Source organism: Micromonospora sp. NPDC007220, assembly GCF_040634035.1.
GTDB classification, from domain to species: Bacteria; Actinomycetota; Actinomycetes; order Mycobacteriales; family Micromonosporaceae; genus Micromonospora; species Micromonospora reichwaldensis.
Genome location: NZ_JBEYEU010000020.1, coordinates 56,401 through 112,049, shown reverse-complemented (window position 1 = coordinate 112,049; position 55,649 = coordinate 56,401). Strand labels below are relative to the sequence as shown.

Sequence of the window (55,649 nt, the reverse complement as noted above, 5' to 3'; positions counted from 1 at the left end):
CGCCGCCGGTGAAGGCGAGCCCGGCAGCGGTCAGAGCGGTCTTACGCAGGATGTCGGTACGCATGATGGCAGCACCTTTCGATCGGGGGTACGCGACACACACCGCGGGGGACGGGTGGCGTCGCGGGCTGAGGAAAGGTCGAACCAGGTACGCCCTCGACGAGGGGTGAGGCGCGTCCGGGGATGTAACGACACGGGCCCGGCCGGCATTCCGACCGGCGACCCCGGCCATCCCGGAGGGCTCAGGGGTGGGGCCCGGGGTTACACGCTCACGGTGGTTACAACGACCCGGCCCCCCGACCCATGCCCACCGCATCCGTGGCGTCGGCCACCATGAAACGCCACGAAACGGACGATGATCTGATCGTCCCCGCCACCGACGCCGCCACGAACCGGACGCGCGCCCCAGACCGGCCGTCACTTCCGCCGAGCGCGCCGTGCGCCGGGCCGTCACCTGCCGGAGCTTCCGGAGCCCGCCCGGCACTCGCCGACGCTACCGACGACCGGACGCCTCAGTCGGGGACGCCGGCGTGGACGTCGGTCACGGCGGCGTTGACGGTGGGCGATCATGCAGGTGTGGTGGTGCGTAAAACGCCTGAATGGGTACTTACCCGGCACCACCACTGCATGATCGGCGCGGGCAGGGGGTGGCGAGGGTAGCCGCGGGCAGGGGTGGCGGGGGTGGCCGGGCCCGGGGCGGGCGGGGGTGTGGGGGGCGGGTGAGCGGGGGTGGGTGGAAAGAAGGCGGCGGCCCGGTGGCTGGTGCCACCGGGCCGCCGCCCTCGTGCTGTTTCGGTCCTACTCGTCCGCGCCTGCGGCGGCGGTGCCACCGAGGTCGGCCGGGACGGCGTCCGGCACGGTGGCCGGCCGGTCCGCGCCCGTGAAGATGAGCTTGGACTTGTCGATGTCCTCCGGATCGCCCTCGCAGTCCACCACCACGATCTGACCCGGGATCAGCTCGTTGAAGAGGATCCGCTCGGACAGGTTGTCCTCGATGTCGCGCTGGATCGTGCGACGCAGCGGACGCGCACCGAGGACCGGGTCGAAGCCCTTCTTCGCCAGGTACTTCTTGGCGTTGTCGGTCAGCTCCAGACCCATGTCCTTGTTCCGCAGCTGGCCCTCGATCCGCTGGATCATGATGTCGACGATCGACAGGATCTCCAGCTGGCGCAGCTGATGGAAGACGATGGTGTCGTCGATCCGGTTGAGGAACTCAGGCCGGAAGTGCTGCTTGAGCTCGTCGTTGACCTTCTGCTTCATCCGGTCGTAGTTGGACTCGGAGTCCTCCGACGCCTGGAAACCGAGCGAGACCGCCTTGGCGACGTCGCGGGTGCCCAGGTTGGTGGTCAGGATGATGACCGTGTTCTTGAAGTCCACGATCCGGCCCTGACCGTCGGTGAGCCGACCGTCCTCGAGGATCTGGAGCAGCGTGTTGAACACGTCCGGGTGGGCCTTCTCGATCTCGTCGAAGAGGACCACCGAGAACGGCCGACGCCGCACCTTCTCGGTCAGCTGGCCGCCCTCGTCGTAGCCGACGTAGCCGGGAGGGGCACCCACCAGCCGGGAGACCGTGTAGCGGTCGTGGAACTCGGACATGTCCAGCTGGATGAGGGCGTCCTCGCTGCCGAACAGGAACTCGGCGAGCGCCTTGGAGAGCTCGGTCTTACCGACACCGGACGGGCCGGCGAAGATGAACGAGCCCGACGGACGCTTCGGGTCCTTCAGGCCGGCCCGGGTACGCCGGATCGCCTTCGAGACCGCCTTGACCGCGTCCTCCTGGCCGATGACGCGCTTGTGCAGCTCGTCCTCCATGCGCAGCAGGCGCGAGGTCTCCTCCTCGGTCAGCTTGTAGACCGGGATGCCGGTCCAGTTGCCGAGCACCTCGGCGATCTGCTCGTCGTCGACCTCGCTGACGACGTCCAGGTCACCGGCCTTCCACTCCTTCTCCCGCTGGGCCTTCTGGCCGAGGAGCTGCTTCTCCTTGTCGCGCAGCTGGGCGGCGCGCTCGAAGTCCTGCGCGTCGATCGCGGACTCCTTGTCGCGACGCACCTGGGCGATGCGCTCGTCGAAGTCGCGCAGGTCCGGCGGCGCGGTCATCCGGCGGATCCGCATCCGGGCGCCGGCCTCGTCGATCAGGTCGATCGCCTTGTCCGGCAGGAAGCGGTCGGAGATGTACCGGTCGGCCAGCGTCGCGGCGGCCACGAGAGCCGCGTCGGTGATGCTGACCCGGTGGTGCGCCTCGTAGCGGTCGCGCAGGCCCTTGAGGATCTCGATGGTGTGGGCCAGCGACGGCTCACCCACCTGGATCGGCTGGAAGCGGCGCTCGAGGGCGGCGTCCTTCTCCAGGTGCTTGCGGTATTCGTCGAGCGTGGTCGCGCCGATGGTCTGCAGCTCGCCACGGGCCAGCATCGGCTTGAGGATGCTCGCCGCGTCGATCGCGCCCTCGGCGGCACCCGCGCCGACCAGGGTGTGGATCTCGTCGATGAAGAGGATGATGTCGCCGCGGGTGCGGATCTCCTTGAGCACCTTCTTGAGGCGCTCCTCGAAGTCACCGCGGTAGCGGGAACCGGCGACCAGGGCACCGAGGTCGAGCGTGTAGAGCTGCTTGTCCTTCAGCGTCTCGGGCACCTCGCCCTTGATGATCTTCTGGGACAGCCCCTCCACCACGGCGGTCTTGCCGACGCCGGGCTCACCGATCAGGACCGGGTTGTTCTTGGTGCGGCGGGAGAGCACCTGCATGACCCGCTCGATTTCCTTCTCGCGCCCGATGACCGGGTCGAGCTTGCCCTCGCGGGCGGCCTGGGTCAGGTTGCGGCCGAACTGGTCCAGCACGAGGCTGGTGGACGGCGCGGCCTCGCCCGGCGTGGCGCCCGCCGCGGCCGGCTCCTTGCCCTGGTAGCCGGAGAGCAGCTGGATCACCTGCTGGCGGACCCGGTTGAGGTCGGCGCCGAGCTTGACCAGCACCTGGGCGGCGACGCCCTCGCCCTCGCGGATCAGGCCGAGCAGGATGTGCTCCGTGCCGATGTAGTTGTGGCCGAGCTGCAGCGCCTCGCGCAGCGACAGCTCCAGCACCTTCTTGGCCCGCGGCGTGAACGGGATGTGCCCGCTCGGCGCCTGCTGACCCTGGCCGATGATCTCCTCGACCTGCTGCCGCACACCCTCCAGGGAGATGCCGAGGCTCTCCAGAGCCTTGGCGGCGACGCCCTCACCCTCGTGGATCAGGCCCAGCAGGATGTGTTCCGTACCGATGTAGTTGTGGTTGAGCATCCGGGCCTCTTCTTGGGCCAGGACGACAACCCGTCGCGCTCGGTCGGTGAACCGCTCGAACATGCCCTCGTGCTCCTCACGTGCCGTGCGCACTCGATCTTGATGGTCAAGAAGTCGTGGCGGGGCCGGTGCGCGGACGACCGGGACGGGCGTCCGTGCCTCCTTACTCTATCGCCGCGGACCGACTCCGCTGAGGTCGTGTGTCCCCGTCGGAAGCCGTGTACGCGTCGTTTTGCACAACCGTCCGCGCTCAGGGGGTGTTCCGGTACCCCTGCCTGTACGCGCAGAGCGAAATTCGACCCCGGTCCCGGACCCGTCGTGCGGGTCGCGCCGGTGCCGACGCGGCCCGGATCCGAGCCGTTCGGGAGTTGTCCACAGGCTGTGGACAGACTCTCCACCGGCTGTGGACAACGACCGTCGGGACGGAATTCTTCCCCCTCGGACGCGACCCCGGGCGGATACGGCGACGCCGGCCCGGAGTCGTGCTCCGGCCCGGCTTCGGTGTCGCCCGTCGGCGGTCCCGGTCAGTGACCGGCCTTCGCGTGGTACTCGTCGACGATCTCCTGGGGGATCCGACCCCGGTCGGAGATGTCCTTGCCGGCCTTCTTGGCCCAGGCGCGGATCGCCTTGTTCTGCTCCCGGTCGGCGGTGGCGCCACCCCGGCCGCGCGCGGCCCGGCCGCCGACGACGACGCCGCCCCTGCCCACCTTGGTGCCGTGGGCGATGTACGAGGCGAATACGTCGCGCAATTTCTCGGCGTTGGAGCTAGACAGGTCGATCTCGTACTGAACGCCGTCGAGCGCGAACTTGACCGTCTCGTCAGCGTCCCCGCCGTCCAGGTCATCGACCAGCTTATGAATGATCTGCTTGGCCACGTCCCACATTCCTTTCGAGCAGGGTGCTCCTGCAAACTGTAAGCACAATAACCCGCGCGGCGCTTGCCGCGTCAATAGGATGCGGTAACGACCCGGTGGAGATGCGCGGCTACTCCGGGCGAACCAGGGGGAAGAGGATGGTTTCCCGAATTCCCAGGCCGGTGAGCGCCATCAAGAGCCGGTCGATTCCCATTCCCATACCCCCGGCCGGCGGCATTCCGTACTCCATCGCCCGGAGAAAGTCCTCGTCCAGCCGCATGGCCTCGTCGTCGCCGCGGGCGCCGAGCTGGGCCTGGGCCACCAGCCGCTCCCGCTGCACCACCGGGTCCACCAGCTCGGAGTACGCGGTCCCCAGCTCGAAACCGAGCACGTAGAGGTCCCACTTCTCGGCCAGCCCGGGCTCGCTGCGGTGCGCCCGGGTCAGCGGGCTCGTCTCCTCCGGGTAGTCGCGGACGAAGGTGGGCGCCTGGAGGCTCGGCACCACCAGCTCCTCGAACAGTTCCTCCGCCAGCTTGCCCGGCCCCCACTTCGGGTCGACCGCCAAACCGACCTTGTCGGCGTACTCCACCAGGCGGGCGCGCTCGGTGCGTGCCGTGACCTCCTCGCCGAGCGCCTCGGAAAGCACCCCGAAGAGGGTCACCGAGGGCCACTCGCCGCCCAGATCGAACTCCCGGCCGTCGGCGTGCGTCACCACGGTCGAGCCGCTGACGGCGATCGCCGCCTGCTGCACGAGATTCCGGGTCAGCTCGGCCATGGTGTCGTAGTCGCCGTACGCCTCGTATGCCTCGAGCATCGCGAACTCGGGCGAGTGCGAAGAGTCGACACCCTCATTACGGAAGTTGCGGTTGATCTCGAAGACCCGGTCGACGCCGCCGACGACGGCCCGCTTGAGAAACAGTTCCGGCGCGATTCGCAGATACAGATCGGTGCTGAGCGCATTGCTGTGGGTCACGAATGGCCGGGCCGCCGCGCCGCCGTGCAGCAGCTGGAGCATCGGAGTCTCCACCTCGATGAAGTCCCGGCCGTGCAGCGTCTCGCGCAGGCTGCGCACGGTCGTGGCCCGGGTACGCACCATCTGGCGGGCCTGCGGCCGGACGATCAGGTCCACGTAGCGCTGCCGGACCCGCGCCTCCTCGCTCAGCGGCTTGTGCGCCACCGGCAGCGGGCGGAGCGCCTTCGCCGTCACCGCCCACTGCTCGACCAGCACGGAAAGCTCGCCGCGCCGGCTGGTGATCACCTCGCCGGTCACGCCGACGAGGTCACCGAGGTCGACCAGGCGCTTCCAGTCGTTCAGCCGGTCGGGGCCGACCCGGTCGAGGGAGAGCATGGCCTGCAACTCCGTGCCGTCGCCGTCCCGCAGGGTGGCGAAGCAGAGCTTGCCCGTGTTGCGTACGAAGATCACCCGGCCGGTGACCGAGACCTGGTCCCCCGTGGCGGTGTCGGTGGGCAGCTCGGCGTACTTCTCGCGGATCTCGGCCAGCGTGCTGGTCCGGGGGAATCCGATGGGGTACGGCTCGACGCCCTCGGCGAGCATCCGGTCCCGCTTCTCCCGGCGGACCTTCATCTGCTCGGGAAGGTCGTCGGCGGGATCGACTGGCACGGGGTTCTGCTCGGTCACGGCACGCTTCCTCAGAAGGAGATTTCGGGCGGGGTCAGGCCCCGAGCGTACTCAAGGCCCCAGCGAGGCGTTACGGGATAACCTGCCCGCCATGACGGACCCCACTCCCGCCCTGTCGTTCGGGGTCGCCGCACGCGAGTACGACCGGTTTCGACCCCGCTATCCGGAGGCCGCCCTGCGGTGGGCGCTCGCCGGGGTGGAGGCGCCCGCCCGCGTCGCCGACCTGGGCGCCGGCACCGGCATCCTCACCCGGGGCGTGCTCGCTCTCGGCCACGAGGTGGTGCCCGTGGAGCCGGACCCCGCGATGCGCGCCCAACTGGAGTTAGCCACCCCGGGCACGACTGCCCTGGCCGGCAGCGCCGAGGCGGTGCCGATGCCCGACGGCACGGCCGACGCGGTGCTCGTCGGGCAGGCGTACCACTGGTTCGACCGGGAGCGGGCGCACGCCGAGGTCGCCCGGCTGCTCCGGCCTGGCGGGACGTTCGCCCCGATCTGGAACACCCGGGACGAGCGCGTCGACTGGGTCGCCGAGTTGAGCCGGATCGCCCACCTCGGCGACAACGCGGGCAGCGTGGTGGAGAAGTACGGCGACTTCGGCTCCGCCTTCGAGCCGACGGAGCTGGGGGAATTCGCCCACACCACGACGCTCACCCCCGACGAGGTGGTCGCGATGCTGCACACCCGCTCCTTCTGGCTGACCGCGTCCATCGACGAACAGGACAGGATCGACCGGGAACTCGGCGAACTCTTCGCGAGCCACCCCGACCTGGCCGGTCGGGAGTCCGTCGAACTCCCCTACCGCACGTTCGTCTTCCGCGCCCGACGCCGCTGAGCCACCGCCACGCTCATAGGTTGCGCTCGTAGACCATCCGCAGGCCGATCAGGGTGATCATCGGCTCGTGGTGGGTGATCGTGTGGCACTCGTTGATCACCAGCGAGGCCAGCCCGCCCGTGGCGATCACCGCGCTCACCTCGCCGATCTCCTCGATCATCCGCTCGACGATCCGGTCCACCTGCCCGGCGAAGCCGAAGTAGAGGCCGGACTGGAGGCACTCGACGGTGTTCTTGCCGATCACCGAGCGGGGCTTGGCCGCCTCCACCTTGCGCAGCTGGGCGGCCCGGGCGGCGAGCGCGTCGAAGGAGATCTCGATGCCCGGGGCGAAGGCGCCGCCGAGGAACTCGCCCCGGGCGCTGATCACGTCGAAGTTGGTGGTGGTGCCGAAGTCCACCACGATCGACGGCCCGCCGTAGAGGGTGTACGCGGCCAGGGTGTTCACCACCCGGTCGGCGCCCACCTCCTTGGGGTTGTCGATGGCGAGCTGCACCCCCGTGCGCACGCCGGGCTCGACGATCACGCTCGGCAGGTCCGCGTAGTAACGGGCGAGCATGTTGCGCAGCGAGCGCAGCGCGGCCGGGACCGTGGAGCAGGCCGCGACCCCGGTGATCTCGACGGCGTCCGCGGCGAGCAGGCCCCGGAACTTCAGGCCCAGCTCGTCGGCCGTCGCCCGCGCATCGGTCTTGATCCGCCAGGAGTGCACCAGCTTGTCGCCGTCGAAGGTCGCCAGCACGGTGTTGGTGTTTCCGATGTCGATGCAGAGCAGCACGCTCGCAGCCTAGACAACGCCCGGCCGCCGGTTCACGCGGTGCGCAGGTCCATGGCGATGTCGAGGATCGGCGAGGAGTGCGTCAGGGCCCCGACCGACAGGAAGTCGACGCCGGTCGCCGCGTACCGCGCCGCCACGTCGAGGGTCAGCCCGCCGGTCGCCTCCAGCTCCGCCCGGTCCCCCACCAGGGCGGCCACCTCGGTGAGCATCTCCGGGGTCATGTTGTCCAGCAGCAGGAAGTCCGCCCCGGCCTCGACCGCCTCCACCGCCTCGGTGACCGTGTCCACCTCGACCTGCACGGGCACGTCCGGGAAGGTCTCCCGGACCCGGCGGAAGGCCGCCGTGATGCCGCCCGCCGCGAACTTGTGGTTGTCCTTGATCATCGCGACGTCGTGCAGGCCCATCCGCTTGTTCGTGCCGCCGCCCGCGCGGACCGCGTACTTCTCCAGGGCGCGCAGGCCCGGGGTCGTCTTGCGGGTGTCCAGCACCATCGCCTTGGTGCCGGCCAGGGCGTCCGCCCAGGCCCGGGTGTGGGTGGCCACCCCGGACATCCGGCAGAGCAGGTTGAGCGCCGTGCGCTCGGCGGTCAGCAGCAGCCGGGTGGGGCCGGTCACCGTGGCCAGCACGTCGCCGCGCGCCACCCGCTCGCCGTCGCGGGCCACCACCGACACCTCGACCGTACGACCGGCGCCGGTCGCCTCGCCGACCAGCTCGAACACGGCCGCCGCCACGGCCAGCCCGGCCACCACGCCGTCGGCGCGGGCCACCAGGTCGGCCGTGTCGGTCTGCCCGGCCGGGATGGTGGCGACGCTGGTGACGTCCAGGAGATCCGGGCCCAGGTCCTCGGCGAGCGCGGCCTCGACCGTCCGCCGCACCTGCGCCGGATCCAGGCCGGCGTCCCGCAGTGCCCGTTCCGTCGACTCCGTCATCGGGTTCCCTCCCACGTTTGCGTCAGCCGGCCCTGCGCCCCGACCGCGCCGACCAGGTGGCCGTGCCACCGCTCGTCGGCCGTCGGGAAGTCCTCCCGCCAGTGGCAGCCCCGGGTCTCCCGGCGGGCGTACGCAGCGGCGACCAGCGCCGACGCCACGGTGATCAGGTTCGTCGCCTCCCAGTCGGCCGTCCGGGGCCGGCCCCGGCCCTCGCCGAGCCCGGTCAGCACGCCGGCGGTCCCGGCGAGGGTCTCCGCCGAGCGGAGCACGCCCGCGCCCCGGGTCATCGCCCGTTGCAGCGTCGGCGTCGCCTCGGCCGGCACCACCCAGCCCTCGCCGCCCACCCAGGCGCCCGTCGCCGCCGGCTGGGCCTGCTCGGGCAGCCCGGCCGCGATGTCCTCGGCGATCCGCCGGGAGAAGACCAGCCCCTCCAGCAGCGAGTTGCTGGCCAGCCGGTTCGCGCCGTGCACGCCGGTGCAGGCGACCTCGCCGCACGCGTACAGCCCGGGGATGGAGGTACGCCCGCGCAGGTCCGTGCGGACGCCGCCGGAGGCGTAGTGGGCGGCAGGGGCGACCGGGATCAGGTCGGTCCCCGGGTCGACCCCGATGGCCAGGCAGGACGCGACGATGGTCGGGAAGCGCCGGGCCAGGAAGTCACCGCCCAGGTGCCGGGCGTCGAGGAAGACGTGGTCCGCGCCGGTGGCCAGCAGGACCCGGTGGATGCCCTTGGCCACCACGTCCCGGGGCGCCAGCTCGGCCAGCTCGTGCTGCCCGACCATGAACCGCTTGCCGTCGCCGTCGACCAGGTGGGCGCCCTCGCCGCGCAACGCCTCGGAGACCAGCGGCTGCTGGGCGTGCCCGGCGCCGGGCACGCCGGCGCCGGCCGGGGTGATCAGCGCGGTCGGGTGGAACTGGACGAACTCCACGTCGGTCACCGCCGCGCCGGCCCGCATCGCGAGGGCCACCCCGTCCCCGGTCGACACGGCCGGGTTGGTGGTGGCCGCGTAGATCTGGCCCATCCCGCCGGTGGCCAGGACGACCGCCCGGCCCAGGATGGCGCCCACGCCGTCCTCGCTGCCCTCGCCGAGCACGTGCAGGGTGATGCCGCAGGCCTGGCCGAGCCCCTCCGGGGAGTCCCCGGGGGCGCGCAGCAGGTCCAGCACCAGGGCGTGCTCCACCAGCCGGATCCACGGGTCGCGGCGCACGGCGGCGTGCAGGGCGCGTTGCACCTCGGCCCCGGTGGCGTCGCCGCCGGCGTGCACGATCCGGTCGGCCCGGTGCCCGCCCTCCCGGGTCAGCATCAGCGAGCCGTCCGGGTTGCGGTCGAACTCCGCCCCGATCCGCATCAGCTCGCGCAGCCGGGTGGGGCCCTCCTCGACCAGCACCCGCACCGCCGCCGGGTCGCAGAGCCCCACGCCGGCGATCTCGGTGTCCGAGGCGTGCGCGGTCGGTGTGTCCTGCGGGTCGAGCACGGCGGCGATGCCGCCCTGCGCCCAGCGGGTCGACCCCTCGTCTATGTCGACCTTGGTCACCACGGTGACGTGCAGCCCCGCCTCGCGCAGGTGCAGCGCGGCGGTCAGGCCCGCCACCCCGGAACCGACCACGATCACGTCGGTGGTCTCCACCCAGCCGGGCGCGGGGGCGGCCAGCAGTCTGGGCAGCGCCGGCAGGTCGACGGTCGGAAGGTCCATACCCACAGTCAACCCGAAGGGTCCTCGCGGGGGGCGGCGGGGGCGGGACGAGTGGTTTGGGCCATGGGGTCCCGAGCCGGGCAGGCCGGCCGGTGCCACGCGTGGGGCCGCCTGCGTGGGCCGGCGCGCTACCGCGTCCGGACCGGGAGGGCCGCCGGGCCCGCGCCCCGCAGCGAGCCGGTCACCGTACGGTCGTCGAGCCAGAGGTAGCAGCGGACGCCCCGGTCGCCGACGCGCCACCGGCCCGCTCCCGGCGGACGGACCACCACCCCGCTGCGGAAGCGCAGGTCGGCGTCGTCGGGCACCCCCACGTAGCGGCTGAGCACCGAGCGGCAACCGGCGTACAGCGGAGCCCAGTCGGCGGCCCGGGTCGGGTACGGGCGGTCGGGCGCCCGCCACACCCCGACGAACTCGGCGTCGTGCCGGGCAGCGCAGTCGACCGGGAGCAGCGTCCGCACCGACCCGCCCCGGGAGCGGGCCTGCTGGCAGCCGAGGCGTAGCGGGGACGGCCCGCGCAGCGCGTCCCGGAGGCTGCCGGTGCGGACCACCACCGTGGCGGCGGCCTCGACGGTGCTCACCTCGGTCAGGTCGCACCGGTACCAGCGGGCACCCGCCGTCCAGCCCGCCCCGGACGGCACCGCCACCGCCAGCCGCAGCCGCCCCGCCCGCCAGTCGGCGCCCACGTGACCGGTCGCCCGGGCGTCGCAGTCGGCGAAGGCGCCCCGCAGCTCGGCCGAGCCGCCCGGCGGCGGGGCGGGCCGCCCGGCCGGGAAGGCGCCCACGTGCACGGTCTCGACCCGGTGCGGCGCGGCGCAGTCCACCGGCGCGTACGCCGCCAGGGTCACCACGTCGACGAAGTCGGCGACCTGGCACACCCCGGCGGCCGGGTTGAAGGGCCCTGCGGCGGGCGGGGCCGCCCAGTCGTCGACCAGGTCACCGTCCAGCCCGCCGGCGTCGGCGCAGCCGGCCAGGAGCGCGGCCGTGGCGACGGCAGCGAGCAGGGTGGTCATCGCACGGCGCACAGCGGCCTCCCCCAGCCACCCGCGTCTCTCGACGGGCAACCAGACTACCCAGGGATGACCTTCCGGTGACAGACCGCACGCGCGGTCGCTTCCCGCACCGCCAGGGTCCTGCGGTCACGAAGGGCACGAAAGCCCACAGAATGCCGCCGGAGGAGCGGGCGGAGGCGGGAACGGGCGGGTCAGACGGCGGCGGCGGCGAGGGGATTGGGGATCGGGGCGCCGGCGGTGCCGGGTGCGGCGGTGGTCGGGTCGGCGTTCAGCTCGACGACCCGGTTGTCGGCGTCGACGTGTACGACCCGCGGCCGGTAGGCGCGGGCCTCGGCGTCGTCCATCTGCCCGTACGAGATGAGGATGACCAGGTCTCCCGGGTGCACCAGGTGGGCGGCGGCGCCGTTGATGCCGATCACGCCGCTGCCCCGCTCGCCCGGGATCACGTACGTCTCCAGCCGCGCCCCGTTGGTGATGTCCACGATCGCCACCTGCTCGCCGGGGATCAGGTCGGCGGCGTCGAGCAGGTCCTCGTCGACGGTCACCGAGCCGACGTAGTGCAGGTCGGCCTGGGTCACCGTGGCCCGGTGGATCTTCGACTTGAGCATGGTGCGCAGCATCGGGATGCCTTTCGCGGAAGGTGGCGGGGGCGGGGTTCAGGAACGGGGGGCGAGCCGGATCGCCGCGTTGTCGATCAACCGGGTGGCGCCCACCCAGGCGGCCACGAGCAGCCGCGCCGGCCCGGAGACCGGCCCCGGTTCCAGGTCCGGGTCGGTGAGCACCAGGTAGTCGAGGCGCGCGCCGGGCGTACCGGCGCCGAAGGCCGCGTGCGCGGCGGCGAGCACCGCCCCCGCGTCACCGCCCTCGTCGGCGGCCGCGGCCCCGGCCCGCAGCGCCGCGGACAGGCTCAGCGCGGCCTCCCGCTCGGCCGGGGACAGGTAGCGGTTGCGGCTGGACAGGGCCAGCCCGTCCGGCTCCCGTACGGTCGGCACGCCGACCACCTCGACCGGCACGTCGAGGTCCCGGGCCATCCGCCGCACCAGGGTCAGCTGCTGGTAGTCCTTCTCGCCGAAGAACGTCAGGTCGGCGCGGGTGAGCTGGAGCAGCTTCAGCACCACGGTGAGCACCCCGTGGAAGAACCCGGGGCGGCTCTGCCCCTCCAGGTCCTCCCCCAGCGGGCCCGGGTTGACCCGCACCCGGGGCTGGCCGTCCGGGTACATGTCCGCCACGGCGGGGGCGAAGACCACGTCCGCGCCCGCCCGCCGGCAGATCTCCAGGTCGGCGTCGAGGGTGCGCGGGTAGCGGTCGAAGTCCTCGTTCGGGCCGAACTGCAACGGGTTGACGAAGATCGTGACGAGCACGTGGTCGGCGCGCTCCCGGGCCGCCCGCAGCAGCGTCTCGTGCCCGGAGTGCAGCGCGCCCATGGTCATCACGACGCCCACGGTGCCCTTGAGCCCGTCGCGCGCCGCCGCAAGCTCGGCGCGGGTGTGCACCAGTTCCGTCACCTGTCCCCCTCCGTCCACCGTCGGCCCGGTCACGCCGCCACCTCGCGCCGGTCGCCGGCGAGCACGCCGAGCAGCGACTCCGCGTCGACCGGCCGCAACCGGCCCGCGGCGATGGCCCGGTCGGCCGTACGTCGGGCCAGGGCCAGGTAGGGCGCCACCGACTCGGGGGCAGTCGCGGCGAGCCGCGCCAGGTGGCGCTCGACCGTGCCGGCGTCGCCCCGGGACACCGGCCCGGTCAGCGCGTCGTCGCCGAGGCGCAGCGCGTTCTCCAGGGCGGCCCGCAGCAGCGGGGCGAGCACCTTCTCCGGCTGGGCCACCCCGGCGTCGCGCAGCCGGTCGGCCGCCTCGTTGACCAGGGTCACCAGGTGGTTGGCGCCGTGCGCCAGCGCCGCGTGGTAGAGCGGCCGGTCCGCCTCGCCGACCCACTCCGGCACCCCGCCGAGGTCGGCGACCAGCCGGGCGGCCAGGGGGCGCAGCTCCGCCGGGGCGGTCACCCCGTACGAGATGCCGGCCAGCCGGGCCAGGTCGTCCGGCGTACCGGTGAAGGTCATCGCGGGGTGCAGGGCGAGCGGGCGGGCGCCCGCCGCGGCGGCGGGGGCGAGCACGGCCAGCCCGTGCGCGCCCGAGGTGTGCGCGACCACCTGGCCGGGGCGCAGCGCGCCGCCGTCGGCCAGGGCGGCGACCACCCCGGCGAGCGCGTCGTCGGGCACGGCGACCAGCAGCAGGTCAATGGCCGCCCGCGCCACGGCGGCGGCGGAGCGGCGGGGCACGTCGGGAAGCAGCAGCGCGGCCCGGGCCCGGGAGGCGCCGGAGCCGGCCGTGAGGGCGACGACCCGGTGGCCGGCGGCGGCGAGTGCGGCGCCCAGCACGGTGCCGACCCGGCCGGAGCCGACGACGCCGACGGTGAGGAGACGGGGGGTGGCAGCCGGCGGTACGGCGGCCCCGTGGGGGGCGGCCGAACGCGGGCGCGGGGGTGCGCTCATGGGCGACGATCCAGTCCTCGAGAAGGGGTACCGGTCGATGGCAAGTATGCGCCGGGGTTACGGAAGCGGGACAAGGATGTGTGAAAACGTTCACCGGCGGCACCGGCGGCACACCCGGGGATGGAACGTCCGCTCCGACCGGCTGACCGTAGGGTCGGGCCGGTGACGCACGCCGTACGGCCGGCCGGTGGCGGGCAGGACAGGCAGCTCGGGAGGAACGAACTGATGCCGGAGCGCTGGCGGGACGCGATGGAACGGTCCCTCTACGGGCCGGGCGGCTTCTTCGTCTCCGGGTCGGGCCCCGCCGGCCACTTCCGCACCAGCGTGCACGCGTCTCCGGCCTTCGCCGACGCGCTGCTGCGGCTCGTCGAGCAGGTCGACGCCACCCTCGGCCACCCCACCGACCTCCGCGTCGTGGACGTAGGGGCGGGCCGGGGCGAGTTGCTGCGTGCGCTCTCCGCCGCGCTGGGGGTTGCCGGGGAGCCCGCCCGCTCCTGGCGGTCAGGCTTGATCCCTCCGCGGACGGGCTCCCCGGCAACCTCGACTCCCCCGGCCGCCGCCCGGCCCTCGGCCTCTTCCGGCCCGCCGGCCGCCGGTCCCGCGCCCTCCGCGTCGGTTCCGCTCGCCTCCCGGGTACGCCTCACCGCGGTCGAGAAGGCTCCCCGACCAGCCGACCTGCCCGACGGGATCGACTGGCTCGACGAGATTCCCGACGGGATCACCGGGCTGCTGATGGCCACCGAGTGGCTGGACAACGTGCCGCTCGACGTGACGGTGCACACCGCCGAAGGGTGGCGCTACCTGTTGGTCGACCCGGCCACCGGCGCGGAGACCGTCGGTGACCCGGTCGACCCCGCCGACGCGGACTGGCTCACCCGGTGGTGGCCGGTGCCGGTGGCCGGCATCGACGGGACCGGCCCGGCCGGGTCGGGGCTCCGGACGGCCCGATCGGCGGAGGGATCAAACCTGACCGCCCGGAGCGACCGCCTGGAACCCCTGACAGCAGTCAGAGCCGAGATCGGCCGGACGCGCGACGAGGCCTGGGCCGAGGCGGTGGGAAAGCTCGACCGGGGGCTGGCGCTGGCGGTGGACTACGGGCACCTGCGGGACGGCCGGCCCGTGGACGGGACGTTGACCGGGTACCGGGGCGGGCGGCAGGTGCCCCCGGTGCCGGACGGGAGCCGCGACGTCACCGCGCACGTCGCCGTCGACTCGGTCGCCTCCGCCGGCGCCCGGGTCGCGCGGTGCGCGTACGACCTGGTGTCGCAGCGGGAGGCGCTGCGGGCGCTCGGGGCCGACGGCGGCCGACCCCCGCTCAGCCTGGCCGCCAGCGACCCGGCCGGGTACGTGCGGGCGCTCGCCGCCGCGTCGGCGGTGGCCGAGCTGACCGACCCGGCCGGGTTGGGCGGGCACTGGTGGCTGCGGCAACCGGTCGGCGTCGACCCCGCGCGGTTCATGGCACGATGACGTCCATGACCACGGACGCTGGCGACCTCCGCGAGCTGACCGTCGGCACCGGGGCCGGCGGCGATCAGCTCGGCACCGACATGGTGCTCAACATCGGGCCGCAGCACCCCTCCACGCACGGCGTGCTCCGGCTCAGGCTGGTGCTCGACGGCGAGCGGGTGGTGGCCTGCGAGCCGATCGTCGGCTACATGCACCGGGGCGCCGAGAAGCTCTTCGAGGTCCGCGATTACCGACAGATCATCGTGCTGGCCAACCGGCACGACTGGCTCTCGGCCTTCTCCAACGAGCTGGGCGTGGTGCTCGCCGTCGAACGGCTGATGGGCATGGAGGTGCCGGAGCGGGCCACCTGGCTGCGGATGGCCCTCGCGGAGCTGAACCGGGTGCTCAACCACCTGATGTTCCTCGGCTCCTACCCGCTGGAGATCGGCGCGATCACGCCGATGTTCTACGCGTTCCGCGAACGGGAGACCATCCAGGCGGTCATGGAGGAGGTCTCCGGCGGCCGGATCCACTACATGTTCAACCGGGTCGGTGGGCTCAAGGAGGAGATCCCCGCCGGCTGGACCGGCCGGGCGCGGGCCGCCATCGCCGAGGTCCGCCGGCGGATGCCGGACCTGGACAACCTCATCCGGCGCAACGACATCTTCCTGGCCCGTACGGTCGGCGTCGGGGTGCTCTCCGCGGCGGACGCCGCCGCGTTCGGCGCGTCCGGGCCCGTCGCCCGGGCCTCCGGCCTCGACCTGGACCTGCGCCGCGACGAGCCCTACCTGGCCTACGACCAGCTGGACGTGCCGGTGGTGACGAAGACCGCCGGGGACTGCCACGCCCGCTTCGAGGTGCTGCTCGACCAGGTGTACGCCTCGCTCGACCTCGCCGAGCAGTGCCTGGACCGGGTGGACCAGCTCACCGGGCCGGTCAACACCCGACTGCCGAAGGTGCTCAAGGCCCCCGAGGGGCACACCTACGCCTGGACCGAGAACCCGCTCGGCATCAACGGCTACTACCTGGTCTCCCGGGGCGAGAAGACGCCGTGGCGACTGAAGCTGCGCACCGCGTCGTACGCGAACGTGCAGGCGCTGGCCACCCTGCTCCCCGGCTGCCTGGTACCGGACCTGATCGCCATCCTCGGCTCGATGTTCTTCGTGGTCGGCGACATCGACAAGTGACCCGGCCGCGTACGCCCGTCCGGTCGCGGCGGGCGGCGCGGCGGCTGCCGGTCGGAACCGCCGTCCGGGGTCAGCGCCAGCGGTCGGCGTTGCGGGCGCCGCCCGCGCGGGGCTCGTCGTCCTGCGGCGGGTAGCCGTAGGGCTCCTCCTGCCGCCGGCCGTACCGCTGCGGCTCGGGCTCCGCCCGACGGGTGCGGTGCGCCTCGGGCTGACCGGCGTCGTGCCGCGCCTCGGGCTGCTGTCCCCGCTGACGGGGCGCACGCCACTCGTCGGGCACCGGCACCCCGCCGGCCGGCAGGGCCGGGGCGCCGTCCGGCTCCGACCAGCCGCCGCGCCACCCGTCGTCCGCCCGGTCCGGGCCCCGGCGCGGCTCGTCCCGCCGGACCGACGCCCAGCGGTCCGCGACCCGGTACTCGGTGCCGGTGGCGTCCGCGTGCACCTCGGCACGCCGCTCCCCGACCCGCAGCTCCCGGCCCCGGTCGTCGTCGCGCACGGCCGCCCACCGGTCCCCGGCGCGCAACTGCGACCAGTACTCCCCGCTCTCCGCCCCCGCCTCGTCCGGCGGGTACGCCCGGCCGTGCCCGCGCGCTTCGACCGGCGCATCCCAGCCCGGTGCCCCCGCGCCGCCCCGACCCGGGTCGGCCCGCTGCTGTCCGCGCTCGTCGTGCCGCCCCGGCCACTCCCGCTCGTCGCGCTCGCCGGACCGCTCCCGGCCGCCGGGCTGGGCGGGCCGGGGCCGGTCGTCCCGGGCAGCCCCGGGGCCCGGCCGCGACACGTCGTCTTCCCGGCGTGGTCGGTCGTCGTGACGGGACCGGTCGTCGTGACGGGACCGGTCGTCGTGACGGGACCGGTCGTCGTGACGGGACCGGTCGTCCGGTTCGCCGCGCCCGTGACCGGCCCAGGAACGGTCGTCCGGCTCACCCGGCCACGGCCGCTCCTCCTGCTCCGGCGACCAGCGTCCCGCGTACCCGCCGCCGTAGCGGGCCCCTCGGTCACCGGGGACGGACGCGGCGCCGTCCACGATGGTGTGCCGGGTGGTGACGTGCACGGTCTCGGTGTGCCGCACCACCCCGAGCGAACGGGCCGAAGGCTGGCTCGTCGGCTCCGCCGGCCGGGCCGCCCCGTACACCCCGGCCGTTCCGCCGGCGGCCGGCCGGTCCGGGCCGTACCCACCGGCCGTGCCCGGGGCCGGCCCGTCCGTGCCGTACCCGGCGGCCGGGGCGGCCACGGGCCGCGCGGCACGCGGAGTCGGCTGCGGCCTGCCGGCGGGCTCCTCGTCGTCCCGGTCCGCGCGTCCCCGGCGGTGCACCGCGTCGTCCTGGTCCGGCACCTGCCGGCGGCCGGGGACCGCGTCGTCGACGGACGCCCGCGCCCGGCCGGCGCCGGCCGGGGCGTCGACGCCGGCCAGCGCGGCGCTGCTCGCGTCCAGCCGCCGACGCAGCGCGGCGACCTCGTCCTGCGCCCGCTGGGCGTGGTCGAGCGCCTGGTTGCCGCGTTGGGCGGCGGCCACGATCTCCCCGCGCAACTCGCGGCGGAGTTCCTCGATCTCGTCCAGCAGCTCGTCGGTGCGGGCCGGGCCCGCACCGTCGGCGCGCAACGCGATCGACAGGCCGATCAGGACGACGGCCAGGATGGCCAGCACGGCGGCGAACCGCAGCGGGCCGTTGCCGTCGGCGACGAGCAGGATCAACGCCGCCACCGGCGCCAGGGCGACACCGATCCAGAAGAGCACGGTAAGCAGTGACGGACTGCGCTTGTCGGCGGGGGCGACCGGGGCTGGCATGGGTCCGGAGCCTACCGAGAGCTGCCCCGCCCGGGAAAGGGTGAACGGGGCATCCGGCATCTTCGCCGCCGATCGCCCCACGCGCCGTCGACCGCTGACCGCGGCGGCCGCCCGTCGGCCGCCGGTGGCACGGGGCCACCGGCGGCCGGTCGGGCATCAGCCGACGGCCAGTGCGCCGTCCGAGGAGAACACCAGGCCCACGCTCGCGGCCCCGGTCTTCAGCGCGTTCTTGGTCTGCGGGCCGCCCTGGTCCAGCGAGCTGAACGAGCCGGCCTTGAAGTCGTAGACCTGGACGAGCCCCGCCTGGCACTTCGGCCGCTGCGGGCACTCCGGCGGCCCGGCCAGCACCGTGGCCTGGCCCGAGCACTTAGCGGCCAGCTCGGAGAGCGTACTGACGCCGTACTTGTCGGCGAACGCCTTCGTCACGGCGAAGGCGTTCTGGTCCTGCGCGGCGGCGGGCGTGCCGAAGACGAGGCCCGCCTTGTCGCCGGCCGCCTTGAGCGCCGCGACGGTCTTCTCCAGCTCCGGCGACGACACCGGCTGGGCGTCCTTGCCGTTGGCCTTGGTGTTGAGGAACTCGGCCATGGTCGCCGCGTACTCCGGGACGACCTGGATCTCGCCCTTCTCCAGGGCCGGCTCGTAGAGCTCGCGGTTGCCGATCTGCTGCACCTTGGCGTCGTAGCCGGCGGCCGTCAGGGCGATCTTGTAGAGCTCGGCCAGGATCTGGTTCTCCGTGAAGTTGGCCGCGCCGATCACGATCTGCCCACCGGGGCCCTTGGCGATGCCCGCGGTGACGCCGTTGGCCGCCGCGAACTCCTCGGCCGCCTTCTGGGCCGTCTTGCGGTCGACGTCGACGGCCTTGTTCAACTGGATCAGCTTCGGCGTGTCGAGCGCGGCCGAGACCTTGTCCAGCGCCGCGATCAACTGCGGGTTGGCCGCGTCGGCGTTGACCGCCGGAATGACGTTGTCGGTGTTCTGGAGCTTCTTGTCGTCGTCGAGGACGACGAGCTGGTCACCGGCGACCGGCGCGCAGCCGGCGCCCGAGGCCGCCTGCTCCGGGGCGTCCGTGCCGGAGGAGCCGGCGTCGCCGCAGCCGGTCAGCAGCCCCGCCGCGGCGAGGGCTCCCACCGCACCGACGGCCAGGCGTGTACGAGCGCGCATCAGTGCCCGCCTTCCGTGTCCCGGCGCGACCCTGCCGGGCCGGCCGCGTGTCCGACGGGCGATCTCCGTCCGGCCGCCCGCTGTGTCCCACGGGCGGCTCGCGTTGCGGCCGCCCGGTTTCCCACCCCAACATCTTCCACGCGGGACCGACAACCCGAGGCGAGGTTTGTCACCGGATCGTCACCGGAAGTCAGCCGCGCCACCCCGTCATCGAGGTGTTCCAGGGTCCGTGGCGTCCAGGCGTTCCGGTCCCCGCGCAACGGTGGCGGGTACGGCCACGCAACCCACCCGGCGCGGGAATCCGGGTGGGCGGCCGACGCTCAGCCGCCGGCCACGGCCTGCGCCGCCCGGCGGCGCGCCCGACGGCGGTCCGCCCGCAGCGGGCGCGGCGTGACCAGCCGCTCGACCAGGGCCAGCACCAGTTCCAGCAGCATGGCAAGCCCGGCCACCAGCACGCCGCCGGCGATGATCTGGCCGCCGCCGGCGGCGATGTCCAGGCCGAAGCCCGCCCGGATGATCTGGCCCAGTCCGCCGCCGTTGACGAAGGACGCCAACGCGGCGGTCGCCACCACCTGCACCGCCGCCGTGCGGAACCCGGCCGCCAGGTAGGGCACCGCCAGCGGCAGCTCGACGCGGCGCAGCAACTGCCACCCCGAGAAGCCCATCCCGCGCGCCGCGTCCCGGGCCTCCGGATCGGCCTGCCGCACCCCCGTGTACGCGTTGGCCAGCAGCGGCGGCACGGCGAAGACGGCCAGCGCGACCACCACCGACGGCCGGCCGAAACCGAGGAAGGTCAGCGGCAGGATGGTGAGCAGGGCGAGCGTGGGGATAGCGAGCGACACGTTGGACACCAGCACCACCAGGCCGCCGCCCCGGCCGGTGTGCCCGAGCCAGAGCCCGATCGGCCAGGCGACCAGGCAGCCGAGCGCCACCGCCGCCGCCGACATCGACAGGTGCTCGCCGAGCCGCTCCAGGACGCCACCCGGGTTCGTCCAGTTCAGCGGATCGTTGAGCCAGACCACCGCCGCCTCGACCGGATTCACGGAGCCAGCCTTCCGTTCGCGACTGCGGGACTCCGCTGCGCTGCGTTCCTCGCGCTCACCGAGCCAGCCTTCCGTTCGCGACTGCGGGACTCCGCTGCGCTGCGTTCCTCGCGCTCACCGAGCCGCCCTTCTTCTCAACCAGGGGGTCAGCAGCCGGCCCGCACCGGCCAGGACCAGGTCGAGCACCAGGGCGAGCAGGACGCAGAGCAGCGTCCCCGTCATGATCTGCGCCTTGTAGAAGTTGTTCTGGAAGCCGGCGAAGATGAGCTGCCCCAGGCCGCCGCGCCCGATCACCACGCCCACGGTCACCAGGGCCACCGTGGAGACGGTCGCCAGCCGCAGCCCGGTGAGGATGCCCGGCAGTGCCAGCGGCAACTCGACCCGGAACAGCCGGCCCCAGCGGCCGTACCCCATCCCCTCCGCCGCCTCGCGGACCTCGGGGGGCACCTGGTTGAGCCCGGCGACGGCGTTGCGGACGATCACCAGGAGCGCGTAGAGGACCACCACGCTGAGCGCGGTCGCCGCGCCGATGCCCAGGTAGGGGGCGACGAACGCGAAGAGCGCCAGCGACGGCACCGTGTAGAGCACCCCGGTGAGGGCCAGGACCGGCCCGGCGAGCGAGCGGTACCAGTAGGCGGCCACCGCCAACGGCAGCGCGATCAGGGCGGCGATCAGCACCGCGCGAGCGGTCAGCGAGGTGTGCTCACGCACGGCAGCGAGGATCGTGTCAGAGTTGTCCCGCACGTACTGCCAGGAGAACCACGGGTTACCCGGGTCGGCCCGGTAGCTCAGGCGGAAGGACATGTGTGGACGTTACCCCGGAGGGCACCGCCCCCGCCGAACCGCGCGCGGCGTCGATCACGCTCGAGGGCATCCGCAAGCAGTACCCGGACGGCACCGAGGCCGTACGCGAGCTGAGCCTGGACATCAGGGCCGGCGAGCTGGCGGTGCTGATCGGACCGTCGGGCTGCGGCAAGTCCACGGTGCTCCGGATGGTCAACCGCCTCATCGAGCCGACCGGCGGCCGGATCCTGCTCGGCGGCGAGGACGTCACCCGGGTCGACCCGGTCCGGTTGCGCCGCCGGATCGGCTACGTGATCCAGAACGTCGGGCTCTTTCCGCACCAGACGGTCAGCGCCAACGTCGCCACCGTGCCCCGGCTGCTCGGCTGGCCCCGTCAGCGCAGCCGCAGCCGGGTCGACGAGCTGCTGGAACTGGTCGGGCTCGATCCGGCCACGTTCGGCCGCCGCTACCCGCACGAGCTCTCGGGCGGTCAGCGGCAACGGGTCGGGGTCGCCCGGGCCCTCGCCGCCGACCCGGTGGTGCTGCTGATGGACGAGCCGTTCTCGGCCGTCGACCCGATCGCCCGGACCCGGTTGCAGGAGGAGTTCCTCCGGTTGCAGGCCGAGGTGCGCAAGACCATCGTGCTGGTCACCCACGACCTGGACGAGGCGGTCCGGCTGGGCGACCGGATCGCGGTGCTCTCCGAGGGCGGGCGCCTCGAGCAGTTCGACACCCCGGCCGCCGTGCTCGGCGCGCCCGCCACGCCCTTCGTGCGGCAGTTCGTGGGCGCCGACCGGGGCATCCGCCGGCTGGCGGTCACCCCCGTCACCGGCGAGGCCGTCGAACCGCTGCCCGAGACCGGGGTGGCCGAGCTGCCGACGATCCCGCTCGGCGGCTCGGCGTACGACGCGCTGGGTGTGCTGCTGACCTCGGCCGCGGACCGGGTCGTGGTGACCGACGGGGGGCGGCCCGTCGGCGTGCTCAGCCGGGCGCGGCTGCTCGAACTGGGCGCGCCCGAGCGGTGAGGCGCAGCCCGGTCAGGCGCGCCCGCCGAGGCTGGCCACGCCGATGATCCACCCGGACAGGAAACCGTAGGTCGCGCCGGCGCCGCCCGCCTGGATCGCCGTGAGCAGCGACGGTTCCGGGCCGAGGAAGGCGGCGATCAGGGAGGCGAAGCCGCCGGCCAGGACGTACGCGGCCCAGCCGGAGAAGAACTGCGTCCCCGACCCCTGCACCCGGGCCACCTGCGAGGTGGGCAGCAGGTAGAGGAAGAGCGCCGCGAGGATGACCAGCAGGACGGCCCGCAGGTTCGCCACGAGCAGGTTTCCGGTCGCCCCGTCACCGTTGAAGAGCCACGCCGGCCAGGAGAGCAGTTGCAGGTACCAGCCGCCGGCGGAGTTCGGGTCGGTGCCGGCGGCCCAGCCGACGTACGCCGGGCTGCCGCAGACCGCGACCAGGAGGAGCGCCGCGAGCGCGCCCGTGCCCGCCGCCGTCCCGTAGCGACCGCCGGTGCGTGACGGGTTGGTGAGCGCCATGATCGGCTCAGTTCCCGGCGGACCGCGGCGGGCAAACCTGCTTGGGGCCGGCGGTCGCCGTCACCGTCGCGGGTGCTTCATCAGGTAGTCGATGAACGCGGCCCGCAGCAGCGGCGCCGACTCCTCGTAGCCGTGCCCGGTCAGCTCGCGCCACAGCGCCGCGGCCTCGTCGATCGTCGGCCCGACCGAGTTGGGCGCGCCGTCGAGGACGGCGGCCTCGTCCGCGTTCGGCAGGTGCCGCAGCACGGACCAGAAGAAGCGCACGTCGTGGCGCTCCCGGGCGACCGCGAACGCCCGCTCCCGCAGCTCCTCGGTGGACAGCGCGTCGAGTTCCTCGAACGACGGGCCGGCGGAGGACGATGGTGTGTCGGTCATGCCGCCGAGCCTAACCGGCGAGATCACTCCCGGCCCGGTGGACGCGGCGCGGGCTCACCGCTCGCCGGCGTCCCACCGGCGCGGACCGTTCTCCCAGCCGGGGTCGCTCCACGGGTCCACCGGGCTCTCGGGGGACCGCCTCGGCACGGCGGGCGGCCAGTCGCCGACCGGGTCCGCCGGGGGCGCCGTCCAGCCCGTGCCGATCCGGCCGTCCCCGGCGGGGACCGGTTCCGCCGCCGCGCCGGTCGCCGGCCGCCCGTACGCCTCGACCAGCCGGGTGGCCAGCAGCCCGACGCCGAGCGCCGCCGCGCCGACCGCCCACCGGCTCACCGTCCAGCCCCGCGCCTGCGCGTACGCGGAGAAGACCGTGACCAGGCAGACCGCCAGCAGGGTGCCGAAGACGCCGCCCCGCCGGCCGTAGGCGCTGGTGCCGGCGAGCAGCGCCAGGCCGACCGCGAGCACCGTCCAGTCCAGCCCCGGGTCCGGCGCGACCGGGGCGGCGTCCCGGCTGGCCGTCAGCATGCCGGCCAGCGCGGCCAGGACCGTGGAGCCGACGAGCGCGCCGGAGGTGACCACCGCCGCCACCGCGCCCCGACGGCGGGCGGGATCCACGACCGGGCGGAACCGGCCGACCACCCGGCGGACGGCCCGCACCGAGCCGAACAGACCGCCGAGCACCGCGACGGCCGCGAACCCGACGAAGAGGTGCAGCGCGCCGCGCTCCGGGTCGTAGTCGCCCTGCGGCAGGACCGACGCCGAACGCTGCTGGATGTACACGACCACCCCGGCGGCGGCGGCGAGGGACGCGGCCCAGCCGGGCACGTGCAGCACCACCACGACCAGCGCCAGGGCGATCCCGCCCAGCGCGGCGACCAGCAGGGCCGGGCCGGCGGCGGCGCTGACGCCCCGGTCGCCCTGCTCGGCGACGTGCAGCGCGGCGGCGACCGCCACGGGGCCGACGGCCAGGTTCACGGCGGCCGTACGCAGGGTCAGCCCGGCGGCCAGCGCCAGCAACCCGAGCACGACCGCGTCGAGGAGCAGGGAACGCAGCCCGTCGCCGCGCAGCGCGGCCGGGTCCTCCCGCCAGAGCAGGTACGCCAGGACGACCGACGCCGCCAGGAGCAGCAGCTCCCAGACGACGTGCACGGCGAACCGGTCGCGGCCGGGCTCACCGTGCGCGGGGTCGTCGAAGACGTTCTCCAGGACGGAGGCGGGGATGCCGGACGAGGGCTCGGGGGACGGCTCACGCCCCGGTTCGTCGTACCGCATGACGCCGCCTCCCACGTGGCCGCCGTCCAGCCTGGCCCGACGCGCGGGCGGACCGGGGCGGCGTTGCTCTCCGGTCGCAGGCACCGTACCCGCGCGGGAGGCCGGGCGTAACCCCCCGGGATCAGCGCGGGCCGGGGCGGCCCTCCCGGCCGCCGGGCTCGCGGTCCTCGTCGTCCTCCTGCTCGGGAACCCGGCAGGAGCGCTCCAGCCAGAGCGCCGCCCCCGTCAGCGCCAACCCGGCGAGCAGGCCGGCACCGGCGATCGGCCGGTCGCCCATCGCGGCGTCGGTACGCTCCACGAAGAGCCAACCGGTCAGCCCGGCGTAGAACCCGGTGAAGATCGCGCCGGCCAGCGCGGAGGCCTTGGCGAGCACCACGAACCGGGCCACCAGCAGCGGATTGACCGGCTCGCGGCCCGGCCTGCGCTCGATGCGCCCCCGGGTGTTCACGGCGGCGTACGCCTCCAGCACGGCCAGCGCGGCGAGCGTGACCACCGGCAGCCAGGGCAGCTCCGGCAGGTAGTCGTAGTAGAGGGTGCTGATCAGCAACCAGGCCACCGCGGCGGCGCCGAGGGCGGCCACCACCAGGGTGGAGATCCGGGTGGGGCCCATCCGGGACCGCTCGGGGCCCGTCCCGCCCGGTCGCGGGGACTGCGCCTGCGTCATGCCGGCCGGCTCCACTGGGTCATGCCGTCGACTCTATCGCCAGATCCGGCCGGGGGCGCAGATCCAGCGCGTCGTCGGCCACCGGAGGAGCGTTGAGCAGGTCGGTCAGCCAGCCGTGCCCGGGCAGCCGCCCGTACGGCTGGAGGTCGATCCACGGCCGCAGCACGAAGGCCCGCAGGTGGGCCCGGGGGTGCGGCAGGGTCAGCTCCGGGTCGTCGCTGAGCACCGGCTCGTCGCCGTCGGCCCACACAGCGATGACGTCCACGTCCAGGGTGCGCGGCCCGAACCGCCGCTGCGGGTCACGGGTGCGCCCGGCGGCGCGCTCCGCCGCCCGGGCGCGCTCCAGCCAGTCGTACGGGGTAGCGGCCGGGTCCTCGGCGAGCAGCGCGGCGTTCAGGTACGCGGGCTGGTCCGCGTCCCCCCACGGTGGAGTCTCGTAGACGCCGGAGACCAGGAGCACGCTGTCGCCGAACGCCGAGACGGCGGAGCGCAGGTGGGCGAGCCGGTCGCCGAGGTTGCTGCCCAGCGAGAGCAGGGCGCGGGTCACCGGTCCCGCCGCCGCGTCATCGTGACGGCCACGTCGGTGAAGGCGTGCGGGACGGGCGCCTCCGGCTTGTGCACGGTGACCGTGGCGGCCTCGACGCGGGGGTCGGCCAGGCAGACGGCCAGCAGCCGGTCGGCGAGCGTCTCGATCAGGTTGACCGGCTCGCCGGTCACCACCGCGACCAGCCGCTCCGCCAGTTCGCCGTAGTGGACGGTGTCGCCCACCTCGTCGGAGCGGGCCGCCGGGGCGAGGTCCATCTCCAGGACGGCGTCCACCACGAAGTCCTGGCCCTGGGCGCGCTCGAAGTCGTACACCCCGTGCCGGCCGTGCGCCCGCAGGCCGGTCAGCTGGATCCGGTCGGTCATCGGTCTCCTCCGTGGTCGGCGGTGCGGTCCGCCCGGCCGGCGCCGGCGTGGGCCGCCCGGGCCCCACCGGTGGCGGCGGGCGCCAGGCGGGGCGCGCCCGTGGCCTGCCAGACGGCGAGGGCGTCCACGGTGGCCCGGACGTCGTGCACGCGTACGCCCCAGGCGCCGGCCGCCACCGCGAGCAGGCTGGTGGCGACGGTGGCCACGTCGCGGCCGTCCGTGGGGCGGGGGGTGCCGTCGGGGCCGGCCAGCAGCCGCCCCAGGTACGACTTGCGGCTGGACGCGAAGAGCAGCGGGAAGCCGAGGTCCAGCAGCTCGGACAGGCGGGTGCTCAGTTCCCAGTTGTGCGCGGCCGTCTTGGCGAAGCCGAGCCCCGGGTCGACGACGATGCGGTCGGCGGCGACGCCGGCCCGCAGCGCCTCGTCGACGCGGCGGCCCAGCTCGGCGCGCACGTCGGCGACCACGTCGGCGTAGCGGGCCAGCTCGCCCATCTCCCGGGAGTGGCCCCGCCAGTGCATGAGCACCCATGGGCAGCCGGCGTCGCGGACGACCCGGGCCATGTCGGGGTCGGCGAGGCCGCCGGAGACGTCGTTGACCACGGCCGCGCCGGCGGCGAGGGCCGCCTCGGCGACCCGTGCGCGGGTGGTGTCGATGCTGACCGGCACGCCGGCGGCGGTCAGTTCCCGGATCACGGGCACCACCCGGGCCGTCTCGGTCGCCGCGTCGACCCGGTCGGAGCCCGGCCGGGTGGACTCGCCGCCGACGTCCACCAGGTGGGCGCCGTCGGCCCGCAGCCGCACGCCGTGTCCGACGGCGGCGTCGAGGTCGGCGTACCGTCCGCCGTCGGAGAAGGAGTCGGGCGTGACGTTGAGGACGCCCATCACCACCGGGTCCGAGGCCCGTACCAGATCGGTCACGGCTAGACGGTACCGGTCGGCCGGAGCGCCCCGGACGGACCGGGTCGAGGGCGATGACATGCGCATTCGAACGGGTGTACGATCGGTCGTCCCGGTCGGATCGGGCAGACTCTTCGCGGCTTGTCGCAAACAGTGGGTGCCCGTACGCTTTGGAACTGCCCGGCATCGAGATGGCGAAGCCTGGAGGGAGGGCCGAAGCGGGAGAATCCGCCCAAAGCCCACCACCCTCCGTGGTGGGTAACGAACGCAGGGTCGCCGACGCTGCGCACAGGGAGCACCGTTCCCGCCAGGCATGACTACTGCACCACCGCGGCGCCGCCGGCCGCGACTTGGGGAGGTTCCAGTGATCGCCATCGAGCTGATGGAGACGGCGACGTCCGCCGCCGCCCACACGCTCTCCGCCCTGGCGTCGACTCCACTCGCCGAGCCTGCGCCCAAGGGCATCGACACCGAGGGTGTCGTCACGTTCTTCGCCAGCAAGATCGCTCCGATCCTGCTGGCCGTGCTGGGCGTCATCTTCATCGGGCGCGCCAGCCGGGGTGAGATCTCCAAGGTCCTCACCAGCTCGGCGATCGCGATCGTCGGGCTCGCCTTCATCGCCGGAGCCGCCACACTCTTCTTCATCGGCGACTACCTGATCGACCTGATCTTCGAATAGGCGCGGGCACGAGATGCGGCTGCGCACCGACGACGACATCTACCGGGCTCGCCTGGTCTACCTCGGGCCGCCCGGCTACACCCTTCCCGTCCACCTGCCGTACGCCCAGTACGGGCTGTTCATGCTGCTCGTTCCCCTCTACATGTTCATCCACTGGCTGTTCACGTTGCAGGTCGAGCTCTTCCCCGCCTGGGAGATCGCGCTCGCCATCGTGAGCACCTCGTTCATCTTCCGGTACGTCGACCCGGACCGGCCGGCGCGCATGGTGATCCGCACCGCGCTGACCGACTGGCGGCGGACCCGGGAGCCGGCCGCGGAGCAGCGGGACCCCCGCCTGGTCGGCAGTCGGATCAGGATCCGGGAGGAACTGGCATGACCGGTCGCACCCCGACCAGGCAGTCGAACGACGCGGATGAGGCGGTCGTATGAATCGCAGTTCCACGCCGGGTTCCCCGGCAGGGCGCCCGGCCGTCCCGCACGGTAACCGTGCGCGGTCGTTCGACTACCCGGATGATCCCGAGACGGACGAGGTCGCCCTCGACCCGGCCCTGGTGACGACACCCGGGCACGGTGGCGTGGGCGTCTTCCAGGCCCCCCGTCCGGCGCCACGCCGGACGCCGCCGCCTGAGCCGCAACCCGCCGACAGCGCCGACATCGACTCGCCCTTCCTCGACCTGTTCGGCGGTACGCGCCCCGGCGCGACCCGGCCGACGGCGCCCCCGCAGCGGGCCGGCGGGCGGGAGCAACCCGCCATCGGCCAGCAGCCGGCCGCCGCCGCGCCGGCCCCGGCGGCGCTCCCGCCGGCTCCCGCCCCCCTTCCGCCGCCCCCACGCGCGGGTCACGGGGCCGACGCCCACCGGACCGGCCACCCGGCCGACGCGGCTCCCCGGACCGGCCAGCCGGCCCACCGGACGGCTCCGGGGGTGACGGCCGCCGACCAGCCCCCGGCCGACGCGTACGAGCCGCCCGCCCGAGCGGCCAGGTCCCGGGTACCGCACCAGTCCGGGGACCGGCTGCCCACGCTCCGCCCACCGGCGGAGGCGGAGGACGTGCCGCCCGTCGCGGCGGCACGTCCGACGTCCCATCCGGCGCCCCGCCAGCACGCGGCACCGCTCGGCCCGCCCGCGCCGGACCCGGCGTCCGAGCCGACGTCCCGCCGCACCGGGGAGCGCCCGCCGGAGCGGGCCGGCCGGGAGGTGGCGCCGCCGCGCCAGCGCTCCGCCGGCCGGCGCGACCAGCCCGTCAAGCCCACCAAGCCCACCCGGGTCAAGCCGCCGAAGATCAAGTTCGGGGACCGGGACCCGGCGGTCGAGCTGGCCATCACCGAGATCGCCGGCCACCTGACCTTCACCCCCAACACCGTCACCGCCTGGTACTGGCTGCCCGAGGTGCGCTGGGCGTTCCGGCCGGACGCCGAACGGGAGGCGCTGCTCTCGGCGATCTCCGAGCAGTACGCCGGCCTGGCCGGCTTCCGCCTGCACCTGCGGCGCACCACGCGGCCCTTCCCGGCCGACGAGTGGGCCCGCACCATCGACGCGCACACCGCCGCGCCGCTGCCCGACGTGCCCGGCACCGCCGGCTGGGGCGACCACCTCGTGGCCGCGCAGCGGCACCTGCTCTCGGTCAACCACGCCGAGGGGCAGACCTACCTCGGCGTCACCTTCGCCCGGCGCGCCCTCGGCGACTCGCTCACCGAACGGCTGCTGCGCACCTTCGGCCGGGGCGTCGCCGAGGGCGAGCGCCGCAAGCTCGGCCGCACCGTCGAGCAGTTCGACGAGGTGCTGGGCGCATTCGGCATGCGCGGCCGGCGGGTCACGGCACAGGAACTGGAATGGCTGCTCTACCGCTCGGTGGCGCTCTGCATGGCGCCGCCCGGTCAGCTCTCCCCGCTCACCGACGGGCAGTGGGAACGCGGCGACCTGCTCGCCCTCACCGAGCAGGTCGAGCGCTACCGCACCCCGTACGGCTCGACCGTCAAGCTGGTCAACCGGATGACCGGCGAGGAACGGCACGTCGCCGTGCTGGCGGTCGGCCGGATGGAGCCCCTGGAGATCCCCGAGCGGCACGAGCCCTGGCTGCACTTCCACGAGCGGCTGCCGTGGCCGATGGAGCTCTCCACCCGCGTCGACATCCTCGGCTCCGGCGACTCCTTCCGTAACCTGGAGCACCGGCTGCGGATGATCCGCTCCCAGCAGCTCGACTACGCGGAACACGGCATCGACGCCCCGCCCGAGCTGGAGCGGCTGGCCAAGCGCGCCCTGGTCATCGGCGACGAGATGACCACCGGGCTGCCGGTCGACTCCGCCCGCGCGCACGGCTGGCACCGGATCGCCGTCGGCGGCCGCAACCGCGAGGAGTGCCTGGAGCGGGCCCGCCGGCTGATCCAGCTCTACTCCCGCGAGCTGCGGATCTCGCTGCAACACCCGAAGAACCAGGACTGGCTGGCCCGCGAGTTCATCCCCGGCGAGCCGATCGCCAACACCGGCTACGTCCGGCGGATGCCGGTCAACCTGCTCGCCGCCGCGCTCCCCCAGGCCGCCTCCACCGTCGGCGACCGGCGCGGCGACCTCATCGGGCGCACCGCCGGCACCTGCCGCCGGCCGGTCTTCCTCGACCTGCACTTCCCGATGGAAGTACGCGAACGCTCCGGGCTCGCCGTCTTCGTCGCCGAACCGGGCGGCGGCAAGTCCACCCTGCTCGGCGCACTCGGCTACCTCGCGGCCCGACGCGGGGTCCAGGTGACGCTGCTCGACCCGTCCGGCCCGCTCGCCCGGCTCTGCGCCATGCCGGAACTGCGGCCGTACGCGCGGGTGCTGAACCTGACCGGCTCCGAGCACGGCACCCTGGCCCCGTACTCGCTCATCCCGACGCCGCTGCGCAGCGAGTTCGGCACCGGGGCCTCGGGCGACCGGGAGTTCGAGATCGCGGTCTCCAACGCCCGCGCCGAGCGGCGGATGCTGGTGCAGGACATCTGCATGATGCTGGTGCCCCCGCAGGTCGCCCGGGAGGCGTCCACCGCCACCCTCTTCCGGCACGCCGTACGCCAGGTGCCGGCGGAGGAGACCTCCACCCTGGACGACGTGGTCGCCTGCCTCAGCCAGCTCGACGACGACGCCGGCAAGGAACTGGCCAACCTGCTGCTCGACACCGCCGAGATGCCGCTGGCCATGCTCTTCTTCGGCCGCCCGCCGGAGGGACTGCTCGGCGCGGACGCCGCCCTCACCGTGATCACCATGGCCGGGCTGCGACTGCCCGACCTGAAGATCGAGCGGGAGTACTGGTCCGCCGAGGAGGCGCTGGCCCTGCCGATGCTGCACACCGCGCACCGGCTCGCCGTACGCCGCTGCTACGGCGGCTCGATGTCGTCGCGGAAGCTGGTCGGCCTGGACGAGGCGCACTTCATGGAGGGGTGGCGCTCCGGACGGTCGTTCCTGGTCCGGCTCGCGCGCGACTCCCGCAAGTGGAACCTCGCCGCGCTGGTCGCCTCGCAGAACCCGCGGGACATCCTCGGCCTCGACGTGCAGAACCTGGTCTCGACCGTCTTCGTCGGCCGGATCGCCGAGGACGCGGAGATCGCCTCCGAAGCGCTCCGCCTGCTGCGGGTGCCGGTCAACGACGGCTACGAGGCCACCCTGGCCTCCCTCTCCACCGCCGACGCCACCAGTTCGAGCCGGCTCGGCTTCCGGGAATTCGTCATGCGGGACGTCGACGGCCGGGTGCAGAAGGTCCGGGTCGACGTCTCGTACGTCGACGGGCTGCTGGACCACCTCGACACCACCCCCGCCGCGATCGCCACGGCGGCCGGGGTGCTGCCGGCAATCCTGCCGAACATGGAGGCGTGACATGGCGCGGGCCCGGGCACGGTTGGCGGCGTTCCTGCTCGCGCTCGGCGTACTCGCCGGGGCCACGATCGGCTGGCCGGCCGTCGGCGCCATGGCGGCCGCCCCCGCACCGCTGACCGCCCAGGCAAAGGCCGAGCTCTGCACCACGCCGGAGTGGCAGGCCGACTTCCGCGCCTGCGTCGCCAAACTGAAGGACGTGTCAGCAGCCCGGGCAGAGTGTCTCGAGCCACCAACGCCTGGCGCTCCCGATGCAGGTCTGGCTGGCTGGTTCGCCAGCTCGCCGCCCGAAGCAACTACCGGCGTCACCGGCAGATACAGCCTCTATGGATACGCCGGGTACAGCTACACGACGTACGACATCGGTTGCGCCTCCACAGTCCTCCACCCGGATTACAAGTTCACGACCACCGTCGCAAACGGCGAATTCATGATTGCCACTGCGGTGATCGGCGCTTCCAACGCCCTGCGGGAACGCGCCTGGGACCCGCGCTCGATGTGGGGCTGGGCCGATCCGCTGGTGGACCAGGCGACCAAGGCCGTCTATCAGAAGGTGTTCAGCGTCTTCGGGATCGTCACCCTCTGCGTGGTCGGCCTGTACCTGCTCTGGCGCTCCCGCCAGTCGGACATGAGCAACGCGATGACCACGGCGGGCTGGGCCCTGCTGGTGATGGTGGCGGTGACCGCCCTGGCTGCCTGGCCGGTCAAGTCGGCCAACATCGCCGACGGCACCCTCGTCACCACCCTGGGCGTGGTACACGACGCCGTGGGGCCACAGATGAAGGAGCCTGGTCCAGGCCGGTGCATCGATCCAAACCCGGAACGGTGCAAGGACAACCGTAAGCCCGCCGTCCGAGCCAGCGACACCGCCACCGAATCCATGCTGTACCGGAACTGGTTGCGGGGAGTCCTTGGATCGGCGGACAGCGAGACTGCTAAGAAATACGGTCAGGCCCTGTACGACGCCCGGTCGTTGACCTGGGGCGAGGCGCAGTCGATCCGCGCCAATCCGGCGACACGTCGAGCCACCATCGAGGCGAAGCAACAGCAGTGGATGAAGGTTGCTGAGCAGATCAAGGAGGAAGACCCGGAGGCGTACGAGTACCTCCAGGGCGTCCGGGACATGGACCGGGTGGGTGCCGGATTCATCGCCGTACTGGCCGCGGTTCTCTTCGCGATGTTCGACCTGACCGCCTCGCTGCTCGTGCTGCTGGGCTTCCTGATCTTCCGCTGGGCGGTGATCGCCGCGCCGATCCTGGGCACGGTGGGCCTGATGCGGCCGGCCAGCGCCGGGTTGCGACGGTTGGCGAACGCGGTGGTCGCCGCCGTCTTCAACATCGCCATCTTCGGCACCGGTGCCGCCATCTATCTCTTCGCGGTCGACCTCATCATGAGCACGCCGACCCTGCCCGGCTGGCTCCAGGTGGTGCTGGTATGGCTCTGCGGTGTGGTCGGCTGGCTATTGCTGCGTCCCTATCGACGGATCACCCAGCTGGGCGGCAAGGACAGCAGCGAGGCGGTCAGCTCGGCTGGCTCGTGGCACCGGCGATTCTTCCGGGACATGCGCACCGCCGCCCGGCTCGACGTCGCTGAACCCGGCGGCACGGCCGAGCCGGCGATGGGCCGGCGTCGGGCTGTCGTGGCGGAGCAGCCCACCCTCCGGCCCGAGGCCCGGCGGGAGGATCCAGCGCACGCCGCCACCCGCGGTGGGCATGCCGCCAAACCCGGCGGGGAGGAGCGGCAGCGGCCCGACGGCCGCGAGTCGGCCGCCGAGAAGGGAGCCCCCTCCGAGGAGAGGGATGCCTCCCGCCCGGTCGCCCCTCGACCCCGGCGGCGGCAGCCGGCCACCTGGACGGAGCCGGACGTGCCGGACGAGAACCCCTCGTTCGTCATCTACCGTCCCGGGTCCACGGACCGCGAGCCTGACCGGCCCACTCCCCGGATCCGCTCAGAGGCGCGGTGAGCGCGGTGCGGCGGGCGATCGAATTCCTGGTGACCCGGGTCCTCCGGTCCCGGTTCGGCGTCGCCATCGGCATCGCCGTCCTCGTGTTCGGGATCATCGGAGCGGCACGGCTGGTCTCCGGGCCCGGTGACCCCACCTCCGGGCTCAGCAACCGCCCCAACCAACCGATCACCACGGTCGACCCGACCGCCGGCGACGACGGGGCGTTCTCCACGGGCGCTCCCCCCTCCCCCGTCACCCGCCCCGGCGAACTGACGCCCGAGCAGACCGCCGAACGCTTCGTCGCCGCCTGGCTTGGCAAGCCGGGCACCACGGCGGAGCAGTGGCAGGAGGGCCTACGTCCCCTCTCCACCCCGGTGCTGACCGACAAGCTGGCCGGCGCCGACCCGTCCGGGGTGCCGACCGGTCAGGTCGACGGCGACGTCACTCTCCGGTCCCGGGCCGAGAACTTCGTCGAGGTGCTGGTTCCGCTCGACACGGGTCAGCTCCGCCTCGAACTCGTGGCGCCCGACGGGCGATGGCTGGTGGATGCCGTGGACTGGGAGCAGAAATGAGCGACGGGACGCGACCGCGCGGTCGGCAGCTCCGACTCGGCGCACTGGCCGCCGCGTTGACGGCGACGCTCGCCCTGCTCTGCTGCACCGGCGGTGCTGGGGCCTTCTTCCTCACGGAACTGGGTGGCGAGGCGGGCAGCGGTATGAAGTTCGCCAGTCAGGACTGTAAGGAGGAATCCCAGGTAAACGTGGTGGGCGACATGCCCCGGATATCCCAGTACGGCGAGCGTCAGCTCCGCAATGCCGCGAGGATCATCAAGGTAGGGCAAGAGATGAAGGTGCCACCCCGCGGGTGGGTAATCGCTGTGGCGACCGCCATGCAGGAATCCAGACTTCTCAACCTGGCTAACCGGACCGTCGCCGAGTCCGGGAATCTGCCGAACGAAGGAATTGGTGCCGACCACGACTCGGTCGGTCTCTTTCAGCAGCGAGCCGGCTGGGGCACCGTGGCGCAGCGGATGACGCCCGAGTACGCCTCCCGGAAGTTCTACGAGAAGCTGGTCAAGGTGCAGGGCTGGGAGACGATGCCGCTCACCCGGGCCGCGCAGGCCGTGCAGATCAGCGCCTTCCCGGACGCGTACGCCAAACACGAGGACGTGGCCAGCCAGATCGTCAACGCGCTGGCCGGCGGAGCTGCCCGGATCGCGCTGATCGACGGTAGGAAGGCCTGCGACCGCGCCGCCGGAGGACAGATCGCCGCCTCCGGCTGGACGGCTCCCATCCCCGGCGGCGTCGGCTCGGGCTTCCAGACGGCGAGCCGTCCCACGCACAACGGGGTCGACATCGCCGCGCCGAAGGGCACCGATATCCGGGTAGCGGCCACCGGACGCGTCCTGATCTCCCGGTGCGACCCGGACAAGAGCGGCCGGCGCACATGCAACGTCGACGGCTGGCCGAACAAGGGCGGCTGTGGCTGGTTCGTCGACGTCCTGCACGCCGGTGGGTTCATCACCCGCTACTGCCACATGGTCAGCAAGCCCCGGGTCAAGGTCGGCCAACTCGTCGAGGCCGGTACGGTCATCGGCGAGGTGGGCAGCAGCGGCAACTCCTCCGGCCCGCACCTGCACTTCGAGGTGCACGAGGATGAGGACCGGAGCAGCCGCGGCGCCATCGATCCGGTGCCCTTCATGCGCTCGCGTGGCGCGCCACTCAAGGGCGCGGGATGAGACGCTCGCCGTCATGAGCGACCCGCTTCCCGACCCGTTCGCCGACCATCCGGACTGGGCGCCCCGACCGCCCCGACCGATCGAGATCGTGCCGGCCACCGGACGCGTCGAGCTGCGTGGGCAGCGCGTGCTGGTCGGCCTGCCCGGGCTGGGCTGGCGCGCTGATCTTCGGGCCGACGACCGGGTGGTACAGGGCAGTCGAACCTACGTGCCGGTCATCCCCGAGCACGAGTGGTACAGGGCGGAGTTCGACCAGGTAGAGGTCTTCGCCCCGCTGGTCCCGGTCGAGCGGGTGTGGGTGGAGACGGTGGGAGCCCGGCGACCGGACGCGTCGATGGATCGCGAGACGGGCGTCCGCCTGGTCTCGCTGGACGCCCCGCCGCACCGCGCCCCGACCCCGGTCTTCGAGTCGCACGCCGTCACGGGCCGCCGAGTGGTGCACGTCGTCGACTCCGTCGAGCACCGGGACCTGCGAGCCGTCACCGAGACCTACTCCGGCGCGGAGGGCGACATCTGCGTCCGGGTTGCGCCGGAGGTGGAGTGGTACCGCTGGGCCTGGCGGGGCCAGTCACCCACCACACTGGAGGTTCCAGTGCATCTGCTCTGGATTGAGTGAGGACTCAACTCTCCGGCGTTCCGGCGCAGACCCGCCACCCGTCTTTGTCCTGTGCCTCGAAGCGCCAAGGGTCGGTCAGGCTCTGTTGCACCCCGTCTACGGTGGCGCTACGACGAATGACGGCCGTCACCGTGGCCGCTGACGAGCCGTTCATGACCACTACGATGTTCTCGATATTGATCGAAAAGCTTGTACCGAGTTCCCGTTCACGTCGCTCGATCTGAGTCCGCAGATCCTCGATCGACTGTAGTGGGCCGGCGCAGGTGAAGAGCAGAGCTCGATTCTGGTCACGCGAAACAAGCGCGGCCTGCAAGTAGCTGACGACAGCAACGTCCGGCGATCCACGGTCCGGGGCCGCAGCCCGGTTGTAGAGCACGAATCCGGCGGCCACTCCGCCGAGGCAGAGTGCCGCGACGACGCTCGCGACCACGGTGACCATGGTGCGCAGCCGCCGCCGTGGCCGCTCCGGCACCGGGGCCGGCGAGGGCGGCGCCAGGTGGTCGGAGGGGGGCCGTTGCGCCGGTACGCGGGAGACCTGGGAACCGGCGGGGGGCTGCACTGATTCCACCCTCTGAGGCTAGCGGCTGGACGCGGTAGACCCAATGCCCCAGATCCAGCGGATCGTGACGGACCACTCCCCATCGGTGAGTTCCACGACATCCCCGGCGCAGTGCCGCCGCGCATCCCGGACGAGTCGGCCCGACTGGGTTACGGTCTCTGCGCGGGGAGGGGTTGTCGACCTCGGGCGGAGGGGGTGGACGCGGTGGCCGGTCCGAAGGCACGCACCAACCGCGCCGCCGCACTGCACCGGCGGGCCGCCGCCACCGCGACCGCCGCCGCGAGCGTCCTCGACGACACCCGGCCCGTTCCCGCCGACCAGCGCCGCCAGTACGAGTTGGCCGACCGCCTCCGGTCCGCGGCGGCGGTGCTGGCCCCCGGCTGGGCGGGCGCTCCCCTGGAGACGGTGGCACCGGCCACACCGGCCGGTGAGGGGCCGCCTCCCTTCGTCCGGGTCGGTACGGCGGCACCGCTGGACGACGCCCGGTTCCCCGCGCTGGTGCCGTTGCTCGGCACGGGTCACCTCTCGGTGGACGTGGACGCCCGGGATCCCCGGGTGGCGGGGCTGCTGCGGGGCGTACTGCTGCGGCTGTTGGCGGCGACCCCGGCCGGGGCGCTGCTGGTCCGCGCGGTGGACGCGACCGGCTCGGCCCTCGCGCCGTTCGCGCCGCTCGCGGACGCGGGCCTGCTGCCGCCCCCGGCGGTGGACGTGGCCGGGCTGCGGGCCGTGCTCACCGAGGCCGAGCAGTGGGTGGCCCCGGGGTCGAGCGGGCGACGCCGGCACGACCGGACGCTACTGCTGGTGATCGCCGCGCTGCCCGAGTCGACCGGTCCCACCGACCTGGCCCGGATCGAGGCCCTGGCCGAGCCGGGCCGGTCCGCAGGGCTGCACCTCGTGGTGGCGGGCTGGCCCCCGGCAGGCGACCGGGAGCCGCTGCCGCGCGCGACGGCGCTGGCGGTCCGGACCGCGTACGCGCTGCTGGGTGACCCGCCGGGCGGGTCGTTCGCCGGCCCGGGCGCCGAGCCGCCGGGGGGGCTGAACTCGCCGGTCTTCATCGAGGCGGATCCGCCGGCCGAACTCGTCGACGCGGTCTGCCATCGGCTGGCCGCGCAGGTGGAGGCGGGTTCCCGGCTGGCGCTGACCGATCTGCTGCCGGTGGCCGACGAGGAGTTGTGGACGGCGAGCGGGGTGGGCGGGCTGACCACGACCGTCGGGGACGCCGGTGGCCGTCCCGTGTCGCTCGGCTTCACGGAGCTGACGCCGCACTGGCTGGTCAGCGGCCGCTCGGGCACGGGTCGCTCCACGTTCCTCACCACCGCGTTGCTCGGCCTGACCGCCAGGTACGGCCCCGAGGAGCTGGCTCTCTACCTGGCGGATCTCGCCGACGCCGAGTCCTTCGTGGAGTTCCTCCAGACCGAGCGGGACCGGTCGTGGATCCCGCAGGTGCGGGCTGCCGCGATGGCCGCCGACCGGGAGTACGTGCTGAGCCTGCTGGACGAGCTGGTGGCGGAGGTACGCCGTCGCGAGGAGGCGGGCGCCCGGGCCGGCGGGCAGCGCTTCGCCGAGCTGCGGCAGCACCAAGCCATGCCCCGGATCGTGTGTGTGCTCGACAATCTCCCGTTGCTCTTCGCCGAGCGGGACCGGCTGGCCGCCGACGCCGCCGCCCGGCTGGACGCGCTGGCCCGCACCGGGCGCGCGTACGGGGTGCACCTGGTGCTGGCCGGCGAGGGCGACCTGGGGTTGGGCTCACGTACGGACCGGGATTCGGTGCTGGGGCAGTTCCCGGTGCGGGTGGCGCTGCCCGGTGGGGGCGCCGTGCTGGAGCCGACGAACGACTCTGCCGCCGGGCTGCCGGTGGGCAGCGCGGTGGTGAACACCGCAGGCGGGCTCGGCGGGCCCCGGGGCGCGATCCGGGGGCACGAGCGGATGGTCCGGTTCCCGGATCCGCAGGACCACCCCGACACGGTGGAGGCGCTGCGGCACCGGCTCTGGTCGGCCCGCCCGGAGGGGGCCACCCCGCCGGTGGTCTTCGCCGGCTACGCCCGCCCGCTCCTGCGCAACGATCCCCGGCACCGGGCCGCGCTCGCTGGGCAGGCGCCCGGTCCCGCCGCCCTGCTGGGTCGGGCGGTGGACGTGCCCCGGAGCACCGTCGCCGTGTCGCTCGGGCCGGCCCCGGGGCGGAACCTGGCCGTGCTCGGTCCCGGGCCGGAGGCGGCCCGGCTGCTGGTCACCGCGGCGCGCAGCGTGGCGGTGCACCACGCGCCGGGGGCCGCCCGCTTCGTGCTCGCCGCGCCGGACGAGGAGTACCGGCCGGTGGCCGAGGCGTTGGCGACCGAGCTGGCCGGGCGGCATCCGGTGGACACCGTGGACCTGACCGGCCTGCTCGCCGCCGTGGACGACGCCGTGCCGGCCTACCTGGTGGTCTTCGGGCTGGACGTGCCGACCCCGGAGCAGCTGCCTCCGGAGCGGCTGCGCGCGCGGCTGCTGGAGGGTCCGCCCGCCGGCCGGCACCTGCTGGGCCGCTGGCGGACGGTGCCGTCGTTCGCGGCGCTGCTCGAACCCGAGGGCGAGGTGGACAAGCTCGCCGCCGTGGCCGTGGTGGACCTGCCGGGTGCGCAGCTGACGTCGGTCTTCGGGCGGCAGGTGCAGTGGCGGCCCCGCCCCGGCCGGGCGGTGCTCTGGGACGGTCCCGGCGAGCAGGGCACCGTGCTGGTTCCGTTCGGCGAGGAGGGGGAGCCCGGATGACCCGTGGCGGGGCACGGACCACGACGGGGCACGCCGCGCCGGGGCGGCAGCGTTCCGGCGCCGGCCCGACGCCGGAACGCGCCGACGCTGCCGGGCAGGCGGAGAGCGTCGGGGGCGTCGACCCGGTGCGGACCGCGTGGACCGAGTACCTCGCCGCCGCCCGCCAGCTCGACGGGGTACGCCGCGACGCGGCCACCGCCGCCGGCGAGCAGGCCCGGTCGGTGCAGGCCGCCCGCGAGGAACTGACCGCCGTACGCACCCGGCTGGCGTCGCAGGAGGCCCGGCTGCACGAGCGGGGCGTACCGCCGATCTCGCTGGTCCCGACGCCGCCGGAGCTGACCGAGGCGACCCGGGCGATGGCGGGCGGGCCGGCGGCGGTGCTGGCCGCACTGCGCACCGCCCGGGGCCGGGCGGACGCCGCGGACGCGACGCTCGCCGCGCGTGGGCTGCCCCGCCTGGCCGCCTGGCCGCCGCGCCTGCGGAACCTGCTGGTGTACGGGCCGCTGGCGCTGCTGGTGCCGGCGATCCAGCTGGTGTTGTTCGTGGCGACCGGCACCGGGGCGGCGAGCGTGGCCGCGCTGGTCTGCGGGCTGCCGATGCCGGCGGTGGCGTTCGTGGCGGGCTGGATCGGCGTCGGGCGGCTCTTTCCGCCGCCGGCGGGTGGCCGGGTGGAGCGCACGGCCCGGCTCGGCGCCCTGGTGTGCCTGGTCCCGGCGGTACTGGTCAGCGCGGGCCTGTTGCTCGCGATGCTGGCCGGCTGACGCGCGACGGCCGGCCGACCCGGGTGTGGGTTCGGCCGGCCGGTCTGTCGCAATCAGCGGGGGATGATCAGCGCCATCGCCTCGGCGCGCGACTTGGCGTCGCGCTGGAGGGTGCCCCGTACGGCCGAGGTGATGGTCTTGGCACCCGACTTCTGGATGCCGCGCATCGCCATGCACATGTGCTCGCATTCGAGCACCACCACCACGCCGCGCGGCGCGAGCCGCTCCATCAGCAGGTCGGCGATCTGCGAGGTGAGCCGCTCCTGGACCTGCGGCCGGCGGGCGAAGACCTCGACCAGCCGGGCCAGCTTCGACAGGCCGGTGATCCGGCCGTCCGGCCCGGGAATGTAGCCGATGTGGGCGCTGCCGCGGAACGGCAGCAGGTGGTGCTCGCACAGGCTCATCACGTCGATGTCCCGGACGAGCACCAGCTCCTCGTGGTTGGCCTCGAAGGTGGTGCTGAGCACCTGGGCCGGGTCGACCCGGAGGCCGGCGAAGAGTTCGGCGTACGCCCGGGCGACCCGGGCCGGCGTCTGCTGGAGCCCGTCGCGGTCCGGGTCCTCCCCGACGGCGATGAGGATCTCGCGGACCGCCTTCTCGATCCGCCCGAGGTCCATGGTCTCCTCGACGGGCCGACCGGTGAGCTTGCCGCTGATCAGGCGCGCGGCGACGTAGTCGAGGGTGTCGTCGCCGTCCGGCTCGGTCGCGGAGACGGCCAGTCCCCGGTGCTCCCGGGAACTGGCCGTCGGGTCCGTGCTCAGTGCGTACCGTCCGAGTTGTTGGAGTTGTTCGAGGTGCCGCCGCCCACCGTCGCCTGGGCGCCGTCGGCCTGGGCCTGCACCTTGAGCGCGTCCTTCTCCGCCGGCGTGAGCACGGGCGGCTCGGTGGAGGGCTGGCGCTTGCCGAAGCCGTTGTACGGCGCCATCGGCGGCCGCTTGGCCACCCGGGCGCAGATCCGGGCCATGTCGGCGGTGGAGAGGGTCTCCTTCTCCATCAGCTCCAGCACGATGTTGTCCAGGACGTCCCGGTATTCCACCAGGATCTCCCAGGCCTCGTCGTGGGCCAGCTCGATCAGCGCCCGCATCTCGCCGTCGATCTCGGCGGCGACGACGTCGGAGTAGTCCCGCTCGTGGCCCATGTTGCGGCCGAGGAACGGCTCGTCGCCGCTGGTGCCGTACTTGATCGCGCCGAGCTTGGAGCTCATGCCGTACTGCGTGATCATCGCGCGGGCCAGCTGGGTGGCCTTCTCGATGTCGTTGCCGGCGCCGGTGGTCGGCTCGTGGAAGACCAGTTCCTCGGCGGCCCGGCCACCCAGCGCGTACGCCAGGGTGTCGACCATCTCGGCGCGGGTCTGGGTGTACTTGTCCTCGGTGGGCAGGACCAGGGTGTGGCCCAGCGACCGACCGCGGGACAGGATCGTCACCTTGTGCACCGGCGCGGCGTGCGGCAGCGCCCAGGCGACCAGCGCGTGCCCACCCTCGTGGTACGCGGTGATCTTCTTCTCCTGGTCGCTCATCACCCGGGTGCGGCGCTGCGGACCGGCGATCACCCGGTCGATCGACTCCTCCAGGGAGTCGTTGCTGATCGCCCGCTGGTCCTTGCGGGCGGTGAGCAGCGCGGACTCGTTGATCACGTTGGCCAGGTCGGCACCGCTGAAGCCCGGGGTACGCCGGGCCACCGCGTCGAGGTCGACGTCGGGGGTGAACGGCTTGCCCTTGGCGTGCACCCGCAGGATCGCCTTGCGGCCCTCCATGTCGGGGGCGTCCACCGGGATCTGCCGGTCGAAGCGGCCCGGGCGCAGCAGCGCCGGGTCGAGGATGTCCGGCCGGTTGGTGGCGGCGATCAGGATGACCCCGCCCTTGGTGTCGAAGCCGTCCATCTCGACGAGCAGCTGGTTGAGGGTCTGCTCGCGCTCGTCGTGACCGCCGCCCATGCCGGCGCCGCGGTGGCGGCCGACGGCGTCGATCTCGTCGACGAAGACGATGGCCGGGGCGTTCGCCTTGGCCTGCTCGAAGAGGTCGCGGACCCGGCTGGCGCCGACACCGACGAACATCTCCACGAAGTCCGAGCCGGAGATCGAGTAGAAGGGCACCCCGGCCTCGCCGGCGACGGCGCGGGCCAGCAGCGTCTTACCGGTGCCGGGCGGGCCGAAGAGCAGGACGCCCTTCGGGATCTTGGCGCCCAGGGCCTGGTACTTCGCCGGGTTCTGCAGGAAGTCCTTGATCTCGTGCAGCTCCTCGACGGCCTCCTCGGCGCCGGCCACGTCCGCGAACGTGGTCTTCGGCGTGTCCTTGGTGATCATCTTCGCCTTGGACTTGCCGAAGTTGAGCACCCGGGAGCCGCCGCCCTGCATCTGCGACATGAAGAAGAGCAGCAGGAGCACCAGCAGGGCGATCGGGAGCAGGTTGACCAGCAGGCTCACCCAGATGCTGTCGGACGACACCTCGACGTTGGCCGGGCCGGTGACCCGGTTGTTCGCCTTGGCCTCGAGGACCTCGTTCCAGACCTCGTCGCCGACCTCGTAGGGGAACTGCGCCTCGATCCGGTCGGTGTCGGTGTCACCGAACTTGGCCTTGTCCTTCAGGTCGAGCCGGAGCGTCTGCTCCTTGTCCTGGAAGACGACCTTGTCGATGCCGCCCTTGTTGAGCTGGTCGAGCGCAATGGAAGTGTCCACCCGGTGGTAGCTGGGACCAGCGGTGAACAGTTGACTGAGCACAACGGCGCCGAGGATGACCAGGATGATCCAGACCACCGGTCGGCGGAAGAAACGCGTACGTTCCATGCTGTTGTCGAGCGCCGAGGCGCCCGCATCCTCCTGATCGACGTCCTGACCGTCTGATGGTGTCGCCGCCTGTGGCGGCGGCCGGAGCCGCCGTGCGGGCCGGCTCGACCCCGAGGCACGAAACTGCCGCGCCGCGGTCATTCGACGGTACACCGTGCACGCGAGGAGTGAGCTTGCGAGCCCCGCAGTCGCGCACAAAGGGAACAGCTGTGCGCGCACCGAGCGAGCTTGCGAACCCCGACATCGCGCACGATCCGATCATCGTGCGCGCGTGGAGCGCGCTTGCGAGCCCAACAATTACGCGTAGGGCGAACCGGGTCCAGCCGGCGTGACGGGAGCTCCGCGCCCGGCCTCCCGTCCGCCCGGTCCCGCGGTTCGAGGGGTCGGGCGTGGAGGATGCCTCCACGCCACCGGCCTCTACCGTAGTCCGAATCGCTGAGAGCCCGCTGAACGTCCGCTCGACCGGTGCCGATGTGACCGGGCCGGCGAGGGCTCAGGTGCGGGCGTACACCTCAGGCTTGAGCACCCCGACGTAGGGCAGCTCGCGGTAGCGCTCGCCGAAGTCGAGGCCGTAGCCGACGACGAACTCGGTCGGGATGTCGAAGCCGACGTACTTCACCGGCACCGGCACCTTGACCGCGTCCGGCTTGCGGAACAGCGCCACCACCTCGACGCTCGCGGCCGAGCGGGACTCCAGGTAGCGCAGCAGCCAGGACAGGGTCAGGCCGGAGTCGACGATGTCCTCGACCACGACCACGTGCCGGCCGGCGATGTCCCGGTCGAGGTCCTTGAGGATGCGGACCACGCCGGAGGAGGTGGTGCCCTGGCCGTAGGAGGAGATGGCCATGAAGTCCAGCTCGGCGGGCGGCCCGCTGCGGCCCAGCGCCCGGGCGAAGTCGGCCATGAACATCACCGCGCCCTTGAGGACGCAGACCAGCAGGAGCCCGTCATCGACGTCGGCGTAGTCCGCCGACACCTGCTTGGCGAGTTCCGCGGTCTTCTCGCGGATCTGCGCCTCGGAGATGATCACGTGGTCGATGTCGGCGTCGTACCAGGAGCCGTCAGCCATGGCTCCTAGCCTGCCGTACGCCGGATGGCCTCCGTCGGCGGGGCCGCCCCTTCTGGGCGCGGTCCCACCCCGGACGAACCCTGACGAAGGCCGCGAACCACCTCAGCAGGCACGCGACCGCCAGCGGCGACCGTCGTCGGACGGCTTCCAGTCGGCCGAGTCCCGGCTGTCGACGGTGAGGCCGGCGGCCGAGGCCAGGGCCAGGAGGACGAAGAAGAAGAGGAAGAGCAGGATCTCCATGGCGGCGCTCGCTTTCGCATGGTTGCTGTCGGTTTCGCCGCCGGTGCGCACCGGACTGGAACCAGTCTCCGCCGGCCACCGCCACCCGGACAGTGGCAGGAATGCCACGCACCCTCGATTTCCTGCCACCCGTGCGGTTACCCTCGTCACATGCTCAGATCGGTCGCCGTCCTCGCCCTGGACCAGGTCGCCACGTTCGAGCTCGGGGTCCTCGCCGAGGTCTTCGGGACCGACCGCACCGCCGACGGGTTCCCCGACCACCGCTTCCACGTGTGCAGCCCCGACGGGGCCCCGGTGCGCACCTCGTCGGGCTTCCACCTGACCCCGCACGCCGACCTCGGCCCGATGGAGGAGGCCGACCTGGTCGCCGTCCCGGCCCATCACGGCACCGTCGTGCCCGGCACGGTGCTCGCCGCGCTGCGCCGCGCCGCCGACCGGGGGGCGTACGTCTTCAGTGTCTGCTCCGGCGCGTTCGTGCTGGGCGAGGCCGGCCTGCTCGACGGCCGGGAGTGCACCACCCACTGGCGGTACGTCGACGAACTGCAACGCCGTCACCCGACCGCCAGGGTCCGCTGCAACTCGCTCTACGTGCAGGACGGCCGGCTGCTCACCAGCGCCGGCACGGCCGCCGGCATCGACGCCTGCCTGCACCTGATCCGCCAGGAGCACGGCTCGGCGACGGCCACCCGGCTGGCCCGCCGGATGGTGGTGCCCCCGCACCGCGACGGCGGACAGGCGCAGTACATCGAGGCACCCATCCCCGAGACCCCTGAAGCGCCGACGCTGGAGCCGGTGCTGGAATGGCTGATGGGGCACCTGGACCGCCCGGTCACCGTTGACGAGCTGGCCGCGCGGGCGGAGATGTCGCCGCGCACGTTCGCCCGGCGGTTCCGCGCCGAGACCGGCACCACGCCGCACGACTGGCTGACCAACCAGCGGGTGCTGCTGGCCCGGCGGCTGCTGGAGGAGACCGGGCTCAGCGTCGAGGCCGTCGCCGACCGGGCCGGCTTCGGCGACTCGGCGGCGCTGCGGCACCACTTCGCCCGCCGGGTCGGCGCCACCCCGCACACCTACCGGACCACGTTCCGCGAACGCGTGGAGGCCTGAGCCCCGGACCCGCGACGTCGGACCGCGGCACCGGGAGCGGGGCCGACGGCACGCCCGGGGGCTCCGGTCACCAGCCGAGCATCCCCCCGCCCACCCGGGGCTCCGAGCCGACGACGTAGCCGCCGTCCGGCAGCCGCCAGATCGCCTGCCCGTGCCCGAAGACCCCCGGCTCCTCCGCGACGGCGATCTCGTGCCCCCGGACCCGCAGCTCGTCGACCGCGGCCCGCCCCTCGGCGGTGGCGACCAGCTCCGACTCGACCAGCACCGACCGGCCTGCGTGCCAGTACCAGCGCGGCGCGTCCAGCGCCGCCTGCGGGTCGAGCCCGCCGTCCAGGGTCGCCGAGACGAGCTGCACGTGCCCCTGCGGCTGCATGTGCCCGCCCATCACCCCGAACGGGCCCACCGGCCGCCCATCGCGGGTGAGGAAGCCGGGGATGATCGTGTGGTAGGGCCGCTTCGCCGGCCCCACCACGTTGGGGTGGGCGGGGTCGAGGCGGAACCCGAGCCCCCGGTTCTGCAGGGCGAAGCCATGCCCGGGCAGCACCACGCGGGAGCCGAACGCCAGGTAGGTCGACTGGATCAGGCTGACCATCATGCCGCCGGCGTCGGCGGTGCAGAGATAGACCGTGCCGCCGCGCTCCGGGTCGCCGGCGGCCGGCTCCCCCGCCCGCTCGGTGATCAGCGCGCGGCGGGCCGCCGCGTACGCCGGCGAGAGCAGCGCCTCCGTCGGCACCGGCACCCGCTCCGGGTCGGCGACGTGGGCGTGCGCGTCGGCGAAGCCGAGCTTCATCGCCTCGATCTGCCGGTGCAGCCGCTCGGCGAGCGGCAGCCCGGCGAGGTCGGCCCCGTCGAGGATGTGCAGCGCCAGCAGCGCCGCCAGGCCCTGCCCGTTGGGCGGCAGCTCCCAGACCTCGTGCCCCCGGTAGCGGGCGGACACCGGAGTCACCCACGTCGAGGCGTGCCGGGCCAGGTCGTCGCCGGTGATCAGGCCGCCGGTGCGGGCGGCGTGCGCGGCCAGCGCCTCCGCGATCCCGCCCCGGTAGAAGTCCTCCGCCCCGGTGTCGGCGATCAGCCGCAGGGTCCGCGCCGCGTCCGGGTTGCGCCAGCGCTCCCCGGCCCGGGGCGCCCGGCCGCCGGGCGCGAACACGCGGTCGAACTCGGCGAACTCCGCGCCGGTCGGGCCGGGCGCGGCGAGCGCACGCGACCAGATCCCCGACACGCCGGGGGAGACCGGATGACCGTGCTCGGCGTAGCCGATCGCGTCGGCGAAGAGATCCGCGAAGGGCAGCGAGCCGAACCGGTCGTGCAGGTCGCGCCAACCAGCCGGGGCGCCGGGGACGGTCACCGGCAGCCAGCCCCGGGCGGGCATCGCCGGCCCGGCCCGCTGCGCGCCGCCCAGGGCGTCGACCGGGGCCGCGCCGGACCCCCCGGTCGCGGCGAGCACCAGCTCGCGGGTCAGGGCCGCCGGGGACCGGCCGGAGGCGTTGAGGCCGTGCAGCCGCTCGCCGTCCCAGACGATCGCGAACAGGTCACCGCCGATGTCGTTGGACGGGGGCTGCACCACGGTCAGGGTGATCGCGGTGGCGAGGGCCGCGTCGACGGCGTTGCCGCCGCGTCGCAGCACGGCCAGGCCGGCCGCCGCGGCCAGCGGCTGGCTCGTCGCCACCGCGCCGTGCGGCGCGAAGAGCGGCTGTCGGGGGTACGCCATGCGCCATGTCTACCGCCTCCCGGCGGATCCCGCGGCCCCGGAACCGGGCCCCGGGCCGACGGACCGGCGCCCGGGCCACGGGGTCACCGTCCGGCGGAGCGGATCAGCGGGAGCCGATGGCGGCGAGCCGGCCGTCGCGGCGCAGCACCCGCAGCCCGCCCGGCAGGTGCGCCGCCCCCTGCCCCCGCCAGCCGGTCACCAGCGTGTCCAGCGCGGTCACGTGCCGGTGCGACAGGGCGGCGGGTGAGGCGCCCAACTCCCGGGCCCAGGCGTGCAGCACCCGGCCGCGTACCGCCGGCGGGAGCTCGGCCAGCGCCCGCACCGCGAGCCCGCCGTCGGGATGGCGGACGTCGGCCAGCGCGGCGTCGGCCAGCTCGTCGAGGACGGCGTTGTCCGCCGCCACCAGCCGGGCGGTCCGGGCCAGGTTGTCCAGCACCCCCGGCCCGAGCGCGCGGACCAGGGCGGGCAGCAGGTCGGCCCGGACCCGGGCCCGGGCGTACGACGGATCGGCGTTGTGCGGGTCCTCCCAGGGGTTCAGCCCGAGCACCGCGCACGCCGTGCGGGTCTGCTCCCGGCCGACCTCCAGCAGCGGGCGCAGCAGCGGCACCCCGTCGAGGTCCCGTCGGGCGGGCATCCCGGCCAGCCCGCGCGGGCCGGCGCCCCGGGCGAGCGCGAGCAGCACGGTCTCCGCCTGGTCGTCGCGGGTGTGCCCGGTGAGCAGGGCCATCGCCCCGAGCCGGCCGGCCACCTCGGCGAGCGCCAGGTAGCGCGCCTCGCGGGCGGCCGCCTCGGGCCCGCCCGGGCGCCCGGCCACCTCCACCCGCACCGACTCGACCGGGGCCAGGCCGACCTCGCGGGCCCAGGTCACCACCGCCGCGGCCCGCCGCGCCGAGCCCTCCTGGAGGCCGTGGTCGACCGTCACCAGGCCGGCGGCGCGACCCAGCCGGGGCGCCACGAACGCGGTGGCGGCGGCCAGCGCGAGCGAGTCCGCGCCGCCCGAGCAGGCGACCAGCACCGGCCCTCCGGGCGGCAGGTCGGCCAGCGCCCGGCGGACCGCGACCCGGATCGCGGCCACCGGCGGAGCGAGCGCGGCCACGGGCGTACGGTCAGCCGGCGGTCGGGGCCGGGCCGACCGGCCCGTGCACCCGCGCCACCCAGGCGTCCGGGTCTCCCAGTTCCTCCAGCCGGGGCAGGGTGAGCGGCGAGTCGAAGATCTTGTTGAAGCCCGCCATGCCTACCCGGTCCACGACGCCGTGCACGAACTTGCGGCCCTCGGCGTACTGACGCATCTTGACCTCGATGCCGAGCAGCCGGCGGATGGCCTTCTCCAGCGGGTTGCCGGCCTCCCGGCGCCGGTTGAACGCCGCCCGGATCCGATCCACGCTCGGGACGACCTGCGGCCCGACGCCGTCCATGACGAACTCGGCGTGCCCCTCCAGCAGGGTCATCAGCGCGGTGAGCCGGTCCAGCACGGCCCGCTGCCCCGGGGTCTGGACGATGTCCAGCACGCTCGTGCGGCTCTCCGGGTCCTTCACCGCGTCCGAGAGCGTGGCGACGCCCCGGCGCAGCCGCTCCAGCAGGTGCTCGCCGCCGCTGGACGACGCGTCCACGAAGGCCTGCACCTCGCTGAGGAAGTACGCCCGCATCCACGGCACGGCGGTGAACTGGGTGCGGTGGGTCACCTCGTGCAGGCAGACCCAGAGCCGGAAGTCGCGCGGGTCGGCCCCGAGCTTGCGCTCCACCTCGACGATGTTCGGCGCGACCAGCAGCAACTGCCCCGGGTCGGCGGAGAAGACCTCGTACTGGCCGAGGACCCGGCCGGAGAGGTAGGCCAGCACGGTGCCGGCCTGTACGCCGGTGACCCGGGAGCCGATCGCCTCGGTCAGCGCGCTTGGCTGCTTGTCCTTGGTGAGCCGGCCGACCAGGGGGGTGATCACCTCGCGCAGCCCGGCGATGTTGGTCGCCGCCCAGTCCCGCCGGTCCACCACCCGCACGGGCGGGTGCGACACCTGCGAGCGGAGACCCGTGTAGTCCGCGACGTGCCCCGCCGCCTCGTCGGTCAACCGCCGCAGGTCACTGACCACGTCGGTGGCCTCGGTGTACGAAACCCGGGGGCCCGACTTGCTCAGCGCCCCCGCGGTCGCGGCGGCCAGATCCCAGTCCACGAACTGCGCCATGCACCCCACCGTACCCGCGCCGCGACACCCCGGCCCGGGCTCGCGCCCGGCGATCGACGCCGGTCCCGTCCGACGCGGTCCCCGTCCGGCCCCGGCACTACGTGACGCCGGTCCCGCTCAGGCCGGCACGCGCCGCCCGTCCCGCCAGGCGGCGGTCAGCGGCAGCCGCAGCCGGCCAGGGCGGCGCCGATCTGGTCCAGCGCCCCCCGGGCGGCCGTCAGCCCGTCGGGGGGCACCGCGTCGGTGAGCACGGCGAAGGTGAGCAGCCGACCGTCGGCAGTGCTGACCAGGCCGGCGACGGCGTGCACCTTGGTCAAGGTACCGGTCTTGGCCCGGACCACCCCGGCGCCGGCCTTCGTCGCCGCCGTCTCGTAGCGGTCGGCGAGGGTGCCGGACCAGTCGGCGACGGGCAGGCCGCCGAAGATCGCGGCCAGCTCGGGGCGGCTGCCGTCGCCGGCGAGCGCGATCAGGTCGGTGAGCAGCGAGGGGCTGATCCGGTTGCTGCGCGACAGGCCACTGCCGTCGGCGAGGGTGAGTTCGTCGGCCGGCAGGCCGAGCTCCCCGGCCACGGCGTCCATCGCCGCCCCGGCGCCGGCGAACGAGGCCGGCTGGTTGCGGGCCAACGCGACCTGCCGGGCCAGCGCCTCGGCGACGATGTTGTCGCTGTCGCTGATCATGATGTCGACCAGCCGGACCATCGGCAGCGACTCCACCCTGCCCAGCTCCGCGCCGGGCCCCGGGGCGGCCGCGGAGGTGGTGCCCGCGTCGGCCGCAGGGGTGGAGCCGGCGGGGGCGGTGCCGCGGGCGACCGCGCCGGCCGGCACGCCGAGCAGCCTGGCGAAGGCCCTGCCGGCCGCGAGGTCGGGCTGGGACACCCGCTCGGCCCAGTGGTTGCCGGCCGCCTCGTCCTTCTTCGCGCGGGTCACGTCGCTGCGGGCCCCGTCGGTCATCAGCGCCGAGATCGCCCCGCCGTAGCCGCCGGTGGGGATGTCGTCGTCCCAGCCCGGCTCGAAGAGCGGACCGGAGTAAAGGGACGAGTCGACCGTCACCTTCGTCGGCTTCGTGCCGCCGAGGGCGTCACGCGCCTGGTTGGCGAGGTCGTCCAGGCGAGCCGCGCCCGGGTAGAAGCCGTTCTTGTCGACCGCCAGCGTGGGGTCCCCGCCGCCGACGATCACCACCTCGCCCGGGGACGCGCCGGCCACCGCCCGGGTCGGGATGCGGTACGCCGGACCGCGCGCGGCGAGCACCGTGACCCCGGTGACCAGCTTGGTCACCGAGGCGGGCACCGTGCCGTCGTCCTCGCCCCGGCCGAAGAGCGGCTGGCCGGTGGTCACGTCGGCCACCGAGACGTGGACCCGGTCGCCGAGGGCGGGCACGCCGACGAGGGGGGCGAGCGCGGCGCGTACGCCCTCGGGGGTGGGCATCGGGGCGTTCGCGTCCACGCCGGCCAGCACCGCCACGGGCGCCGGTTCCGCCGCCGTCTCGGCGGCCCCCCGCTCGGCGGGCTCGGTGCCCAGCCAGTCCGCCACCGGTCCCGGACGGACCACGGCGATCCCGACGGCGGCCAGCACCAGCACGAGCACCGCAGCCAGCACGACGGGCAGGGTCCGGCGGCGGCGGGAGGCCGGCGCGGGCGACGCGTCGGGGCCGCCGGGGCCGGATGGACCACCGGGGCCGGATGGACCACCGGCGGATCGGTTCGCGGCGGCGGCCCAGAGGTCGGTCGAGCCCGACGAGGCATCCGGACCGGCCGCGCCGGTCGGGCCCGTTGCGCCGGGCTGGCCGCCCGGACCGGCCGGGGCGCCCGGACCGGCCGGACCGGCCGAGGCGCCGGGACCCGTCGGACCGTCAGGACCGGTCGCGGCGTCGGCACCGGCCGGGGCGTCGTTGCCCGGGGACGGGACCCGCGTCACAGCAGGGTCGCCCGGGGACGCGGGCGGGTGGGGAAGGTAGGCGTCGGGCACCGGGAACCGCCCGGTCGCCTCGCCGGAAGCAGATCCCCCGGTACCCCGTCCAGCGTCGGCATCCGGACGGTAGTGTGAATCTTCCCTCCCCACGGCCCCCTCCTCGCCCCGTGAAAATCTGCTTGGGTGACACTACTTCGGTCCGAACACTATGCGGCGGCCGGAGCCCGCGGGTGGGCATTCACCCGTGCGGGAGCGGCGTGCCGCTGGTTTCCGTTGGCCAGCGTGGGCAAACGAGGGAGCGTGCAGATGGATTTCGACGTGACGGTTGAGATCCCCAAGGGTCACCGCAACAAGTACGAGGTCGACCACGCGACCGGCCGGATCCGGCTGGACCGTACCCTCTTCACCTCCACGCAGTACCCGGCCGACTACGGCTTCATCGAGGGGACACTGGGCGAGGACGGCGACCCGCTGGACGCGCTCGTGCTGGTCCCCGAGCCCACCTTCCCGGGCTGCCTGATCCGGTGCCGCACCATCGGCATGTTCCGGATGACGGACGAGAAGGGCGGCGACGACAAGGTCCTCTGCGTGCCCTACGAGGACCCGCGCCAGGAGCACCTGCGCGACATCCACCACCTCGGCGAGTTCGACCGGCTGGAGATCCAGCACTTCTTCGAGGTCTACAAGGACCTGGAGCCCGGCAAGTCGGTCGAGGGCGCCACGTGGGTGGGGCGGATCGAGGCCGAGGCGGAGATCGTGGCGTCGTACCAGCGCGCCCGGGACGCCGAGGCGCGCGGCGAGTCCACGCACTGACCCGGCACAGACCACCGACGGGCCCGGGGGCCGCTCAGCCGAGCAGCCCCCGGGCCCGTTCGTACAGGTCGAGCACCGCGCAGGCGACGGGCACCACCGACACCACCAGGGCGGTGTCGGTCAGGTCCGCGATCCGGCCGACGTACGGGGAGACCGGGCGGCGGGCGTACGTGGTGCCGGCGACCACCGCCACCAGGGCCAGCGCCAGCCCGCCGACGACCAGCGTGAGGCGACCGGTCGGGCCGGAGCGCCCGACGAGCACGGCGCCCAGCACGGCGTACCCGGCGAGGCCGGCGACGACGGTCGACACCCGATGGCGCAGGGACACGAACAGCCGGGAGCGGAGCAACAGCACGGCCGCGGCCACCGCCACCAGCAGCCGGCCGGCCGTCCCGCCGGAGAGGCCCAGCACCACCGCGGCGGCGACCGCCAGCACGGCGTGCCCGAGCAGCATCCCGGTGAGCATCTCCTCGGTGCGGGCCACCGCCGCGTAGACCCGGTCCCGGTCCGGCAGGTCGCGGACCCGGTCGGCGTCGCCCGGCTCGCCGGTGGGCAGGGTGATCGGGGGCAGCGGCACCTTCCCGAGCCGGATGGCCAGCAGCGGCACCGCCCCCACGGCGAAGACCAGCACGCAGAGCAGAATCGCCGCCGTGCCGGCCGGGCTGAGCAGCAGTCCGCCGAGGGCCGCCAGCGCGCCCACGAACCCGGCGGTGGCGCCCGCCACGAAGACCCGCAGCCGGGTGGCGACGCCGACCAGCCCGAGCACCGACACCAGCAGCAGCGCCACCGACCCGGCGAGCAGCTCGGGCGCGCCGACCCAGCGCAGCCCCGGGACCGGCCCGACCGGATCGCCGGAGCTGACCGCCAAGGCGCCCGCCGCCGCCGCGTACGGCAGGGCGTAGCCGCCCAGGGTCGCGCCGGCGGCCCCGTCCGCGTGGGCACGGGACGCCACCACCCCGGCGAGGGTGAGCAGGAGCGCCACCACGGCGGCGGCCGGCCAGGCCGTCCCGTACGCCGGACCGCCGGCCGTCACGGCGAGCAGCCCGACGGCCAGCGGCACGGCGGCCCCGGCCAGGGCGGCGGCCCGGGTGGCGGCCGGTGACCACGCCCCGCCGCGCCGCCGGGCGCCGTCGGCGATCGCCTCGACCACGTCGTCGTACTCCAGCTCGGGCCACTGCGCGCGGGCCGGCACGAGGTGCAGCACCTCGCCGTCGCGGACCCCCTGCGGCAGCAGGGCCTGGGCGGTGGTCAGCACCGCGCCGTCGGTGCGCCGCAGCACCCAGCCGCCGTGCCGCTCGCCGTCGTCGGCGAGCCCCTCGCCGGCGTGCCGCAGCACCTCGGGCAGCAGCTCGGCCAGGGGCACCTGCTCGGGCAGTGCGACGTCGACCCGCCGCTGGGGGGCGCTGATGGTGACCCGGGCCAGCCCGATCGTCATCGACTGATCTCCATGTTCGGCGGGGTTGGTGGCTGCGCGGACGACAGGACTTTACCTACCATGAGCCAGGCTCGGGTTACCGAGCGCTGTCAGGAGGTCGAGTGTCCACTGTCGTCATCAAGCGGCCGCCCCGCCGACCGGCGCCGGAGATCCCGGTGGGTGAGCTGCCGGTGGACGCGCCGCCGGAGATCCCCGCCGTGGCCGGCGGGCGCTGGCAGCAGCTGCTCATGGTGCTGCCCATGCTCGGCGGCACCGTGGCGATGGCGATGATGTTCGGCCGCGGCGGGGGCGCCTACTCGTACGTGGTCGGCGGGATGTTCGGGCTCTCCTCGCTGGCCATGCTGGTGACCTCGTGGGGCAGCGCCTCCGGCACGCCGAAGAAGTCGGAGATGATGGCCGCCCGGCGGGACTACCTGCGGCACCTGACCGTGCTGCGGCGCCGGGTCCGGCAGACCGCCGGGCAGCAGCGTGCCGGGCTCTACTACCGGCACCCGGATCCCGGCCGGCTCTGGTCGACCGTCGACAGCCACCGGGTCTGGGAACGCCGCCCCACCGACCCCGACTTCGGGGTGGTCCGGGTCGCCGTCGGCCCGCAGACCCTCGCCACCCCGCTGGTCCCCCCGGTCACCCGCCCGCTGGAGGAGCTGGAACCGATGACCGCCGGCTCGCTGCGCCGGTTCCTGGACGCGTACTCCGTGGTGCCGGACCTGCCGGTGGCGCTCTCCCTGCGCAGCTTCGCCCGCGTCTTCGTACGGGCCGCCGGCCCGGCCGACGACGGCGACGGACCCGCCGCCCAGGCCCTGGCCCGGGCGATGCTCGCCCAGCTCGCGGTCTTCCACGCCCCGGACGAGCTGCTCGTCGCCGTCTGCGCCGGGCCGGAACGGCGGGCCGCCTGGGAGTGGGTCAAGTGGCTGCCGCACGCCCACCACCCCACCCGCACCGACGCGCTCGGCCTGATCCGGCTGGTCACCAGCGCGGGAGCCGAGCTGGAGGGGCTGCTGGACGAGGTGCTGGCCAGCCGGTCCCGGTTCAGCCCCGCCGGCCCGGCCACCGACGGCCCGCACGTGGTGGTGGTGCTCGACGGGGGCGACCTGACCGGCGCCACCGACCTGACCGGCGACGGCGGCATCGACGCGGTCACGATCATCGACCTGGACACCCCGCCGCCGCGCCTGCTGGACCGCTTCGCGCTGCTGCTGGAGCTGCGCGGGGGCCGGCTGCACTCCCACTCTGCCGACGGGCACGCCGAGGTCGGTACGGCGGACCGGCTGGACCTCGTCGACGCGGAGGCCGTCGCCCGACGGCTGGCCCCGCTGCGGCTGGCCACGGCGGCACGCGGCCCGGACGCCCCGCCGGGCGCGGAGCTGGGCCTGCCCGAGCTGCTCGGTCTCGGCGACCCGGAGAGCTTCACCGCCGAGCAGGGGTGGGCGCCCCGGTCCGCCCGGGAGCGGCTGCGGGTGCCGATCGGGGTGGGCACCGACGGCGGCGCCATCGAGCTGGACCTCAAGGAGTCGGCGCAGGACGGGATGGGGCCGCACGGCCTGCTGATCGGGGCGACCGGCTCCGGCAAGTCCGAGCTGCTGCGCACGCTGGTGCTCGGGCTGGCCGCCACGCACAGCTCGGAGCAGCTCAACTTCGTACTGATCGACTTCAAGGGCGGCGCGACCTTCGCCTCGTTCGACCGGCTGCCGCACACCGCCGCGGTGATCACCAACCTGGCCGACGCGCTGCCGCTGGTCGACCGGATGGTCGACGCCATCAACGGCGAGCTGGTCCGCCGCCAGGAGCTGCTGCGCCGGGCCGGCAACTTCGCGAGCCTGCGCGACTACGAGCGGGCGCGCGCCGCCGGCACCCCGCTCGCCCCGCTGCCGTCGCTGCTGCTGATCTGCGACGAGTTCTCCGAGCTGCTCTCGGCCAAGCCCGACTTCATCGACCTGTTCGTGCAGATCGGCCGGCTGGGCCGGTCGCTCGGCGTGCACCTGCTGCTGGCGAGCCAGCGGTTGGAGGAGGGGCGGCTACGCGGACTCGACACCCACCTGTCGTACCGGATCGGGCTGCGGACCTTCTCGGCGCTGGAGTCCCGCACGGTGCTCGGGGTGCCGGACGCGCACGAGCTGCCCCGCTCCCCCGGCCACGGCTACCTGCGCTTCGGCACCGAGCCGCTGGTGCGGTTCAAGGCCGCGTACGTCTCGGGGGCGCTGCGCCGGCGCGGTGCGGCGCCCGGCGCGGGCGGCGCCGGGGCCCCGCGCCTGCTCGCCTTCTCCACCCACCTCGTGCCCAAGCCGGAGCCGGTCGGGCCGCCCGCCCTGCCCGCGACGGCCGACGAGGGCGGCACGGAGAGCCTGCTGGAGCTGATGGTCGACCGGCTCGCCGGGCAGGGGCCGCCGGCCCACCAGGTCTGGCTGCCCCCGCTCGGCCGGGCGCCCGCGCTGGACGAGCTGCTCGGGCCGGTCGGCGTGGACCCGGCGCGCGGTCTCACCTTCGGCAACCCGGAGCTGCACGGCGCGCTCCAGGTGCCGGTCGCGGTCGTCGACAGGCCCTTCGAGCAGCGCCGCGACGCGCTCTGGCTGGCGCTGGACGGCGCCGCCGGCCACGTCGCGGTGGTCGGCGGCCCGCAGAGCGGCAAGTCGACCGCGCTGCGCACGCTGATCTGCGCCCTGGCGCTCACCCACACCCCGGCCGAGGTACAGGTCTACTGCCTCGACTTCGGCGGCGGCGGGCTGGCCGCGCTGCGCGACCTGCCGCACGTCGGCGGGGTCACCGGTCGCGCCGACCCGACGGCCGTCCGGCGTACGGTCGGCGAGATCGCGACCCTGCTGGTCGACCGGGAACAGCGCTTCGCCGAGCTGGGCGTGGAGTCGATGGCCGCCTGGCGGCAGCGCCGGGCCGCGCTCGCGGGCACCGGCCAGCCCGGGGCCGACCCGTTCGGCGACGTGTTCCTGGTGGTGGACGGTTGGGCCACGCTGCGCGGCGAGTACGACGACCTGGAGCCCCTC

General features: G+C 74.2%; 46 protein-coding genes and 1 pseudogene (1 of these 47 running past the window's edge). 16 read left to right on the top strand and 31 right to left on the bottom strand.

Features of this window, described 5'->3' with window-relative positions:
• Positions 1-798: 798 nt before the first annotated feature.
• From ABZ573_RS25750 to lysS, 3 genes are all read right to left on the bottom strand, one after another.
• Complete coding sequence (locus ABZ573_RS25750) at positions 799-3,330, bottom strand: ATP-dependent Clp protease ATP-binding subunit (protein WP_151456722.1); 2,532 nt, start codon at positions 3,328-3,330, stop codon at positions 799-801.
• A gap of 461 nt (positions 3,331-3,791) precedes the next feature.
• The gene (locus ABZ573_RS25745) at positions 3,792-4,142 is read right to left on the bottom strand and encodes an Lsr2 family protein (RefSeq protein ID WP_165947879.1); all 351 of its coding nucleotides are present in this window, start codon (positions 4,140-4,142) and stop codon (positions 3,792-3,794) included.
• Between the two features lie 109 nt (positions 4,143-4,251).
• Complete coding sequence (gene lysS, locus ABZ573_RS25740) at positions 4,252-5,760, bottom strand: lysine--tRNA ligase (protein ID WP_151456718.1); 1,509 nt, start codon at positions 5,758-5,760, stop codon at positions 4,252-4,254.
• Between the two features lie 91 nt (positions 5,761-5,851).
• Between lysS and ABZ573_RS25735 the strand changes: the two genes are divergently transcribed.
• Positions 5,852-6,592: a class I SAM-dependent methyltransferase gene (locus ABZ573_RS25735; RefSeq protein ID WP_358121526.1), complete on the top strand. Its 741-nt coding sequence runs from the start codon at positions 5,852-5,854 to the stop codon at positions 6,590-6,592.
• A gap of 13 nt (positions 6,593-6,605) precedes the next feature.
• On the opposite strand, the gene ABZ573_RS25730 is transcribed toward ABZ573_RS25735, so the two are convergent.
• From ABZ573_RS25730 to ABZ573_RS25700, 7 genes are all read right to left on the bottom strand, one after another.
• Entirely contained in the window at positions 6,606-7,364 is a 759-nt protein-coding gene (locus ABZ573_RS25730; RefSeq protein WP_151456720.1) for a type III pantothenate kinase, read from the bottom strand.
• Positions 7,365-7,396: 32 nt separating this feature from the next.
• Positions 7,397-8,293, bottom strand: a complete 897-nt coding sequence (nadC, locus tag ABZ573_RS25725; protein WP_151456721.1) for a carboxylating nicotinate-nucleotide diphosphorylase — start codon at positions 8,291-8,293, stop codon at positions 7,397-7,399.
• Complete coding sequence (locus ABZ573_RS25720) at positions 8,290-9,984, bottom strand: L-aspartate oxidase (RefSeq protein ID WP_358121523.1); 1,695 nt, start codon at positions 9,982-9,984, stop codon at positions 8,290-8,292. Before ABZ573_RS25720 ends, nadC begins: the two co-directional genes overlap by 4 nt.
• A gap of 128 nt (positions 9,985-10,112) precedes the next feature.
• On the bottom strand, positions 10,113-10,994 hold the full coding sequence (locus tag ABZ573_RS25715) for a septum formation family protein (RefSeq protein WP_358121537.1): 882 nt from the start codon (positions 10,992-10,994) through the stop codon (positions 10,113-10,115).
• Between the two features lie 191 nt (positions 10,995-11,185).
• Positions 11,186-11,614 (bottom strand): aspartate 1-decarboxylase, encoded by a 429-nt coding sequence (gene panD, locus ABZ573_RS25710; RefSeq protein WP_151457733.1) that lies wholly within the window; start codon positions 11,612-11,614, stop codon positions 11,186-11,188.
• A gap of 36 nt (positions 11,615-11,650) precedes the next feature.
• The gene (gene panC, locus ABZ573_RS25705; RefSeq protein ID WP_151457734.1) at positions 11,651-12,499 is read right to left on the bottom strand and encodes a pantoate--beta-alanine ligase; all 849 of its coding nucleotides are present in this window, start codon (positions 12,497-12,499) and stop codon (positions 11,651-11,653) included.
• Positions 12,500-12,528: 29 nt separating this feature from the next.
• On the bottom strand, positions 12,529-13,482 hold the full coding sequence (locus ABZ573_RS25700; protein WP_358121521.1) for a Rossmann-like and DUF2520 domain-containing protein: 954 nt from the start codon (positions 13,480-13,482) through the stop codon (positions 12,529-12,531).
• A gap of 225 nt (positions 13,483-13,707) precedes the next feature.
• Here ABZ573_RS25700 and ABZ573_RS25695 point away from each other — a divergent pair, with 225 nt between their 5' ends.
• Together ABZ573_RS25695 and ABZ573_RS25690 are read left to right on the top strand one after the other, a co-directional pair.
• Positions 13,708-14,949, top strand: coding sequence for an SAM-dependent methyltransferase (locus ABZ573_RS25695; RefSeq protein ID WP_358121535.1), 1,242 nt, complete (start codon positions 13,708-13,710; stop codon positions 14,947-14,949).
• The gene (locus ABZ573_RS25690) at positions 14,946-16,115 is read left to right on the top strand and encodes an NADH-quinone oxidoreductase subunit D (RefSeq protein ID WP_358121519.1); all 1,170 of its coding nucleotides are present in this window, start codon (positions 14,946-14,948) and stop codon (positions 16,113-16,115) included. Before ABZ573_RS25695 ends, ABZ573_RS25690 begins: the two co-directional genes overlap by 4 nt.
• Positions 16,116-16,185: 70 nt before the next feature.
• Here ABZ573_RS25690 and ABZ573_RS25685 read toward each other — a convergent pair whose 3' ends face one another.
• The 4 genes and pseudogenes from ABZ573_RS25685 to ABZ573_RS25670 all read right to left on the bottom strand — a co-directional run bounded on the left by ABZ573_RS25685 (position 16,186) and on the right by ABZ573_RS25670 (position 20,906).
• Entirely contained in the window at positions 16,186-17,898 is a 1,713-nt protein-coding gene (locus ABZ573_RS25685) for a hypothetical protein (protein ID WP_358121517.1), read from the bottom strand.
• A 156-nt stretch (positions 17,899-18,054) separates the two neighbouring features.
• Positions 18,055-19,232 (bottom strand): annotated as a pseudogene (locus ABZ573_RS25680) (glycine betaine ABC transporter substrate-binding protein).
• Positions 19,233-19,379: 147 nt separating this feature from the next.
• Positions 19,380-20,102 (bottom strand): ABC transporter permease subunit, encoded by a 723-nt coding sequence (locus ABZ573_RS25675; RefSeq protein ID WP_151456516.1) that lies wholly within the window; start codon positions 20,100-20,102, stop codon positions 19,380-19,382.
• 114 nt (positions 20,103-20,216) lie between these two features.
• Entirely contained in the window at positions 20,217-20,906 is a 690-nt protein-coding gene (locus ABZ573_RS25670) for an ABC transporter permease (RefSeq protein ID WP_151456515.1), read from the bottom strand.
• A 2-nt stretch (positions 20,907-20,908) separates the two neighbouring features.
• Here ABZ573_RS25670 and ABZ573_RS25665 point away from each other — a divergent pair, with 2 nt between their 5' ends.
• Positions 20,909-21,910, top strand: coding sequence for an ATP-binding cassette domain-containing protein (locus tag ABZ573_RS25665; protein WP_151456514.1), 1,002 nt, complete (start codon positions 20,909-20,911; stop codon positions 21,908-21,910).
• A 12-nt stretch (positions 21,911-21,922) separates the two neighbouring features.
• Here the strand turns inward: ABZ573_RS25665 and ABZ573_RS25660 are convergent, their stop codons facing one another.
• From ABZ573_RS25660 to folP, 7 genes are all read right to left on the bottom strand, one after another.
• Complete coding sequence (locus tag ABZ573_RS25660; RefSeq protein ID WP_151456513.1) at positions 21,923-22,420, bottom strand: hypothetical protein; 498 nt, start codon at positions 22,418-22,420, stop codon at positions 21,923-21,925.
• A gap of 60 nt (positions 22,421-22,480) precedes the next feature.
• Positions 22,481-22,795, bottom strand: coding sequence for a hypothetical protein (locus ABZ573_RS25655; protein ID WP_327029836.1), 315 nt, complete (start codon positions 22,793-22,795; stop codon positions 22,481-22,483).
• 54 nt (positions 22,796-22,849) lie between these two features.
• Positions 22,850-24,079, bottom strand: coding sequence for an ABC transporter permease (locus ABZ573_RS25650; protein WP_358121513.1), 1,230 nt, complete (start codon positions 24,077-24,079; stop codon positions 22,850-22,852).
• A 106-nt stretch (positions 24,080-24,185) separates the two neighbouring features.
• Complete coding sequence (locus ABZ573_RS25645) at positions 24,186-24,728, bottom strand: DUF3180 domain-containing protein (protein ID WP_132238636.1); 543 nt, start codon at positions 24,726-24,728, stop codon at positions 24,186-24,188.
• 19 nt (positions 24,729-24,747) lie between these two features.
• Positions 24,748-25,275: a 2-amino-4-hydroxy-6-hydroxymethyldihydropteridine diphosphokinase gene (gene folK, locus ABZ573_RS25640; protein ID WP_358121511.1), complete on the bottom strand. Its 528-nt coding sequence runs from the start codon at positions 25,273-25,275 to the stop codon at positions 24,748-24,750.
• A complete protein-coding gene (gene folB / locus ABZ573_RS25635) occupies positions 25,272-25,637 on the bottom strand; it encodes a dihydroneopterin aldolase (protein WP_151456509.1) in 366 nt (121 codons plus the stop codon). The genes folK and folB overlap by 4 nt, the downstream gene beginning before the upstream one ends.
• Positions 25,634-26,554, bottom strand: a complete 921-nt coding sequence (gene folP, locus ABZ573_RS25630) for a dihydropteroate synthase (protein WP_151456508.1) — start codon at positions 26,552-26,554, stop codon at positions 25,634-25,636. Before folP ends, folB begins: the two co-directional genes overlap by 4 nt.
• Before the next feature lie 343 nt (positions 26,555-26,897).
• Here folP and ABZ573_RS25625 point away from each other — a divergent pair, with 343 nt between their 5' ends.
• Genes ABZ573_RS25625 through ABZ573_RS25595 form a run of 7 tightly spaced genes read left to right on the top strand, consistent with a single transcriptional unit; the run spans position 26,898 to position 35,350 of the window.
• Positions 26,898-27,212 carry a hypothetical protein gene (locus ABZ573_RS25625; RefSeq protein ID WP_121401588.1) on the top strand — a complete coding sequence of 105 codons (315 nt, stop codon included), beginning with the start codon at positions 26,898-26,900 and terminating at the stop codon, positions 27,210-27,212.
• Positions 27,213-27,225: 13 nt separating this feature from the next.
• Positions 27,226-27,588, top strand: coding sequence for a hypothetical protein (locus ABZ573_RS25620; RefSeq protein WP_089003089.1), 363 nt, complete (start codon positions 27,226-27,228; stop codon positions 27,586-27,588).
• A 49-nt stretch (positions 27,589-27,637) separates the two neighbouring features.
• Positions 27,638-31,054 carry an ATP-binding protein gene (locus tag ABZ573_RS25615; RefSeq protein WP_358121508.1) on the top strand — a complete coding sequence of 1,139 codons (3,417 nt, stop codon included), beginning with the start codon at positions 27,638-27,640 and terminating at the stop codon, positions 31,052-31,054.
• A gap of 1 nt (position 31,055) precedes the next feature.
• Entirely contained in the window at positions 31,056-33,014 is a 1,959-nt protein-coding gene (locus tag ABZ573_RS25610; protein ID WP_358121506.1) for an MFS transporter, read from the top strand.
• Positions 33,011-33,568: a hypothetical protein gene (locus tag ABZ573_RS25605; protein ID WP_151455497.1), complete on the top strand. Its 558-nt coding sequence runs from the start codon at positions 33,011-33,013 to the stop codon at positions 33,566-33,568. Before ABZ573_RS25610 ends, ABZ573_RS25605 begins: the two co-directional genes overlap by 4 nt.
• Positions 33,565-34,734, top strand: coding sequence for a M23 family metallopeptidase (locus tag ABZ573_RS25600; protein ID WP_358121504.1), 1,170 nt, complete (start codon positions 33,565-33,567; stop codon positions 34,732-34,734). The genes ABZ573_RS25605 and ABZ573_RS25600 overlap by 4 nt, the downstream gene beginning before the upstream one ends.
• 13 nt (positions 34,735-34,747) lie before the next feature.
• The gene (locus ABZ573_RS25595) at positions 34,748-35,350 is read left to right on the top strand and encodes a hypothetical protein (protein WP_358121502.1); all 603 of its coding nucleotides are present in this window, start codon (positions 34,748-34,750) and stop codon (positions 35,348-35,350) included.
• A 4-nt stretch (positions 35,351-35,354) separates the two neighbouring features.
• Here the strand turns inward: ABZ573_RS25595 and ABZ573_RS25590 are convergent, their stop codons facing one another.
• Positions 35,355-35,789 carry a hypothetical protein gene (locus ABZ573_RS25590; protein WP_358121500.1) on the bottom strand — a complete coding sequence of 145 codons (435 nt, stop codon included), beginning with the start codon at positions 35,787-35,789 and terminating at the stop codon, positions 35,355-35,357.
• A 315-nt stretch (positions 35,790-36,104) separates the two neighbouring features.
• Here ABZ573_RS25590 and ABZ573_RS25585 point away from each other — a divergent pair, with 315 nt between their 5' ends.
• Together ABZ573_RS25585 and ABZ573_RS25580 are read left to right on the top strand one after the other, a co-directional pair.
• Positions 36,105-38,654, top strand: coding sequence for an FtsK/SpoIIIE domain-containing protein (locus ABZ573_RS25585; RefSeq protein ID WP_358121498.1), 2,550 nt, complete (start codon positions 36,105-36,107; stop codon positions 38,652-38,654).
• Positions 38,651-39,415 carry a hypothetical protein gene (locus tag ABZ573_RS25580; RefSeq protein ID WP_358121496.1) on the top strand — a complete coding sequence of 255 codons (765 nt, stop codon included), beginning with the start codon at positions 38,651-38,653 and terminating at the stop codon, positions 39,413-39,415. The genes ABZ573_RS25585 and ABZ573_RS25580 overlap by 4 nt, the downstream gene beginning before the upstream one ends.
• A 53-nt stretch (positions 39,416-39,468) precedes the next feature.
• On the opposite strand, the gene folE is transcribed toward ABZ573_RS25580, so the two are convergent.
• The 4 genes from folE to ABZ573_RS25560 all read right to left on the bottom strand — a co-directional run bounded on the left by folE (position 39,469) and on the right by ABZ573_RS25560 (position 43,506).
• Entirely contained in the window at positions 39,469-40,134 is a 666-nt protein-coding gene (folE, locus tag ABZ573_RS25575; RefSeq protein ID WP_121401600.1) for a GTP cyclohydrolase I FolE, read from the bottom strand.
• A 38-nt stretch (positions 40,135-40,172) separates the two neighbouring features.
• On the bottom strand, positions 40,173-42,197 hold the full coding sequence (gene ftsH, locus ABZ573_RS25570) for an ATP-dependent zinc metalloprotease FtsH (RefSeq protein WP_132238612.1): 2,025 nt from the start codon (positions 42,195-42,197) through the stop codon (positions 40,173-40,175).
• A gap of 493 nt (positions 42,198-42,690) precedes the next feature.
• The gene (gene hpt / locus ABZ573_RS25565; protein ID WP_151455493.1) at positions 42,691-43,266 is read right to left on the bottom strand and encodes a hypoxanthine phosphoribosyltransferase; all 576 of its coding nucleotides are present in this window, start codon (positions 43,264-43,266) and stop codon (positions 42,691-42,693) included.
• A 102-nt stretch (positions 43,267-43,368) separates the two neighbouring features.
• Entirely contained in the window at positions 43,369-43,506 is a 138-nt protein-coding gene (locus tag ABZ573_RS25560; RefSeq protein ID WP_358121493.1) for a hypothetical protein, read from the bottom strand.
• Between the two features lie 150 nt (positions 43,507-43,656).
• On the opposite strand from ABZ573_RS25560, the gene ABZ573_RS25555 reads away from it, so the two are divergent.
• On the top strand, positions 43,657-44,613 hold the full coding sequence (locus tag ABZ573_RS25555; protein ID WP_132238610.1) for a helix-turn-helix domain-containing protein: 957 nt from the start codon (positions 43,657-43,659) through the stop codon (positions 44,611-44,613).
• 67 nt (positions 44,614-44,680) lie between these two features.
• On the opposite strand, the gene ABZ573_RS25550 is transcribed toward ABZ573_RS25555, so the two are convergent.
• The 4 genes from ABZ573_RS25550 to dacB form a co-directional block, all read right to left on the bottom strand.
• A complete protein-coding gene (locus ABZ573_RS25550; protein ID WP_358121491.1) occupies positions 44,681-46,321 on the bottom strand; it encodes a gamma-glutamyltransferase family protein in 1,641 nt (546 codons plus the stop codon).
• A 103-nt stretch (positions 46,322-46,424) separates the two neighbouring features.
• Positions 46,425-47,417 carry a tRNA lysidine(34) synthetase TilS gene (gene tilS / locus ABZ573_RS25545; RefSeq protein ID WP_358121489.1) on the bottom strand — a complete coding sequence of 331 codons (993 nt, stop codon included), beginning with the start codon at positions 47,415-47,417 and terminating at the stop codon, positions 46,425-46,427.
• 10 nt (positions 47,418-47,427) lie between these two features.
• Complete coding sequence (locus tag ABZ573_RS25540; RefSeq protein WP_151457677.1) at positions 47,428-48,498, bottom strand: zinc-dependent metalloprotease; 1,071 nt, start codon at positions 48,496-48,498, stop codon at positions 47,428-47,430.
• Between the two features lie 155 nt (positions 48,499-48,653).
• Positions 48,654-50,102, bottom strand: coding sequence for a D-alanyl-D-alanine carboxypeptidase/D-alanyl-D-alanine-endopeptidase (dacB, locus tag ABZ573_RS25535; protein ID WP_358121533.1), 1,449 nt, complete (start codon positions 50,100-50,102; stop codon positions 48,654-48,656).
• 609 nt (positions 50,103-50,711) lie between these two features.
• Between dacB and ABZ573_RS25530 the strand changes: the two genes are divergently transcribed.
• A complete protein-coding gene (locus ABZ573_RS25530; RefSeq protein ID WP_151455811.1) occupies positions 50,712-51,218 on the top strand; it encodes an inorganic diphosphatase in 507 nt (168 codons plus the stop codon).
• A gap of 34 nt (positions 51,219-51,252) precedes the next feature.
• On the opposite strand, the gene eccD is transcribed toward ABZ573_RS25530, so the two are convergent.
• Entirely contained in the window at positions 51,253-52,653 is a 1,401-nt protein-coding gene (gene eccD / locus ABZ573_RS25525; RefSeq protein WP_358121486.1) for a type VII secretion integral membrane protein EccD, read from the bottom strand.
• Between the two features lie 101 nt (positions 52,654-52,754).
• Between eccD and eccCa the strand changes: the two genes are divergently transcribed.
• Positions 52,755-55,649, top strand: the 5' portion of a protein-coding gene (gene eccCa, locus ABZ573_RS25520; RefSeq protein WP_358121484.1) for a type VII secretion protein EccCa. Its footprint extends 1,074 nt past the window's final position; 2,895 of the gene's 3,969 nt are visible here — the first part of the coding sequence; it begins with the start codon at positions 52,755-52,757; its stop codon lies beyond the right edge, outside the window.

Excerpts from the sequence above, each read along its gene's own strand:
- ABZ573_RS25750 (WP_151456722.1), bottom strand. The coding sequence starts at position 3,330 with ATGTTCGAGCGGTTCACCGACCGAGCGCGACGGGTTGTCGTCCTGGCC.
- ABZ573_RS25735 (WP_358121526.1), top strand. The coding sequence starts at position 5,852 with ATGACGGACCCCACTCCCGCCCTGTCGTTCGGGGTCGCCGCACGCGAG.
- nadC (WP_151456721.1), bottom strand. The coding sequence starts at position 8,293 with ATGACGGAGTCGACGGAACGGGCACTGCGGGACGCCGGCCTGGATCCG.
- ABZ573_RS25720 (WP_358121523.1), bottom strand. The coding sequence starts at position 9,984 with ATGGACCTTCCGACCGTCGACCTGCCGGCGCTGCCCAGACTGCTGGCC.
- ABZ573_RS25715 (WP_358121537.1), bottom strand. The coding sequence starts at position 10,994 with ATGACCACCCTGCTCGCTGCCGTCGCCACGGCCGCGCTCCTGGCCGGC.
- panD (WP_151457733.1), bottom strand. The coding sequence starts at position 11,614 with ATGCTGCGCACCATGCTCAAGTCGAAGATCCACCGGGCCACGGTGACC.
- ABZ573_RS25700 (WP_358121521.1), bottom strand. The coding sequence starts at position 13,482 with ATGAGCGCACCCCCGCGCCCGCGTTCGGCCGCCCCCCACGGGGCCGCC.
- ABZ573_RS25695 (WP_358121535.1), top strand. The coding sequence starts at position 13,708 with ATGCCGGAGCGCTGGCGGGACGCGATGGAACGGTCCCTCTACGGGCCG.
- ABZ573_RS25690 (WP_358121519.1), top strand. The coding sequence starts at position 14,946 with ATGACGTCCATGACCACGGACGCTGGCGACCTCCGCGAGCTGACCGTC.
- ABZ573_RS25685 (WP_358121517.1), bottom strand. The coding sequence starts at position 17,898 with ATGCCAGCCCCGGTCGCCCCCGCCGACAAGCGCAGTCCGTCACTGCTT.
- ABZ573_RS25670 (WP_151456515.1), bottom strand. The coding sequence starts at position 20,906 with ATGTCCTTCCGCCTGAGCTACCGGGCCGACCCGGGTAACCCGTGGTTC.
- ABZ573_RS25660 (WP_151456513.1), bottom strand. The coding sequence starts at position 22,420 with ATGGCGCTCACCAACCCGTCACGCACCGGCGGTCGCTACGGGACGGCG.
- ABZ573_RS25655 (WP_327029836.1), bottom strand. The coding sequence starts at position 22,795 with ATGACCGACACACCATCGTCCTCCGCCGGCCCGTCGTTCGAGGAACTC.
- ABZ573_RS25645 (WP_132238636.1), bottom strand. The coding sequence starts at position 24,728 with ATGACGCAGGCGCAGTCCCCGCGACCGGGCGGGACGGGCCCCGAGCGG.
- folB (WP_151456509.1), bottom strand. The coding sequence starts at position 25,637 with ATGACCGACCGGATCCAGCTGACCGGCCTGCGGGCGCACGGCCGGCAC.
- ABZ573_RS25620 (WP_089003089.1), top strand. The coding sequence starts at position 27,226 with ATGCGGCTGCGCACCGACGACGACATCTACCGGGCTCGCCTGGTCTAC.
- ABZ573_RS25615 (WP_358121508.1), top strand. The coding sequence starts at position 27,638 with ATGAATCGCAGTTCCACGCCGGGTTCCCCGGCAGGGCGCCCGGCCGTC.
- ABZ573_RS25610 (WP_358121506.1), top strand. The coding sequence starts at position 31,056 with ATGGCGCGGGCCCGGGCACGGTTGGCGGCGTTCCTGCTCGCGCTCGGC.
- ABZ573_RS25600 (WP_358121504.1), top strand. The coding sequence starts at position 33,565 with ATGAGCGACGGGACGCGACCGCGCGGTCGGCAGCTCCGACTCGGCGCA.
- ABZ573_RS25595 (WP_358121502.1), top strand. The coding sequence starts at position 34,748 with ATGAGCGACCCGCTTCCCGACCCGTTCGCCGACCATCCGGACTGGGCG.
- ABZ573_RS25590 (WP_358121500.1), bottom strand. The coding sequence starts at position 35,789 with ATGGTCACCGTGGTCGCGAGCGTCGTCGCGGCACTCTGCCTCGGCGGA.
- ABZ573_RS25580 (WP_358121496.1), top strand. The coding sequence starts at position 38,651 with ATGACCCGTGGCGGGGCACGGACCACGACGGGGCACGCCGCGCCGGGG.
- ftsH (WP_132238612.1), bottom strand. The coding sequence starts at position 42,197 with ATGGAACGTACGCGTTTCTTCCGCCGACCGGTGGTCTGGATCATCCTG.
- hpt (WP_151455493.1), bottom strand. The coding sequence starts at position 43,266 with ATGGCTGACGGCTCCTGGTACGACGCCGACATCGACCACGTGATCATC.
- ABZ573_RS25560 (WP_358121493.1), bottom strand. The coding sequence starts at position 43,506 with ATGGAGATCCTGCTCTTCCTCTTCTTCTTCGTCCTCCTGGCCCTGGCC.
- ABZ573_RS25555 (WP_132238610.1), top strand. The coding sequence starts at position 43,657 with ATGCTCAGATCGGTCGCCGTCCTCGCCCTGGACCAGGTCGCCACGTTC.
- ABZ573_RS25550 (WP_358121491.1), bottom strand. The coding sequence starts at position 46,321 with ATGGCGTACCCCCGACAGCCGCTCTTCGCGCCGCACGGCGCGGTGGCG.
- ABZ573_RS25540 (WP_151457677.1), bottom strand. The coding sequence starts at position 48,498 with ATGGCGCAGTTCGTGGACTGGGATCTGGCCGCCGCGACCGCGGGGGCG.
- ABZ573_RS25530 (WP_151455811.1), top strand. The coding sequence starts at position 50,712 with ATGGATTTCGACGTGACGGTTGAGATCCCCAAGGGTCACCGCAACAAG.
- eccD (WP_358121486.1), bottom strand. The coding sequence starts at position 52,653 with ATGACGATCGGGCTGGCCCGGGTCACCATCAGCGCCCCCCAGCGGCGG.